Raw genomic sequence first — 57671 nt, forward strand, 5'->3', positions numbered from 1 at the left:
GATGAGATTTCCCAATTCGTAAGACCCCTTGAAGAACACGAGGTTGATAGGCTCGGGGTGGAAGCGCAGCAATGTGTGGAGCTGACGAGTACTAATAGGTCGAGGGCTTATCCTAAGCGAATTGACATTGTAAGACATATGACACACCACTTCTTCTATATAGCTTTACTTCGCATCCAGTTTTCAAGGCACAAGCCTTGTTTAGTAAGTCTGGTCTGGTAATAATGGCGGAGGGGTTCCACGCGTACCCATCTCGAACACGACCGTTAAGCCCTCCAGCGCCAATGGTACTTGGACCGCAGGGTCCTGGGAGAGTAGGACGTTGCCAGGCCAACAATGAAGAAAGCACCCTTGCGGGTGCTTTTTTTCGTATGCAAGAGGTACATGATTTCTAGTCATACGTGATTGTGACGACACTTGGGTGAGTTTTCGTGTAGGTAGATAGGTATGGCCTTGTAGAGCCACTAAGGAGCGAATTCAGTCATGCAGTTAGATGGCACGAAACTACAGAGACACTTTAGATTGATTTCAATCACGCAGTTCGGTCACACCTAACTATAGAGTCACTGATGAGCGATTTCAATTACGCAGTTAGATCACACCTAACTGCAGAGGCACTAAATAGCGATTCGATTTCGATCTTGCGATTTCAATCCTACCAAACTGCAGAGGCACCAAGCCAAGTTTTCTTTTACGCAGATTCACTGATGATAATAGGATACTTCTTTAGATTCCAGACGGACAACACCGTTTCCTTGCTCACGACGCAAGGTGAACAATAGTTTAATTCGTGGAGTAAGCAACCAGAAGTGCCAGTAAATCATGGAAACAACGAGCGAAGAGTGAGCCCATGGATAAAATAATCCAGCGACGCAGCAGCCAACGAGAAATAGATGAAAGTGTAGGCGTCTAAACAAGGATAGCTGAGTGTCCAGCTTCGGAAGTGGTCCGATCCATGGCCAGTCCCGGCGGAAAGTCCATCTCTTCTCAGACAGCTTGTCTACTCGGCGTACTGTTAATCTTAAGACTAGTGCATGTACGAGGAGCATGAGGACTACACCCATTGCAGAATATATTAAACCTGTCCATCCATAGATTAAATATAGCGGGACTAACACTAAGAGAGCGGTGGACATGTAACTATACTTGCTCTCGGGTTGCAGTGCTATTTTACGAATGAGCTTATAATTATAAAAGGTTGCATCATGCATCTCTGACGGACTAGCCATCCCTATGTTTCCTCCTTGCATAAAACGTGTTCTGTCCATTACTATCGGCTGTTTGCGCTATTATTGTTATGGTTGGGTTAGATTTCTTACTATGAATGCGTATATTTTCATAGAATACGGACATAATAGAACCATCAATAGTAAAGGCAGGGATGTTCATGAATGAGAACGTTGTAAAAACCTGCATGGTTTGCGGAGAGCCGAAAGAAGAAGGTATGACAATAGTAACTGAATTTATTTGTACGTCATGCGAGTCTGAAATGGTGAACACGAAGGTGGAGGATGAAAGATATCCATTTTTCGTGAGACAACTGAAGCAATTGTGGGTCCGATTTCACGCTTAAACGCTTAATGCTTAATAGATGAGGTTGAACAGTTACTAACTGTTTAGCCTTTTTTTTTTGCAAAGAGAGCAATTGATGCTTACTTCTAACGATTTGTAACGAAGACCAGAAACAGATATAATACTTCTTAGGCCCTAATAATGAACAGGTGATTACTAATGCAAATATTAAAAGATGAGATCCGCAACCGAATTGTATTGGCCGCATTAAAGGAGTTTAAACGTATAGGTTATACGAAAGCCTCGATGCGTCAGATTGCCCAAGAAGCAGGAGTAACAAGCGGTAATATCTATCGGTATTACACGAACAAGGAACAGCTATTCGATGCAATTGTTCAGCCTGTATATGAACAGTTTACCGAATATATGCTAGATATCAGTCAGGATCTAGACCTCAGGAATACGCAAAAGTCCCTATGTACAGTGAACTATTTTAGCAAAATTGAGAGTACCATAGTGGAGCTATTCAAAACGTACAGCAGTGAGCTCATGATACTGCTAAATCGGAGTGCGGGCTCTAAGTATGAGACGGCGAAGTCAGACTTAATTCAGCTAACCTTTTGCATACTTGAGAAGGTGGTTATGAAGGCAAAGGGTAGCAATGCTGCTCTTAATGATAACGATAAGGAAATTGCGCTTGTTCGTATGCTTGCCTCAACAATTGTAGAAGGGATATGTATTATTTTAAGGGATAATGAAGAAGGCGATACGCTAAAGGCTCTTGTGGACCAATTTTTATATGTTTATTCTGAGGGAATCACAGGATTAATCAAACAAATGTCCTAGAAGAGGGGTTTTTTATTATGAGAACAATTATAAAATGGCGTTGGTTGATACTAATCATCTGGCTTGCTGCGACTACTTTACTTACGGTATTTCAACCTGATGTTAATGCAATTTTGCACCAAAGAGGCCAAGACCCTTTATCTGATAATAGTCCGTCTAAGGTCGCTAGTAAGCTGCTAAGTGAAATGAACCAATCCAAAGGTATGAGTAATATTCTTATTTTCCACGATAAGGATAAACTATCTGATGAGGACATGAAGCAAATCGCATCGGGTATCAGCAGCTTAAGAGAGAAGCAGAAGGAACTAGGCTTAACGCAATTTATAGATCCAATTACGGTGCCTGCTGCGAAATCCTCGCTTATTTCACCAGATGGAACGACCTTAATGGCTAGCTTCATTCTTGAGAAGGAAGGCCGTAGTGTCGATGATATCCAAAAGGAGATCGATCTTGTTCTCAAGGATGTAAATGTGGAGCATTATTTAAGCGGTGAGGATTTCATCCAGAATGATTACATAAAGGCATCAACCGAAGGGGTAGAGAAAAGCGCAATATTAACCGTTATCTTTATTCTCGTTGTCTTGTTCGTGATGTTCCGTTCGGTCGTTATACCGTTCGTGTCATTAGCAGCGGTTGGGGTGTCTTACCTATGCTCAATGGGAATTGCGGCTCAGGTCATCGATAAGTTCGATTTTCCGATCACGAGTGTTACGCAAATGCTACTTGTTCTCATCTTGTTCGGCATAGGCACGGATTATAATATATTGCTGTTCAACCGTTTCAAAGAAGAGTTAGCGCATGGTAGCTCTGTAGATGATGCGATCATTACTTCCTACAAAACAGCAGGTAAAACGATCATATATAGTATTTTGACGGTATTCATCGCATTTGCAGGGCTTAGCTTCTCCGAATTCGGAATTTACAAGTCTGCTAACGTCGTCGCTATAGGCGCTGTGGTCCTTGTACTGGAAATATTAACGCTTACACCATTCCTACTGAAGACGCTTGGAACGAAGCTGTTCTGGCCATCTAAGAAGGTTGCAGGGCATAAAGAAAGCCGCTTCTGGGCGAAGTTAACCGAAGGTTCTGTTAAGCGTCCTGTTCTCACTACAGCGATTATCATTGTTCTTCTTATACCGGTATTGCTGACGAGTGGGCAAAAATTAAGCTTTGATCAATTGGAGGAGCTCGGTACGGGTCATCCATCGACCAAGGGCTTTAGCTTGGTGGGAGAGCACTTTAGCCGCGGGCAGGCTCTGCCAACAACGATTGTCATTGCAAATGACAAAGTGATGGATAATAACGAATCGTTTAGCGCTGTAGAGAAGCTTACGAACAACCTCAAGAAGGTTGAAGGAGTACTCGCAGTTTCTAGTGTTACACAGCCGCAGGCTGCACCAATCGATTTCTTCTATGCTAGTGGTCAGACGGAGGCGGATGGCTCGAAGAAGTTTTTCGTCCCAGATCAGATGCTTGCAAGTCCAGATTTCCAGCAGTCGATGGCGAGCTTCATGTCCCAAGACCGCATGATTACGAAATTGATAGTTATTCTAAAGGACGATCCTTACTCGCCTGCGGCATTAGATACCATTGAGAGAATTAACGACGAGTTATCCACTAGTCTTGAAGGAACGGCACTGTCAGGCGCTACTTCTGCTGCAGCAGGTCCGAGCTCTACAACGTACGATATGAACAAAGCACAGATCAAGTCTTTTAACGGTACGGCTATTATCGTCATCGTTAGTGTGTTCATCGTACTTTTATTTGTAATCCGTGCATTCTGGCCAGCGGTTTACATTGTATTATCATTGCTAGCTTCTTATTATGTAGCGATGAGTGCTTCAAAGCTAGTTACGGAGTACGTGATTGGTGCCGACGGAGTATCTTCCTTCGTACCATTCTTCTCCTTTATCGTAATTGTGGCAGTGGGCGTTGATTATAGTATTTTCCTCATGATGAGATATAAAGAGTATGGAAAAATAGCTCCGAAGGAAGCAATCGTCAAGTCTGCGAAAAGCGTTGGAGGAGTCATCATCTCTGCGATGGTTATTCTCGGCGGAACTTTTGCGACATTGATTCCATCAGGGCTAGTGCTTCTTATTGAGTTGGCGGCAGCAGTAATTGTTGGCTTGCTGGTACTGTGCTTTATCTTATTGCCTATGCTTGTACCGGCTCTAATCGTGCTTCCGGAATCATTCAAGAAGAAACGTGTAGGGAAATCTTAAACTATGAATTCAGAGGAAAGAAGGCATTAAATTGGTAGTGGGAAAAGATCGGGCACCGTTATTTGAGACGTTAGTTGCCCATGCGCGACTACAGGCTCATGCTTTCCATGTTCCTGGACATAAACAACGGGTGACTTGGGAAGGGGAAGAGGGCTCTGCGACTTCCTATTATGGTTCACTGCTCGATCTCGATGTGACTGAGCTATCCGATACGGATGATTTACATCATCCAGAGGGACCCCTCATGGAGGCACAGTTGCTTGCAGCAGACTGCTTCGGAGCAGAGGAAACCCGATTTCTCATTGGAGGTAGCACAGTCGGTAACTTAGCGATGATTATGGGAGTTTGCTCACCTGGAGAGTTAGTTATCGTACAACGGAACGTTCACAAGTCAATTATTCATGGCCTAATGCTAGCAGGAGCTAGAGCTGTTCTACTCCCTCCGGATGTCGATGTGGTTTCCGGATTAGCGACAGTGCCAGGAGATCAGCTATTGGAGGCGACACTTGAGCGGTATTCAGATGCCAAAGCGGTCATCCTCTCCTCTCCCAACTATTATGGGATGAGTAAGGATTTGAAGCCGCTCATTGCACTCGCCCATAAATACGATATTCCTGTACTAGTCGACGAAGCACACGGACCGCATTTCGGATTTCATCCGAGCTTTCCCCAATCCGCTCTGCAATTGGAGGCAGACCTGGTTGTGCAATCTACTCATAAAATGCTCTCCGCTATGACAATGGGGGCTATGCTTCACATGCAGGGTAATCGTGTGCCTAGACCTTTGGTTCGTCAAGCATTAACGATGGTGCAGAGCTCAAGTCCCTCTTTTCCAATCATGGCGTCTCTAGATTTAGCTAGGAAGCAGCTACATACGCAAAAGGAGTTGGCTTTCTATTCCGGTCTTGAAGCTGTATCGCATACAATTAAAGATTTACACTTAACATCGTTTAGGGCACTCGGATATGGAGAATATATTAGTGAGGGGATTTCATACGATCCGTTCAAGCTTGTTTTGTTCGATGAGTCAGCAAAATTAAGTGGGTTCGAGCTAAGAGATGAGCTTTTGCAGAGAAAATGCGTAGCGGAGATGGCAGATGCACAGTATGTGGTTATGGCCTTCGGGACGGGCTCAACAAGAGCAGATGGTGAATGCTTACGTGCCGCATTATTGGATATCGAGACTCGTTTGCGGTCAAATTATGATGGTATTGATCCTATTCCGCAGGTAATGACATCGCACACGTCCTCTTCAGACCAGTCCTTCTACGCTATATCTGTGCCGGAGCCTGTTTTGTTCCGTAGAGAAGCTTACTCTTCACAGGCTGTTCCTTTGGATAAGAGTATAGGCTTAAAGGCAGCAGAATGGGTTATTCCTTATCCGCCGGGTATACCTGTCCTTTACCCGGGTGAAACTATAACGTTAGAGATTGTGGAACAATTGCAGCAGTGGCAGCATAAGGGTGCACAAATTCAAGGCGCACAAGATCCCGAGCTCCAGTTCATTCAGATACAGGTGAAATAGCGCAATTGTATAGAGGAGCCTGAAATGTTAAAGGATCAAGAGGCTAGAGATATTCGGAAAATTATAGCATGGGGGACAGGAATCGTCGCCAGTGCTCTTATTATCGGAGTAATCATAATATCGCCGGTAATCGGATTAGCAGATAGCGGTGATTTCGGTCGGGTGCTAGGGGTGACCGGATTAGCCGTACTTGATCCTAAACAGTCTTACGATGAGTTATATTTTAATTATGCACATCAGCATTTTGGCTATGGTGGTTACAGCTTAGGTGGATATATTTCTACCCATGTCATCCTTGTTGCGGTGGCAGGATTAATTGGCAGAGTAATTAATGGCGAGGTATTCGATATTCGTGTACTCGGCGTTTGTTACTCTGTTTTATTCGTATGGGCGATAACATTGTTAGTTAGAAATGCACCCGAAGTGAAAAGGCGAAGTAACACGATTATCATAGCCGTAATATTAGCGCTCAGCTTGCTTTTTGTGTTCGCTGACATCGGATATTTGGCTTATTTTCAATCGTTCTTCGGTGAGCCGTATGCTCTTATTGCCATGTTACTTATGGTTGCGTCGGCGATTGCGCTAGCTACTTCTACTTATCCAACGGGTAAACTATTGGCGCTATTCGTAATAGCAGCCTTAGCAGTAGCTACATCTAAGATTCAGAATGCACCACTCGGATTTGTTTTTGCGGTACTCGCTTGGAGAATGATCGGCTTAAGGAACGATAGGAAGTGGAGAAGGCAAATAGGAACAGGTGTAGCTGTGCTAGTCATCGGTTCCGCATTAATGATCATTGTCGCTCCAGACAGGCTTAAAAATGCAAACCTGTACCAATCTATCTTCTACGGGGTGTTGAAGGATTCACCACACATAGCCCAAGATATGACGGATCTGGGCATACCTAAGAAGTATGCCGTGTTAGCAGGGACGAATTATTTTCAGAAGGATACCGCTATTGCTCAGAGAGATGCTGTGTTACGGCAGGAAGTGCTGGAGAAGCTGAGTCATAAGGATATTGCGGTGTACTATTTGCGGCATCCTTCAAGATTCATGCAGAAGCTGGATAGGGCTGCAGAAAACTCGATGTTTATACGACCTTATTACCTGGGTAATTATGATCAAGCTGCAGGCAAGCGTTCAGGAGCAATCTCCTATACCTATAGTGGATGGAGCCAATGGAAGGTTAAATACATGCCGCACAATTCCATGTGGTACATCGGATGGTTTCTAGCGTATTATGCAGTGTTGGGCGCCCTATGGCTGAGAACCAAGTCAAGAAGGTTTCGATTATCACTTGAAACAATGGCAGTGGTCGCTTTAGCTGCAATATTCTCTTGTGTTGTTCCATTAATTGGGGACGGAGAAGCGGATCTAGGTAAGCATTTGTTTATGTTTAATGTCTGCTTTGATATGATAGGTATAAGCGTATTTATGAGTTTGGTCTACGGGCTAATCTGGCTCGTTGAACAGAGGGCCCGATCCTAAGGGTGTAGCTGAAAGGGGAAAGCTTGGTGCGAGGCGGATTATTCATCACGATAGAGGGCGGAGAGGGAGCGGGTAAGACAACGCTGATTCACGCTTTGGCGCATAAAGCGCAGCAACAGGGTCATGAAGTGATGATTACCCGGGAACCGGGAGGCATTCCAATCGCTGAGGCGATTCGTGCAGTCATCTTAGATACAGGAAATACGACGATGGATGCGCGTACGGAGGCATTGTTGTATGCGGCCGCACGAAGGCAGCATCTTGCTGAAAAGGTTTTGCCAGCGCTTGAGAAGGGGATGGTCGTTATCTGTGACCGTTTCATTGATAGCAGCTTGGCGTATCAGGGGTATGCTCGGGGCTTGGGGATAGAAGCGGTATGGGAAATTAATCGTTTTGCTACGGAAGGCAACATGCCAGATCTTACGCTCTATCTGGATATCGATCCAGAAATAGGTCTACAAAGAATTGAGCAAAACGGTGAGCGCGAGGTTAACCGCTTAGATCTGGAGAATCTGGCCTTTCATCGCCGGGTAAGAGAAGGTTATAAGCTCGTAGAAGCAAAGTTCGAGGAGCGGTTTATTACAATAGATGCTTCGGTATCTCCTGAACAAATTGCCGACCAAGCTTGGCATCATCTAGAGGATAAGATCGCAGGCAAACATAAGATATAAGCAAATAGAGGATTTTAACGTAAGTTGTCCAATTTATATAAGAAGCTACAGACCCCTATACATGACATTTAGAGGAGGCCTGAACAATGAAATTACTTATTGCCGTTATTCAAGATAAGGATAGTAACCGATTGTCGAATGCTCTGATCAAGGAAGGGTTTAGGGCGACCAAGCTTGCGAGCACCGGAGGTTTCTTACGTGCAGGCAACACAACATTCCTAATTGGGATAGAGGATGATCGGATTCAAGGCGCGCTCGATATTATTCGTGCAAACTGCAAAGTGCGTGATCAGTTGGTCACTCCAGTGTCGCCTGTTAGCGGAGCAGCAGATTCCTACATTCCTTTCCCAGTCGAAGTCCAAGTGGGTGGAGCAGCCGTGTTCGTGCTTCCGGTCGAGAGATTTGAACACTTCTAAGTATTCGGGCGGTGAGTCGATTTGAAGATCCAACCAGGAATGTTTCCCCTTAATAACACTGTTATGCGTGGAGAAACGACAGCTAGACCGACGCAAGCTCAGAACTTCGGAGATCTGATGCAGCAGCAAGATGAGCAACGGACACATGAAGAGCTCCAAAGAAAGCTGGAGGACATTCATGTCCAAGGCGAGCGATTAAACCGTTCCATGACCATTCGAGAGCTAGTTCTATATCGGCAAATGGTTAAAGCGTTTCTAGAAGATACAGTACGTCGTGGCATTGCCTTGAAGGAAACAAAAGGGTGGGACCGAAGAGGACGCGGCAAGAGATTTAAACTGTTAGAAGAAGTAGATGCTATGTTAGTTGGCATGGGAGAAGAGCTCCTTAAGAGCGAAGAAGGCAGAATTGATCTTCTTCAGAAGGTCGGAGAAATTCGCGGACTATTAATTAACATCGTATTTTAACGTAAGAAGGAGTACCATCATGGGGTTTCAACAAGTATTGGGGCAAGATAGAGCAAAAGCGTTACTGCAGAATGCACTTGCCACCCGTCGAATCGCTCATGCCTATTTGTTCGCAGGACCGGCAGGTTCAGGCCGTAGAGAGATGGCGAGCGCATTTGTTCAAGCTCTATTCTGTGAGAAGAACGGCAACGACGCTTGTGGCGAATGCTTGGAGTGTCGTAAGGTTCAACATGGCAATCACCCGGATCTACACGTCGTTAGTCCAGATGGGGCAACCGTTAAGATTGAGCAGATTCGCACGCTTCAGAAGGAGTTATCCTATCGTAGCGTGGGGGCAGGGTATAAGGTTTATATCATCGAAGGCGCAGAGACAATGACTGTTCAGGCTAGTAATAGCTTGCTTAAATTTCTGGAGGAGCCACCTTCTCCTGTTGTTGCTATTCTTCTTACACCAAGTGCACAAGCCGTATTGCCCACGATTTTATCTCGGTCACAGCTCATTTCCTTTGTACCAGGTGATCGGGAAGCATTGGAAAATGCACTCGTAAAAGAGGGCAAATCTCAGCTATTATCACGTGCGGCGGTGAATCTGTCATCAGGTCTTAATGCCAGTCGAAAATTGGTAGAAGAGAATTGGTTTGCAGATATCCGAAACGTAGTGATACAATTGGGTAAGGAGAATCCAAATCGATTCACTGCAAGTCTGCTTCAAGCGCAGCAGCAGATATTCAAAACGGATCTTCTTGAACATGTAGATGTACTGCTAGGGCTGTTAGCTTTGTGGTATAGAGATATGATTTACGCTATGACCGATCGTCAAGGACAGATGGTATTTCCGGATCAAGCCGATTGGATATCGAATACGGCCTGGAGCCGCCCGATTGAGTCTTGGGTTAGGATAATGGAATCTGCACTGATGGCGGCAAGACGAATAAAGGCTCACGTAGCGCCACAATTGGCCTTGGAGCAATTTCTGTTGAACGTGCGGGAGGGATAGAATTGTACGATGTGGTGGGAGTCCGCTTCAAGAAAGCGGGCAAAATCTATTATTTTGATCCCGCCGAGCATCCGGTGTCCAAAGATCAGCATGTCATCGTGGAGACAGCGCGTGGCGTTGAATACGGCAAAGTCGTTGTAGGCCCGAAGACGGTAGCAGAATCGGATGTCGTTCTTCCCTTGAAGAAAGTCATTCGAGTAGCCGGTGATCCTGACGCGAAAGCCGTCGAGGAAAACCGCGCAGCAGCGAAGAGTGCATTTACCGTTGGACTGCAGAAAATTAAGGACCATGAGCTTAAGATGAAGCTCGTGGACGTGGAATACACGTTTGACCGGAATAAGATCATCTTTTATTTTACGGCGGAAGGCCGCGTTGATTTCCGTGAGCTAGTTAAGGATTTAGCGGGTGTGTTTCGGACCCGCATTGAATTACGGCAGATCGGTGTGCGTGATGAAGCTAAGATGCTTGGCGGAATCGGCCCATGTGGGCGTGTGCTTTGTTGCTCCTCGTGGCTTGGCGATTTCGAACCCGTTTCTATTAAGATGGCGAAGGATCAGAACTTATCGCTCAATCCTACGAAGATTTCTGGCTTGTGCGGCCGCTTAATGTGCTGTTTGAAATACGAGCATGATAATTACGAGAGCGCCAAAGAAGAGCTACCTGCAATAGGTAGAGTCGTCGTCACTGCTATGGGTGAAGGTAAAGTCGTTGGTATTAATATTGGTAGTCGCAGTGTGCACGTGCAGGTGTTTGACCTAGGTAAGGTGAAAGAGTTGCCATTTGATGATGTCGTCCTGAAATGACTTTTGAGGTGGATAGTTGTTCATGAAAGACATTTTCCTTCGCGCAGATGAACTCGAATCGCATTTAGGTACCATACATGCTGACTTCGGGAATCTTAAGCTGATGATCAAAGATTTGTTGGAAGAAAACCAACGGCTCACAATTGAAAATCAGCAATTAAGAAAAGTGCTCAAACGGGAAACTGAACCCGTTGAATCGACCCAAGACGCGGCGGAAGAACCGGCTGCCATCGAGGGAGACAAGCCGCCCGCAGTTATGGGTGTCGGCGAGGGCTATGATAATTTAGCCCGGCTATATCATGAAGGCTTTCACATTTGCAACGTGTACTACGGTCATCTGCGAATGGAAGGCGATTGCTTGTTCTGTTTATCTTTCTTAAGCAAATAACCATTACGAATAAGCGACGGTCCTGTGATCAGGTCCGTTGCTTTTTTACGACGTCTTTGACCAATCAGATGGTTTCGTAAGGAGGATCAACTCAACCATAAAGATATTGCCTTCTACGGTGAGATAGCAGACGAGTCGTCGCTCATTCTGACCCATGGATCCTTTGTCATCTTATTTCCTGGTGAAATCCATCGCCCTTGCTGCTGCGTTGGAGAAGAGAGTAGAGTCAAGAAAGTAGTAATTAAGGTTCATCGCCGTCTACTGGAGTCTTAATCCATCTCGACCGACAAAATACCCGAAGCGACTGAATCGTTGCTCCGGGTATTTTGCTATTCACGAATAATTAATTCGAACGCTAGGGTTCCATTAGCAAGAATGCAATGTTCTGAAATGAGTTGACACTAAGGCCCGCATCTGACAAAAATTGCGATAGAACGATGAATCAAGTAAGCTTATAAGGGCAATAACCATATGTTAAGGGAGGTGCTGCGGAATGGATTCGGATACTCAAAGAGATGACGAACGTTCCCTGCAACCTGGAGAACGGCTTGACGACCTACTTACTCATAATCTAACCATCATTCAAAGCTCAGAAGTATTCAGCTTCTCACTGGATGCGGTATTACTTGCAAGATTCGCAGGTGTACCCCCAAGAGGACGCGTGCTCGACTTGTGTACAGGAAACGGAGTTATCCCTTTACTGCTAACCACTCGTACAGACGCTTCAATCGACGGAATTGAGATCCAGCCACGATTGGCGGATATGGCTAGGCGGAGCGTGCTGCTAAACGGGTTAAACGATAAAATAAATATTATAGAAAATGATTTGCGTGAATGGAAGCCAGAGGGTGAGTTATACGATGCTGTTACAGTAAACCCACCTTACTTGCCGCTCCAAAGCGGTGACTATAAGGAAAATCATCATCAAGCGATGGCGCGGCATGAGATTGGCTGTAAGCTTGAGGATGTTATCTCAGCTTGTGCTAGATCTGTCCGGATAGGCGGGCGAGTATCGATGGTACACCGTCCCAGCCGACTTGTAGATATTATCGATCTCATGCGTCGTTACCGGCTAGAGCCCAAAAGAATTCGGTTCGTCCATCCGCGCAGGGGAGCGGAAGCGAATATGGTACTCATAGAAGGAACGCGTGATGGCAAGCCTGAAGTTCGGTTATTACCACCGTTGATTGTATATGAGGAAGACGGAGAATACACACCTGAACTGCTAGCTGTGTTCTATGGCGAGGCTTCGGAATTACCCGACTTTAAGCGAAGTAATGGACGAGCCCCGATAAAGAAAATGAAGATAGATAGTGAGGAGGATAGGAAGTGACTAGAAACAACGACGAATTAGAGGCAGTAGTAGAAAAGGCATCCGTCCAGCGAAGCTTCACCTCGCGGGAAACTCCAGGAACATTATATTTGGTCGCCACACCTATCGGCAACCTAGAGGATATGACATTTCGTGCGATACGAACTTTAAAGGAAGTGCAGCTCATCGCTGCGGAGGATACCAGACAGACGCGTAAGCTGCTTACACATTTCGAAATCCAGAACAGACTGGTTAGCTATCATGAGCATAATCGGGAGGCGAGTGGTCCGGAGCTCATTCGATTGCTGCTGGAAGGACAACATATCGCTTTAGTTAGTGATGCTGGAATTCCTGCGATATCCGACCCTGGGGCGGATCTTGTTAGAGATGCGGTAGCTCAAGGAATCCCCGTTGTCCCAATCCCTGGGGCGAATGCAGCTCTGTCTGGATTGATTATTTCTGGTTTGCCCACGGATCGGTTTCTGTTCGTTGGGTTTCCTCCCCGTGAACGTAAGGGAGTGAACAAGCTTCTAGATAGTTTAGAGGGAGAGAGCGGCACTTTGATGTTCTACGAATCTCCTCATCGACTGAAGAAAACGTTGGCGGTGGTCGCGGAACGATGGAGCGGGCGCAGGATGGCTATTGTACGCGAGTTAACTAAGCGTTACGAGGAAGTCGTTAGAGGTACGGTGCAGGCCTGCTTGGAGCATGCCGAGCAGAACCAGCTGCTCGGAGAGTGCTGTATTATAATAGAAGGAACACGTCCAAATGAAGGTGGAGCAGCATCTTCTGGAGAAGCGAATAGCGGTCAATGGTGGTTCGCCCTCACGCTTGCTCAGCATGTTGCTCATTATGAGGGGCTGCAGATTAACCGTAAGGAAGCTATGAAGATGGCTGCAAATGATCGCGGAATATCCAAACGTGATGTCTATCAAGCCTTGTTAAGTAATAGTGAGGATTAAACCGAATAAAGAACAAAAAAAACCCTCCCAATATCATATTGGGAGGGGGTACAAGGAGTATAAAAAGGTTGGAATTAACAATTATTAGAATACAATTTTCATTATAAACTATTTTCTTTAATTTGTCACAGGTGAAGGCAAATCCTTCAAACATTCTCTGCAAATTATTTTTCCTTTGAAGTAAGTAACGTTCTCTGCATTGCCGCAGAAGATACAAGCAGGCTCATATTTCTTAAGCATGATGCGCTCGCCATCCACATAAATTTCAAGGGCATCTTTCTCGCCGATGCCTAGAGTACGACGTAATTCGATTGGAATAACAACCCGACCCAACTCATCGACTTTCCGTACAATACCAGTAGATTTCATCATCTAGTAATACCCCTCTCATAAGGTTAAAATAATAACAAGCGGACTTCATCTTTCAGAGATTATCCGCATTCGCCAACATTCGACAAAATTCTCTGTTTACCGTTCTCTATCGTACCAACGATTCCCAAATAAGTCAACCTGTAATCATAGATTTTAGCTGAATGTTCTCTGAATATCCTATAAAAATGGCGATTTCTAAAACAATTATGGATAATAGCGGGTCAATATAAAAGGAAAGCGATATTCGACATAATTCGACATATTCCGATATTTATTCTGTGGTTTTGTCGAAAGTCGACAATGAATGAGGTGATATCCATGCTCATAGAATTGCAAGAAGAGAAGGTTTTCAAGGACCCAGTTCATCATTCCATTTACGTCCAGGACATGATCATCTGGAAACTCATTAACACGCCTGAATTTCAGCGTCTTAGACGAATACGCCAGCTTGGCACCTCCTATCTCACCTTCCATGGAGCAGAGCATAGTCGATTTTCCCATTCTTTGGGCGTTTATGAAATAACAAGAAAAATAATATCGCAGTTTGAGCGTAACGGATATGCGGATTGGCCGCAAGAGGAAAAATTATTAAGCCTTTGTGCTTCTTTACTTCATGATGTCGGTCATGGTCCATTTTCCCACTCTCTCGAGGAAATCTTCCATATTGATCATGAGCAATGGACTTGTGAGATTATTTTGGGAGATACAGGTGTGAACCGAGTTTTAAGGGAGGTTGATCCTCAGTTTCCAGCTCAGGTCGCTTCTGTTATCCGCAAGAAGTATGAGAAACCGATTGTTGTCAGTCTAGTGTCCAGCCAGTTAGATGCAGATCGGATGGACTATTTGCTAAGGGATGCCTATTTCACAGGGGTGAACTACGGCACATTTGATATCGACCGTATTCTCCGCGTTCTACGTCCTTATAAAGGAAAGATCGTAGTTAAGGAAAGTGGAATGCATGCGGTTGAAGATTATTTAATGTCCCGTTACCAAATGTACTGGCAGGTTTATTTTCATCCGGTAACTCGCAGCTCGGAGATTATTCTTAGACAAATTTTCCGAAGGGCAAGTGAACTAACCCAAACCGGTTATGAATTCTCCTTCATGCTATCTCCGATCCGTGAATTATTATCAGGGTCAATTGCTCTAAAACAGTATTTGAAGCTGGACGAGTCAATGCTACAGACAACATTCGGGCAATGGGCGGACGAGAAGGATGAGCTATTGTCGGATTTATGCTGTCGATTCTTGAACCGGCAGTTATACAAATATGTTCCTCTAATAGAAGATGATCAGAATTGGCTCGATAATGTTAGGCAGGAATGGAAGAAGATTGGGCTAAATCCGGAATATCATATGGAAGTCGATACGCCCATGGATTCGCCTTATGATGTCTACAAGCTGGGGGCTTTGCCGGATGGCAAAGAGAAGCCTCCAATCCTGCTCTTGGGTGAGCAAGAGGAATTGACAGAGATTTCTGTGAAGTCGGATATTATTAGATCTATTGCCGGCTTGCATCGTGGGAAATACTACTTTTATTATCCCGAGGAAAGGGTTCTTCCACACGCCGAAAAGCTCAGTTCGGAAACTCGTAGGATGCTATCTATATAATAGAAGAAAGCGATCCAAAAATCGGCTTCAAATCAGCTTCTTAGCACCGACTTTCTATAAAAGGAGACAACTTACGACATGCTTATCGACACGCACGCTCATCTAGATTCTCCCAAGTTCGACAACGATCGCGAAGAGGTTATTGATCGCGCGCTTCAAGCGGGAATCGACACGATCGTGAACATTGGTTTCAACCGAGAAACGATTCCCACAACGATAGCCTTGGCAGAAAAGTATCCATTCATCTATGCAGTTGTCGGTTGGCACCCAACAGATGCCATTGATATGAAGCTAGAGGAGGACTTGGCCTGGATAGAACGATTATGCAGCCATCCTAAGGTTGTGGCCATCGGAGAGATCGGACTTGATTATTATTGGGATACTTCTCCTAAGGAAATCCAACATACTGTATTTCGCGAACAGATCCGACTGGCAAGACGTTTAAATAAACCTATCGTGATCCATAATCGGGATGCCCATGAAGACATCGTGAGAATACTTAAAGAAGAGAAGGCAGAAGAAGTCGGTGGAATTATGCATTGTTTCTCAGGAAGTCCTGAAATTGCCAAAAAATGCCTTGATATGAACTTCCATATTTCGTTCGGAGGCCCTGTTACTTTCAAAAATGCCAGAGTACCTAAAGAGGTGTTGGAATGTGTCCCTCTTGATCGAATATTACTCGAAACAGATGCTCCTTATTTAACTCCACACCCTCATCGAGGACAACGAAATGAATCGGCATATGTTCGTCTTATTGCAGAGACAGTAGCGGGGATAAAAAGTGTAAGTTTGGAAGAAATTGCTAAAATAACGAGTGAAAATGGACGTCGCTGTTTGGGGATAACGAGATAAACGGAAGATTTGGAAGGAAAACTGGACCGTTTGGAGAAAAAACTGTCTTTTACTTCGAATAATCCAAGGGTTTTGGCTAATTTCCGTGAAAATGGAGGAATTCGTCCATTGTCACATCTTTACACCTTCATCCAGTAGAGGTTATCATCATCAACAGAAGTTCGAATATGACATTCCTTTTCCAGTGCGCTTAATCTCCCGATTGGGAGAGTGGGGGACCCAACGCGATGACGATTATGATCTAAATTCGTCCAAAGCGGTCCGAGCAATCTTGGGGTGAATCTTGCAACTGGTGTAGACGCGACTCTATCTGAGTAACTCGTCATAGCAGGCAGCAGGTAGGGCAACTCTCTTTCGCCCGAACCCGACAGCTAACCCCGCAAGCGTGATAGAGAGAGGTCAACCTCGTGCCGCGATAATTCCCTTAATTTCTTACATGCGGAAGCCACGAACAGGTCCTCTGTCTCGATGGCTTTTTGTGTTGAAAAAAAGGGTTGTGGAAGCTTGTACATCATGTATAAGCGTGCACGAACTGGATAAGGCGGCGCTTAATCTTATGGCCAAATCGAAGGATGATAGGCGATTTGAATGAGTGTCGATAACCATTTTGGATTAGTCGCGTCTGACAAGGTATCATGCATCACAGTCGACGGCGGGGCTATGAAGGAGGAGCGAGATATGGGCTTTATTCCTACTGAGGAAACCCATGATCCACGACCGACCGGCAAGCTTTTCGCACTGCGATGGAAGCATGAGCATTTGCGCTCAATATTATTAGGCGCAATTCTCGTTTTTGCCATCACAATCATGTTCGTATCATTGTTGCAGAGAGAAGCAACCAAGAACATTACGATTATCGACAACGGAATCACTTCCGTTATCAGAACGCAATCATCGAACGTAATTGGTTTTCTCAAGGAACAGGATATTCAGGTTGGATCACATGATCGTCTTTCTCTGCTACCTACCGACTCCCTTGAAGAGGGAAGCCAGATCGTTATTGATCGCGCGTTGGGGGTTACAGTAAAGGCTGACGGGAAACAAGAATTTGCGTACACGGTTGAAGATACGGTTGGGGAAGTCATAAGTGCAATGAATATTAAGTTGTCTGATCATGACCGGGTAACACCGGAGCTGAACAGTCCCTTGAAAGAGGGAATGACCGTAGCGGTTGTTAGGGTTCGTAAAGAAGTCACAGAGACCAAGTCCCCTATCGCCTTTAAGGTCGTGCAACAGAAGAGCAAGGATTTAGAAGAAGGTAAACAAAAGGTTGTGACAGCTGGGAAGAATGGGCTTGTCATGTTCAAGACGGAACGAGTTTATGAGGATGGTAAGCTTGTCAGTCAGGAATTACTTGAGAAAACGGTAGCCGAGCCTGCAGTGCAGCAGATCGTTGCCGTGGGTACGAAGAAGAAAGCTGAAGTGGTTACTCTTTCGTATAACGGAGCTCCTTCATCCGCTGAAGCGAAAACCGTTAAGCTAAACGGTAAAAAAGTCAAAGTTAAACGCATGCTTAGCAATGTAACTTTGACAGCCTATTCAGCGGGTGAGGCTTCAACGGGCAAGTCTAAGGGGGACTCGGGCTATGGCATAACTGCGTCTGGGTCCACTGTGACTGAAGGACGTACGATTGCGGTAGATCCGAAGGTCATTCCAATTGGCTGGTGGGTTTATATCGAAGGTATCGGATTCAGAAGAGCTGAAGATACGGGTGGCGCGGTCAAAGGCAAGAAGATCGATGTCTACTACGATAGTGAATCGCACGCCAACAAGTTTGGGTTAAAGCGGGGATATACGGTATACGTGATCGGACCTAAAAAACCGTCTGCCGACTAAGGATTGCAACCGTTGCTTGCGATAAATAGGAAGTGAGGAATCGGGAAGAAGCTGAGGGCTTCTTCCCGATTTTGCGTTGTGGTGGCAACTGTTAATACTTGCTGTCTTTCCTAATCTCGTATACGCTTGTAGCAATGGCTTTGTAAAGGCGGAATGGAATTGTATGATAAGTGAAATGATTGTCGTTGAGGGTAAGGATGATACAACGGCTGTTAGGAGAGCTATTGGCGCCGATACGATTGAAACGGGAGGCTCCGCGATCGGAGAAGATGTTCTCAGACGTATTGAGTTAGCTCAAGCTCGCAGAGGGGTAATCGTGCTGACCGATCCAGATTCTCCGGGAGAGCGTATTCGCAAGATTGTAACCGAGCGCGTACCGGGCTGTAAGCACGCCTTCCTGACGAAGGATGAGGCAAGAGGGCGAAGAGGGATTGGGGTCGAGCATGCTTCCGACGAGGCCATTCGCAGAGCGTTGGAAAGCGTTCGTAGCCCTGAGGGTGATTCTGGCGAGCTTGGGGAGATCGAATGGAATGATCTGTTGGACTCCGGGCTCATCGTAATCGCCTCCTCCGCGCGTCGTAGAGAACGTATGGGAGAGCTATTGGGGATCGGATATGCGAATGGCAAACAATTTTACAAAAGATGTCTCATGTTCCGGATCACACGGTTAGAATTTCTAGCTGCATTGGAACAACTTGAGCAGGAAGGGTTATAGATGAACATGAAGCAATCGACAGAGAAGAAATTCGCGACTAAGAAGAACGGCGAGGCTAAGAAGAACACGGAGAATAAGCAGATCGGTGTGAATAAGAAGGGTGAGGCTAAGAAGTACGGAATCCACACTAAGCCTTACGAGTATAATAAATCGCCCAAGCCGGAGGCGGGAGCGGCTAAACAAGGCAATGCATCAGCCCCATCTCCAGTAGACATGGTGAAAGCCATCGCTACCTCCAGCCGTACGCGTGATATCATACGTAAGCATCGTTTTACGTTCAAGAAGAGCCTAGGACAAAACTTTCTAATCAACACAGATGTTCTTGATCAAATTATCGCTGCAGCAGGGTTAGATGAAACTCGTGGAGCGCTAGAGATAGGCCCTGGAATCGGGTCCCTTACGGAACGGCTTGCGAAGGAAGCGGGCAAAGTAACTGCAGTGGAAATCGATAGACGCCTGATTCCTATTTTGCAAGACGTGATGTCCCCTTATGAGAATGTTAGCATCGTGCACAGCGATATTCTTAAGACGGATTTGCAACAGCTATGGCAGGAGCAGTTCTCAGGCTTAGCTGGTGTAAGCGTAGTTGCTAACCTCCCTTATTATGTGACGACCCCAATCATTATGAAGCTGCTCGAGGAGCGTCTGCCTCTTGAGAACATCGTTGTTATGGTTCAGAAGGAAGTTGCGGAGAGAATGGCAGCTAAGCCAGGGGGAAAAGAGTTCGGAAGCTTAAGTATTGCAGTGCAGTACTATTGTGAGCCTGAGCTTATCTGCATCGTGCCTGGTAAATCGTTCATGCCTGCTCCTAACGTGGAGTCGGCAGTCATTAAGCTGAAACGTCGTTCAGAGCCAGCTGTTATCGTACCCGATGAAGCGAAGTATTTCCACGTCGTTCAGACCTCCTTCTCCCAACGTCGAAAGACATTAGCTAATAATCTCTCGGCATTCTCAGGGAAAGAGCGTAAGGGAGAATTGTCAGAGCTGCTGCTGGGAATTGGAATACAGCCTGAACGCCGAGCAGAGACGCTGTCCTTGCAAGAATTTGCGCTCGTATGCGAGATGCTTATTAAGAACGGAATGCTCGCGTAAACCGAAATCACCCGGACGCGCACAGGAAGCCCCTTCGTTCCATAGGATAGACGAAGAGGTGATTGGCCCATGAAGCAGGGTGATCTAGTCGTACGTAAGTCCTATGGTGGGGATGTATTGTTCTGGGTTTCGGCGTTCGCTGCGCATCAGGCCGTGCTCAGGGGGATGGACTATCGATTGCTCGCGGACGCGCCAATTGATGATCTTCAAACAGTGCGAAACCCGGACGAGCTCGGAGAGACACGTAAAGCACGTATTAAGGCGAATGAGTCACTTCGTCGAATGAGCGAGGAGAGGAACCGGCAAGCCGCGCATGCGGGGTTCACATCAGCTCTAGGCGAACGAGGACAGCCTTTCTTCGAAATGCCCGGAAAGGTTCTCCACTTGGATGGGGACGCTAATTATTTAAAGAAGAGCATGCAGGTTTATAATCAGTTAAAGGTTCCTGCAGAAGGTGTCCATTGTCACGAGTCACAGATGCCACAAATTCTTCATCGCATGCTGCCTCAATTCCAGCCAGACATTGTCGTAATCACCGGTCATGATGGTGTGCTCAAGCAGCGAGAGGATCTTCAACAGCTAAGTAGTTATAAGAATTCTTTGAACTTTGTTCAGGCGGTAAATGTTGCCAGAGACTATGAACGTAATCTTGATTCGCTTGTCGTTGTCGCCGGTGCATGCCAATCCCATTTTGAAGCGCTACTGCAAGCAGGAGCAAATTTTGCAAGCTCCCCCGGGCGCATCATGATTCATGCTCTTGATCCGGTTTACGTGGCAGTGCGGGCGTCCTTCACTCCTTTTCGGGATACGATCAATATTACAGATGTGATCGCTCACACGATTAGCGGAAGGCAGGGAGTGGGTGGAATCGAAACGATGGGGCGATATCGGATCGGAGTCCCGAATCTAAAAGACGTGAACACAGAACAAAATATGAACATTGTGTGACAGTTTTTTAGCTATATTTTGAAAAAGCCCGTACCTACAAGGAAAATGACCGTTGACATTAAAACAGAATCGTTGATATAATATTCTATTCATTTGACACCTCCCCTGATTTTAGATATAATTTACAGGGAAAGAGGTGGTAGTGGATCATGGCTAAAAACACTCTTCTAGAGATCAAACGAAGCCTGGAACCGCACGTCGGCTCCAAAATCATGCTCCGCGCCAACGGTGGACGCCGGAAAACCATCGAACGCACGGGAGTATTGGAAGAAATCTACCCATCGGTTTTCATTGTAAAACTGGATCAGGAACAGCACGCGTTTAAGCGGGTTTCGTACAGTTATGCTGATATTTTGACTGAATCCGTGGAAGTTATGCTGTGCAATGAAGATGGCGAAGTTCGAATCAACTATTTATCGCACTGACACGGTTAATTGTACGGGCAGCATCGCGCTTAAGTTCAGGCGTAGTGCTGTCCGTTTTGCATGTATAAGCTTTGTAGAAGGCATCCTAGATAAGTACGTAGCTTAATATTTGCTGCACTTATGCTTAGGAGGCGAAGGAATGAGTCGAAGAAGAAGCATGATGTCCGAGCAATTTAAAGCGGAGCTTGCCAAGGATCTAGGGTTCTATGATACAGTACAGCAAGAAGGTTGGGGCGGGATTCGCACTAAGGATGCTGGGAACATGGTGAAGCGAGCAATTCAGATCGCCGAGCAGCAGATGGCAGCGCGTCCTCCACAATCATAGGAGCTGCGTGGGATAGGCGGAGGGCGTATTCCTGAACCTGAGGGATCGACCCTCCTTTTCGCATTTATAGGCTCTGTTTGTTATAATATGTAAAGGTTTTTTTGCGACGTTGAAGCTTTTTTACTGGGGAAGTGGTGATGAACTTGTCGAAGATCTATGAGAAGGCACCTGCCAAAATAAATCTGCTATTGGATGTATTACGCAAGAGGGAAGATGGCTTTCATGAGGTAGAGATGATTATGACGATGGTCGATTTGGCCGACCGTTTGGAGATGGAAGAGCTCCCAAGGGATCAAATTGTGCTTTCTAGCCAAGTAGGCTTTATTCCTCTAGATGAGAAAAATCTTGCATTCCAAGCAGCGAAATTAATTAAAGAGCGTTATGGGGTCAAGCGAGGTGTCTATATTCATCTGGACAAGCAAATTCCGGTTGCTGCGGGATTAGCCGGAGGGAGCAGCGATGCGGCTGCCACTTTAAGGGGACTCAACCGCCTTTGGAATTTGGAACTGCCGTCAGAAGAGCTTGAAGAGCTTGGGGCAGAGCTTGGCTCAGATGTCCCCTTCTGTATACGTGGAGGCACTGCCTTAGCTCGTGGGCGCGGAGAGAAGCTAGAGAGCATCTCCCCACCACCGCAATGCTGGGTTATCCTCGCAAAGCCTCCGATCAATGTATCGACTGCAGATGTCTACGGTAAATTCCGAGTGAACGATCTGAAGAAGCACCCATCCATTCCGAATATGCTGGACGCCTTATCCCGTCAGTCTTTCTCGGATATGTGTGCTTCCCTCGGCAATGTTCTCGAGTCCGTAACGTTAAATCGTTACCCAGAGGTCAGGCAGATTAAAGAATGCATGATGAAATCTGGAGCAGACGGGGTATTGATGTCCGGAAGTGGGCCAACTGTATTTGGAATCGTATCTAAAGAAATTAAGGTTGCAAGGGTGTACAACGGGTTAAGAGGTTTCTGTAAAGAGGTGTATGTGGTAAGGATGTTAACATAACTCTCATTTGATGCTCTATTACGCCGTTCTCCTTGAATAAAACCGTATAAAAGTGTTATGATACACGTAAAATATTCGGATTTGGACGGGAGAGGGGATCGTGAAAAAATTGAAGCGCAGCGCTCGGCTCGTTGAAATGACGCAATACTTATTAACCCGTCCCCACACGTTAATTTCCCTGACAGCCTTCGCCGAGAGATACCAGTCAGCTAAGTCCTCCATTAGTGAAGATTTAGCGATTATTAAAGAAGTATTCGAGGACGAAGGGATTGGAGAGCTTAGCACTTTAGCTGGAGCAGCTGGAGGCGTTAGGTTCGTTCCTAAGTGTCGCAAGGATCAGGCGTTGGAGCAGATGGATTCGATTTGCCGTGAGCTAGAGCAGCCGGAGAGGCTACTCCCAGGCGGTTATCTATATATGACAGATTTACTTGGTCAACCAGCCATGATGCAAGAGGTAGGCCGGATGTTTGCTACAGCATTCGCGGATCGGAATATCGATGTCATCATGACTGTAGAAACGAAGGGTATTCCGTTAGCACATGCGACTGCCCAATACTTAAATTTGCCGGTTGTCATTGTTCGTCGCGACCACAAAGTGACGGAAGGTTCAGCTGTTAGTATCAATTACGTGTCAGGCTCAACGAAACGGATTCAGACGATGTCTCTGGCGCGGAGAGCTCTCAAGGAACAATCTCGAGTACTTATTATCGATGATTTCATGAAAGCTGGCGGAACGATTCAGGGCATGGTCGATTTACTCTACGAGTTCCGTGCAGTTGTAGCTGGAGTAGGCGTATTTGTTGAATCTGAGGTGGATAGCGAGGAACGTCTATTGCATGACTACGTCTCTCTAGCTCGCTTAACCGAAGTAGATCTCAAAACTCGTCAAATTACTGTTCAACCGGGTAACTTTTTTCAAGAAGATTAGGAGGAATACATAATGGCACTTAAAATTATTTCCACTTCAGATGCACCTGCGGCAATTGGTCCTTACGCTCAAGCCGTACGTGCCGGAAATCTAATCTATACCTCTGGTCAAATTCCACTAACACCTGCAGGTGAGCTCGTGATGGGGACGATTCAGGAACAAACCCACCAGGTGTTGACTAACTTGAAAGCGGTTTTAGCAGCGGAGGGCGCATCACTCCAAGACGTCATTAAGACGACTGTTTTTCTCAAGGATATGAATCAGTTTGCAGAGTTCAACTTGGTATATGCATCGTACTTCGGTGACCATACACCGGCTCGCTCAACCGTAGAAGTGGCAAGGCTTCCGAAGGATGTTTTTGTCGAAATTGAATTAATAGCGGCGATATCTGTCGAAACTGTAAGGAATTAAAAAATTTATTCAAAATTTGCAATAGTTTTTCCAAAATTAAGAAGGAATTTGCACCGGTTTGTGGAATATTACACCAAGTCTTTCTGATGGACAAAGGTGGTGAACACAGGTGCAAATTACAGACGTGAGACTCCGCCGCGTCAATTCGGAGGGGCGTATGAAAGCCATTGCTTCAATTACTATCGATAATGAATTCGTCGTACATGACATTCGCGTTATCGATGGGAACAATGGTATGTTCGTCGCTATGCCGAGTAAACGGACTCCGGATGGAGAGTTTCGGGATATTGCTCATCCAATTTCTTCGGGTACGCGCGAGAAAATTCAAGCTGCAGTATTGGCTGAATATGAGCGGGCTGCTCAAGATGAAGAAGTTATGGTTGTCGAAGGGGCATAATAATGTTATATCTGAAAAGAGGGCCCCTACAGGCTCTCTTTTCAATTTTATAAGAATAAGCTATGATCTGAGAAGTTGATGATTCAATGAATAACAGGAAGGGGTTTTACTTAAATGAAGAAAATGGCGATCGTGCTAGCTGCGGGGCAGGGCAAGCGCATGAAATCGAAATTATATAAAGTGTTGCATTCCGTTTGCGGTACACCAATGGTTGGTCATGTATTGAATGCAGTTCACGGAGCTTCCTGCGAGCGCTCTATCGTAATTGTTGGTCACGGGGCGGAAGCCGTTAAGAGTGTGCTCGGGGGCTCTGTAGAATATGCGCTACAAAGCGAACAGTTAGGTACAGGGCATGCGGTTATGCAGGCAAAGCCGCTGTTGGCGGATGAGGAAGGTGTAACCATTGTTATTTGTGGAGACACGCCGCTTATCCGCAAGGAAACCGTTGAATCTATGATCGAGCTACACGTGCAGCAAGGTGTTGCCGCTACGATTCTGACCGCACAATTACCAGAGCCTTCAGGCTATGGTCGTATTGTGCGTGGGACAGATAATGGTGTGCTTCGTATTGTGGAGCATAAAGACTGCTCGCCGGAAGAGGCTGAGATTAACGAAATCAACACGGGGACATACTGCTTCGATAATCGTAAGCTGTTCCAAGCGTTGGAGAAGGTTACGAATACGAATGCCCAAGGGGAATATTACTTAACAGATGTGATCGGAATATTGCAGCGCGAGGGCGATGCTATTGCTGCTTACTTGGTTGAGGATTCAGCCGAATCGATTGGGGTTAATGATCGTATAGCGCTTGGTGAAGCGGAACGCCTCATGCGTCGACGCATCAATGTTGGTCATCAAATCAATGGGGTAACCCTGATCGATGCGGAACAAACTTACATTGATGTCAATGTGACGATTGGTTCGGATACTATTCTTTATCCGGGCACTGTCCTACGTGGCCAAACATCGATCGGCTCTAGTTGTATCATTGGTCCTTCAACTGAGCTCGCAGATACGGTTGTAGGTGATGGAGTTTCGATTCGTCAGACCGTCGCTGAAGGGGCGGAGATTGGCAATGAATGTATCGTTGGACCATTTGCGTATTTACGTCCAGGTACAAAATTGGGCAGTCAAGTTAAGGTTGGAGACTTTGTTGAGATTAAGAATGCTGTAATCGGAGATTATAGCAAAGTACCGCATTTGAGCTATGTAGGCGATGCTATCGTTGGTTCTAACGTAAATATTGGCTGTGGTGCGATTACAGCTAACTATGACGGGTATAATAAGTCCATAACCGAGATTGGCGATAATGTGTTTATCGGTAGTAATGTCAATCTCATCGCCCCTGTTAAGGTCGGTAATGGGGCATATATCGTTGCAGGATCTACGATTACGCATAATGTAGCAGATAACGATGTTGCTATCGCTCGCGAACGCCAAGTGAATAAGCCGGGTTATGCGGATAAGCTTCGTAAACAAGCCCGTGCTAAGAAGGATAAAGAAACCGAATAAACAAAGGCGGTTAAACGATGGTCTATTCGGATCCAACATTAAAACTCTTCTCCTGTAGCTCAAATCCTGAACTGGCGAAAGCAATCGCTGGTCATATCGGGCTCGAGCTGGGGAATGTCACCATGAGTCGGTTTAGTGATGGAGAAAGTCATGTTCAGCTTGATGACAGTGTCAGAGGAAGCGACGTGTACGTCGTGCAATCTACTTCTGCACCTGTAAATGACCATCTTATTGAGCTTCTCGTTATGGTCGATGCGCTGAAGAGAGCCTCTGCGAAGACGATCAATGTCGTGATGCCCTATTATGGATATGCCCGACAAGACCGTAAGGCGCGATCTCGTGATCCAATTACTGCGAAGCTGGTTGCAAATCTTATTGAGACAGCGGGCGCTCACCGCGTAATTGCGATGGATTTGCATGCGATGCAAATTCAAGGCTTCTTCGATATTCCCGTTGATCACTTGCTAGGAGTTCCAATTCTTGGGGATTATTTTAACAGTAAGAAGTTACCTTCTCCTGTCGTTGTCTCCCCCGATCATGGTGGTGTTGTGAGGGCGCGGAGATTAGCAGATACGCTCCAAGCACCGCTTGCTATTATTGACAAGCGGAGGCCGGAGCCAGGGGTCGTAGAGGTAATGAATATTATTGGAGATGTATCTGGTCGTACGGCGATTCTGATCGATGATATTATCGATACCGCTGGAACGATAGTGCTGGCAGCCAATGCGTTAAAAAAAGCGGGTGCAATGGATATTTATGCTTGCTGTACGCACCCTGTCCTTTCAGGTCCAGCTATAGAAAGGCTCGCGACATCACCCATCGTGGAGATTGTCATTACAGATACCATCCCTCTTAGGCAGCCTTGCGCCACCTCTAAGGTAAAAGTGCTCTCTGTCGCCTCGTTAATTGCTGAGGCGATCGTACGAATTCACGAAAAGCAATCGATTAGCAAACTGTTTGAGCCTCATGTTTAAAAAGATTCATGTTTAATGACCTCCTCTCTAGGGTAAAACAAGGTATACGTAATTGAGGAGGCAAGCATCATGAGTGCGACATTAACAGTACAAGCACGCGAAGCGGTTAGCAAAGGTGAACTCAATCGAATTCGATCCGAAGGTAAAATACCGGGAGTCGTTTATGGGAGGGGGATGGAAAGTCCTGCGAAGATCTCGATAGAGAGCAAGGATCTTTCGGCAATGCTTAGAAGCCATCCGCATGCGGTTATTGATATGGACATCCCTGGTATGGGGAAACAGCCCGTGATGATGGCGGAGCTACAAAGGAACCCAATCTCTCGTCAGGTCACGCATATCGATTTCCATCGCATCAACATGAACGAGAAAATATCAACATCCGCCCGCTTGGAAACCACCGGAACATCTCTGGGGGAAAAAGAAGGCGGTATGCTACAGCTTGTTGCTCATGAGATTGAAATTGAATGTTATCCTAAGGATATTCCGGACTCCATTCCTGTTGATGTAAGTCAGTTGGAGTTGGGTGGACATCTTACGATAAGTGATATTAAGCTGCCAACCGGCGTAGAAGCTACACAAGACCCAGAAATGGTTATTGTATCGGTGTTGGCTCCACAGAAGGAGCGTACGGAGGAAGAGCTTGACGCACTTGGTGATGAAGCCGAGGAGGATCGCAAGCATTCAGAGGCGGCGCAGGCAGTTGATAAAGTGTCTAACGGATAAGCTGATCTTATAGAACAAGAGGCCGCGCTTCTGCAGCGCGGCCTCTTGTCGTTATTCCAAATTCATCAGCTTCTACAGGCTGAACGGACTATTCTTTTAATAACCTGGGCGGGAGATAAAGGTAAATTGCTTGCGGTTGTAGAAAATATTGTTGACCTGAACAAATTCCTTGCCATAATATTCGATAAAGCCGATATCGCTATGTCGCCGCCCAATATAAATTTGCACGGGGACCTCTGAACACATATGATCAAGGAAGTGACGATCATCAAAAATCATCTGGCCGTTCATGTACACATCAATTCACCCTCTTTCTCAATAGGCTCGCTAATTATTAGGACACTTGAGGGTTGAAAATCGTTGCATTTAATAAAAAGTTTTTTGTTTTAATGATTTAATGCGACATTCAAGGACGTCGAAGCTGTATATATTGGAGGATGAGGAACGTTATGTATTGGATTGTTGGACTAGGAAATCCCGGTGCCGCTTATGCTCATACACGACATAATGCGGGCTTTATGGTCATAGATGAGTTAGCACGCCGGTTGAATATTGAGGTTACTACGCAGAAATGTAAAGCATTTGTTGGCGAAGGACGCGTTGGGAGTACGAAGATTGCTCTCTTGAAGCCACAAACCTTTATGAATTTGTCCGGGGAATCACTTCGTGCCTTTATGGACTACTATAAAGTGAAGCTTGAGGATCTGATTGTTGTCTACGATGACTTGGATACCGAGATTGGTCGTATTCGCCTCAGATATCAGGGGAGCCCAGGCGGGCATAATGGAATTAAGTCTATTATCCAGCATACGGGGACCCAGACGTTCAATCGTGTCCGTGTCGGCATCTCTCGACCAAAGCCAGGAATGGTCATTTCAGATTATGTTCTTTCTACATTTGCTAAAGCGGAGCAAGAGGATTTGCGGAAGTCGGTGGAGGATGCTTGTGACGCTATCGAATTTAGTTTGAGTCATTCTTTCGAGCAGACCATGGCAAAGTTTAATGCAAAAGGATAATACGCTTAAAAAAGCGACTTTGCGGGAATACTGAATAAGAAAGCGGGAACTGCCGCATAACCTTACTTCAGGAGGCATACATATGGCTGTAAACTATATTTGCCGACATTGTAGCATGCCGCTTGGGAGCTTCGAGAACGCTGATGTCCCAGAATATCGACTGGGCTTACATTTCTTGACCCCCGAAGAGCGAAAGCGTATAATAGCGTATAATTCCAACGGAGACGTGACTGTACGGGTAATATGCGATTATTGTAGTCAGACCTTGGACGCAAACCCAGAACTCTCGTTATTGTCCAATCCATTGCAATAAACTGTACATGATTCACGGTCGTTCTGACATCATCAGTGAGTCCTTGGCATGTGCCGGGGCTTTTTTCATGATTCTACAAAACGGATTTGTGTATTCTTTAACGGTTTAGCTGTCATTGTGACATTAGCACTGTGAGCGCACGGCGCCTCATCGTTAGAAACACGGAGGACGGCTGAACCGTTTGTACTTGAGAGGGGAAATGCCATGAAGCCTTTAATCCAATCGCTCGTCACCGATCCCGATTTAGTTAGCATTCTACAAGGGCTGAAGGGCGGAATGCGGGAGCAGCTTGTTGCTGGCTTGTCCGGATCCGCACGTCAAGCGGCTATTGCAGGAATGTATCAGGATCTGCAACGACCCATACTAGTTGTTACTCATAATATGTTTTCGGCGCAGAAGATGGCAGACGATCTTCAGGAGTGTCTTTCGCCCGAAGAAGTTTTGCTTTATCCGGCTAATGAGCTTATTGCGGCGGAGACAGCGATCTCTAGTCCTGAAACATCGGCTCGCCGATTAGAAGTTATACTCAAGCTTGCGGAAGGCTTCCGCGGCGTTATTGTTGTGCCGTTCGCGGGCATTCGGAGGTATCAACCGGACCTCAGAACGATGGCGGAAGCGCACATTAATCTGCGTGTAGGCGATACGTTGCCGATGAAGCAATTTCTACACACCATGATCGAATTAGGTTACGAACGGGTCGATCGTGTAGAGCAGAAGGGTCACTTAAGCGTGCGGGGTGGAATCGTTGATTTTTTCCCGCTTGCTGACGCAAAAGCCTATCGCGTGGAATGGTTTGACGATGAGATAGACTCCATCCGTTCCTTTGATCCTACGGATCAGAGGTCTATTGATAAGCTGCAAGAATATAAGGTACAGCCAAGCCGAGAATGGATCGCAGGAGAAAGAAGATTCCAGAACGCGGCACAGCATGCTCACGATTTACTGGAGAAGCAGCTGGAGAAAATGGCCGACCGTCAAGCTAAGGAACGCTTAAGTTCAGAAATTTCACGGGAAATTGAGCTTTTGCGACAAAATGTATATTTTCCCGAAATTTACAAGTACATTTCTTTGCTTTATCCGGAACGGCAAACCTTGCTGGACTATATTCCCAAGGAAACCATTCTGCTCATGGATGAGCCGAACAGGCTCGGCGAAACTGCACGTCAGCTAGAACGCGACGAGATGGAGTGGACGACCCATCTGTTACAGCAGGGTAAGTCATTGCCTGGCTTTATGCTGGCAATGCCCGCGGAGCAGGCATTGTACCCTAAAGGCTTTCAAATCGTCTACATGTCGCTGTTCGTTAGGCAAATCCCTCATACGCAGCCGCAAAATATTATTAATTTTGTATGCCGCTCGATGCAGAACTTCCATGGTCAGATGAATGTGTTAAAGGCTGAGATGGAGCGTTGGCGCAAGAGTGGGGTTCGAATCCTGATGCTTGCGGGCAATTCAGAGCGTGCCGAAAGAATGAGACGGGTACTCGAAGACTATCAGATTGAAACGCCAGAAATTTTGCAAGGGAACTTGCAAAGTGGCTTTGAGCTGCCATCCATTAAGCTAGTTGTTATTACAGAAGGCGAAATGTTCACACAGAAGCAGCGTAAGGCTCGCCGTGTTGATCGCCATCTGGATAATGCGGAACGGATTAAGAGCTATACCGAGCTTAAGGTCGGGGATTACGTCGTGCATCAGAATCATGGTGTAGGGAAGTACCTTGGTATCGGAACACTTGAGGTTGGCGGTATTCACAAAGATTATTTGCACATTATTTACTCAGGAGGAGACCGTCTCTCTGTACCTGTGGAGCAATTTGACCTTATCCAGAAATATATTGGCAACGAGGATAAGGAGCCTAAAGTTAGTAAGCTAGGCGGTACGGATTGGAACAGGGTTAAGTCCAAGGTACGTACTTCTGTTCAGGATATTGCGGATGATCTGATCAAGCTATATGCGGAGCGTCAAGCAGCAGTCGGCTTTGGCTTCGGTGAGGATACTCCCTATCAACAGGAATTCGAGGAAATGTTTCCTTACGATGAAACCGTCGATCAGCTTCGTGCCATACAGGAAATTAAGAAGGACATGCAAACACCTAGACCTATGGATCGGCTGCTATGCGGCGATGTTGGGTATGGGAAAACGGAGGTTGCCATCCGTGCGGCATTCAAAGCGGCAATCGATGGCAAGCAGGTGGCTGTGTTAGTTCCCACTACGATTCTAGCTCAGCAGCACTATGAGACCTTCAGGGAGAGATTTTCTGGATATCCATTCAATATCAAAGTTCTTAGCCGGTTTAGAACTCGCAAAGAGCAGACGGACACGATGAAGGGCTTGAAGGCGGGCACGGTAGACGTCGTCATCGGTACTCATCGCCTGCTGTCCCAAGATATTGTGTTCAAGGAGCTCGGTTTGCTGATTGTAGATGAAGAGCAGCGCTTTGGTGTTACCCATAAGGAAAAATTAAAGAAAATCAAGACGAATGTAGATGTGCTTACGCTTACAGCTACGCCTATCCCACGAACTCTTCATATGTCCATGCTAGGGGTACGAGATTTGTCCGTCATAGAGACACCGCCGGAAAACCGTTTCCCAGTGCAAACTTATGTCGTCGAATATAGCCCTACACTTGTACGTGAAGCCGTAGAGCGTGAGCTAGCGCGAGATGGACAGGTATATTATCTATTTAATAGGGTTCAAGGCATCTATCAGATGGCAGAGCAGATCACGGCTCTCGTTCCAGATGCCCGCGTTGCCGTTGCACACGGTCAAATGTCAGAACAAGAGCTGGAAAGGACAATCCTCGATTTCCTAGAAGGCGAATACGATGTGCTAGTTAGCACGAGTATTATTGAGACCGGAGTGGATATTCCGAACGTGAATACCCTTCTCGTACATGATGCTGATCGAATGGGCTTATCCCAGCTGTATCAGCTTCGGGGACGTGTAGGGAGGTCCAATCGGATTGCCTATGCTTATTTTACGTACCAACGAGACAAGGTTTTAACGGAAATCGCAGAGAAGCGTCTGCAATCGATCAAGGAATTTACAGAGCTAGGCTCAGGCTTCAAGATTGCTATGCGAGATTTATCTATTCGTGGAGCAGGGAACTTACTTGGGGCAGAGCAGCATGGATTCATTGCATCGGTCGGCTTCGATTTGTACTCGCAGATGCTCGCGGAGGAAATTCAAAGCCGCAAATTAGAGATGGGTGGAGTTGCATTACCTCCACAGCCAGTTAATACGCAGCTTGATTTGGGTGTTGATGCCTATCTGCCTCCTGAATACATCTACGATAGTATTCAAAAAATCGAAATCTATAAGAAGGTCGCTACGGCAACCTCGCTTGAGGATGTCGCAGACTTGTTCGAAGAGCTAATGGACCGTTTCGGAGAACCCCCTAAAGCGGTGCTTAATCTGATGGCCGTAGCTAGGCTGAAGGTATACGGGCGTAAATATGGCATTGAGTCCATTGTTCGACGTGCAGATGAAGTCACGTTAAAGCTGGAGGAACAGCGCCTTAAGGATGTGGATTCGCCTAAGCTTAAAGCGCTGGAAACTAAGTTCCAAGGGCGTATGACGACTGTCGTCACGGCTCAGCAGCTACTCATTCGCTTCAAGGTAAGAGGGTTGGATGAGGACGCGCTATTAGCGCTCGTAGAGGATTTTCTGGTACAATACAAAGAAGCGACAAAATCGAAGGGAGAACTGCAAGATGTTACACCATAATCGCATACCGTACCGCCGGCTCGCTATGATCATGCTGGCAGCGGTCATGCTTGTCGCACTAATGTCAGCATGCGGCAAGAAAGACGGAGGCAAGGCCACTGTTATCGCAACCTATAAGGGTGGGGAAGTTACAGACAAAGAGTTTGATAAGTACATTGCGTTCCAAACACTGATGGGCAACCAGTATGCCATGTATGTTTCGATTCCGCAGCTTAAAGAACAACTTATCAAGCAGTATATCGTAAGCAAAGTCCTCATAAAGGATATTTCTTCTGAGGATGAGAAGAAAGCTTCAACTGCAGCAGATTCCTTCAAGACTCAGCTCGATACGGAAATGAAATCGAATGCTGACTTAAAGAAGATGATGGACGAAAGTGATTTGTCGGTTAAGGAAGCTGTTGCCCAGTACAAAGATTTTATGGCATTCCAAGCTTACTACGCTGCTAAAGGCGAAGAAATGAAACCGACGGTTACGGATGCAGAGATTAAAGCGGAATATGACAAAGCTCCAACTGATTTCAATTTGATTTCTGTTCGTCATGTTCTTATCAAGACTAATGATCCTCAAACAGGTGCAGCTGTAAGAACAGAAGAAGAAGCTTTGAAGATCGCTAACGAAGTTAAAGCCAAGCTAGATGCTGGCGGCGATTGGAAAGAGCTTGCCAAGGAATTTTCCGAGGATGAAGGCTCCAAAGAAAATGGTGGTCTTTATGAGAAGGTAAATGCGGGTGGTTGGGTTGCTGCTTTCAAAGAAGCTGCCAACACTCAAGCAATCGGCGTCATTGGAGCACCGGTTCTATCGGACTTCGGCTACCATGTTATGAAGGTAGAGAGCCGCGAAGCGACTCCTTACGATAAGCTAACAGAGACCAACAAGGACAGCATTAAAACAACTGTTGCGTCTACAAAATTAAACGAATTCCTAACTGCAGAACAGGACAAGCTGGAAATTAAAGTGACATTGCCAGCGGAACCTGCGCCAAGTGCATCAGGCTCGCCTAGCGCCTCACCTAGTGCGTCTCCAAGTGCGTCACCTTCTGCATCACCATCGGCTTCAGCGAAATAAAACAAACCAAATGACGTGCTTTGGAACTCTATCGGTATTACCGATGGGTTCCGGGCATGTTTTTTTTATGTTTGCTACCCCGTAAAAACACTTGACATAAAGCCTAATATGCTCTAAATTAATTAAAAACCTATAGATTTACTTGGTATTAAAAGCGGTTGACCAGTTCACTGGAAACTAAGCCCTCGCGACGCATGTGGTAACAGCGCGAGGAGGCTTAGTTTTTTTTGTTGGAATAGGGGGTGGGGTCAGGTCATGATCGTTATACATGATCTAAGTAAGACATACAAAACCGCGAATGATACCTTCAAGGCGCTCAATGGGCTCAGCTTAACAATTGAACGTGGGGATATCTTCGGTATCATCGGCTTTAGCGGAGCAGGGAAATCGACCTTGGTGCGCTGTATGAATAGGCTCGAGGAACCGGATAAGGGAAGCGTTAGGATCGGAAACACTGTGATTACCGATTTGAACGAAAGGCAGCTGAGAAAAGCGCGGCAGAAAATTGGAATGATTTTTCAGTCCTTTAATTTATTTGACGGTAAAACGGTATTTCACAATGTGGCCTTTCCCTTGAGGGTTTCGGGTTACGACAAAGCGACCATCAGAAGGCGTGTCAAGGAAGTGCTGGAGATGGTCCAGCTTAGCGATAAGGAAAATGCTTATCCATCGCAGTTAAGCGGTGGTCAGAAGCAACGGGTGGGTATCGCGAGAGCACTTGTAAATGAACCAGATGTCTTATTATGCGATGAAGCTACGTCCTCTCTTGACCCGCAGACAACTTACTCTATTCTGGAGCTTCTTCAGGAAATCAATAGAAAACTCAATCTGACGATCGTATTAATAACCCATGAGCTAGACGTGCTACAGCATATTTGCAAAAATGTAGCCGTTATTGAGCAAGGGAAAATCGTAGAAAACGGTACGGTCGATCAATTTTTTCTAGCCCCGGAAAGCGATACGGCAAGGAGATTTGTTCATATCGTTGAACGTTATCGGCAGAAACGCAATGTGTTGGAAGGGGCGGGAGCAGGCATATGAGAGATGATGTACTCGAGTTGCTATGGGAAGGCTTGCGCCAAACGCTTTACATGCTCGTTTGGTCATCCTTATTCGCTATTATTATAGGTTTGATTCTTGGAATCGCACTGGTCGTTACGGAGAAGGGGAACATTTTGGAGGCAAGGCTGATCCATAAGGTTGTCAGTTTGATGATTAATGGCATCCGTTCGATCCCTTTTATCATCCTCATCGTCCTCCTCTTACCGGTTGCAAGATGGGTGATTGGCACCACGTTAGGGCCAACGGCAGCAATTGTGTCGCTTTCGATTGGAGCAGCCCCCTTCTTAGGGCGAATCGTAGAGAGTGCCTTGAAAGAGGTGGCTCTGGGTAAGATCGAAGCAGCCAAGTCGTTCGGGGCTTCTCCTTTGCAAATTATTTTTCGAGTGTTAATTCCTGAAGCGCTCCCTGCTCTAGTCAGAAGCCTAACGATTGCAGTCATAGCCATTACTGAACTGACTGCGGTTGCAGGAGCAATCGGAGCAGGCGGACTTGGAAGTCTTGCTATTCGTTTCGGTTATCAGAGGTTCCGAGAGGATATCATGTTCGCCACAGTCATCACCATCATTCTTCTTGTTCAGTTCATTCAATGGACGGGCGATTACATCTCCAGATCCATCAGTAGAAAACGCTACAAGCTGGAGTAAGAGATATTCATTTTTTATGAGGGTGTATTTAAGGTTTCACAGGTTTAACAAATAGATAAATTATAAAATGGGAGTGAGAGAGAATGTCCAGAAAAAGCTTGTTCGTCCTGATTTCATTATTCGTTATCCTTAGCGCGGTGGTCACCGGATGCGGCTCTAAGAGCAATAACAACGCATCATCCCCGTCAGCCTCTCCATCCACATCTGCACCAAGCTCATCCGAAGCCTCAGCAGCTCCTTCGGAATCCAGTACCCCATCTGCATCAGCAGCACCGGAGGTAACGCTTAAGGTGGGTGCAGCCGCGGTTCCACACGCTGTTATTCTGAAATTCGTCAAACCGATATTGAAGGAGCAAGGGGTCAATCTAGATGTTGTCGTATTCGACGACGAGGGGCAGTTAAATCCATCGCTGAAGGAAGGGCAGATCGATGCGAACTACTTCCAACACGTGCCGTATTTGGATTCCGTTAAGGGTGAGAAGGGGTATGATTTTGTTGTAACAACGAAGGTTCACGTAGAGCCGATCGGGTTCTATTCGGATAAACTCAAATCTAAAGATGATATTAAAGAGGGAGCTACGATCGGGATTCCGAATAATCCATCCAATGAGTATAGAGCGCTTGTCTTATTGCAGCAGCAAGGTCTAATTACATTAAAAGAAGGCATTACGACCTACGAAGCGACGCCCAAGGATATCGTGGATAATCCGAAAAAACTAAAATTTGTCGAAGCTGATTCTGCGACATTACCTCGCGCGCTGCCGGATCTAGATGGGGCAATTATTAACACAAATCTTGTCCTAGAAGCAAAGATTGACCCGAATTCTGCTTTATTCCGTGAGGATGCCAATTCCCCTTATGCGAACATTATCGTCGTTCGTAAGGGCGATGAAAATCAAGAAGCAATCAAGAAGCTTGACGCGGTACTTACCTCACCTGAAGTGAAGAAATTTATCCAAGATACGTATGGAGTCGCGGTAGTTCCAGCGTTCTAATCGGCTTTAATTTCGCGAAGATGAAGAAACCCTCAATCGAGGGTTTTTTTTATTCAGAATAGGAGAAGACGGCTGACTGTTCCCGCCATCCTCCAATAGTGGAAAATTTACGTTTATTAAAGCTTAAATATTCAAAAGTTGGTCACGGAAAATCTTTAACTGCCATTCAACCCGCATGAGTACTGTGTTAACGTAGCATGTAGACTTTTTTTCTTCTTGGATGTTTCCTCCAGACGAGGGTGAACGCATAAGAAAATGGGAGAGGTTGAATACTACAATTACGATTCAATGTCACCAATGTCACACACCAATGAAAGTGGGGCAACATGAGCTATGAAAGCAACCGGGATTGTACGCCGTATTGATGACCTCGGACGGGTCGTTATTCCGAAAGAAATTCGTCGCACCCTTCGTATTCGCGAAGGAGATCCATTAGAAATATTCGTGGATCGCGATGGTGAAGTTATTCTCAAAAAATATTCTCCAATCGGTGAACTGGGCGATTTTGCTAAGGAATACGCTGAATCATTGTCGGAGAGCACGGGGCATATCGCCATGATTTCTGACCGCGATACCTTTATTGCAGTAGCGGGTGCCGCTAAGAAAGAGTACCTTGACAAAGCAGTAGGAAACTTATTGGAAAGCTGCATGGAAAATCGGAAAATCGTTTTGGAAACTACCCCAGGTAGTTATGAATTATTACGCGACGCAAATGAGCCGATCAGTTCATTTGTCGTAGCTCCGATTATCTCTAGTGGTGATCCCATCGGAACTGTTGTCCTGGTAAGTAAGGATGAGCAGGTAAACATGGGCAACATGGAGAGTAAGATGGTGGAGACCGCAGCGGGATTCCTAGCTAAACAAATGGAGCAATAAGTGAATATCGGTTAAACAAGCATGAAAGTTTCCCGAACAGATATTATCTGTTCGCTGGAAGCTTTTTTGCATTGCTGCTTTAGATTATAATTAAAAAACAGGCCCTGCATCGGAGATTGTGGAAGCTGGAATGAATACCGACCTCATTAGGACGGTAGAGCTAGTTGTTGATTTAGGAAATGGGGAATCGAACGGGAATGCGAATACAGTTGGAATCTCAGAAAATGGGGGAGAAGGCCGTTTGGCAAGGTGCGGCATTGCTTGGTGGTGCAGCCCTACTATCCAAGCTGATCGGCACGTTACAAAAAATTCCGCTGCAAAATATGGCCGGTGATGAAGTGTTCGGCTTATATAGCGCGGTCTATGCCTTAGCCGTCATGTGGATGACTCTCGCTTCGGCGGGAATACCCGTTGCTGTAAGCGTCCTCGTAGCGGAAAGATCAGCAAATGGTGACGAACAAGGTGCGCAGAGAGTGCTTAAATGGGCTACAGTGCTGCTAGGAATAAGTGGACTTCTTATGTTTGGAATTTTGTGGCTCGGGGCGGACACATTTGCGCATTGGATGGGGCTTGAGTCGGCATCTTCTGCCATCCGAATGTCATCTCTCGCTCTGTTATTTGCGCCTTTGACAGCGGTCCTGAGGGGCTATCATCAAGGGAAAATGCAAATGCTTCGACCTGCGATATCGCAGCTCACAGAGCAGGTTGCACGAGTTTCCTTCATGCTGATTGCTCTCGTGTGGGCGCTAGATTCAATGTGGTCGCCTTCTGCAACAGCTGCTGCCGTACATGGAGGTCTTGCATCTGGCGCTATTGCCGGCCTCGTGGCTATGTTATGGTATACGGGTAGTCGTCGGAATAAACCATTAATTATTCGTTCGACAGGTGCAAGGAAGACCTTTGTTAAACATGAGGCTTCGGGCAAATCTATACGAATCGTGAGAATAACTGAAACAAGGAGAGCTTTGTTTAAACGCATTCTCACTGTCGCCATTCCGATCGCCATCGCTTCCATTGTCGCACCTTTGTTCGGGTTAATTGATGCGTTCTCCATACCTCGGCTATTGCAGCAAGAGGACGTAGAAGCCTCGTGGTCACTTGCGCAATACGGCGTTTACAATCGTGGTGTAGCTTTGCTGCAGCTTGTCATAATGGCTGCCGCTGGAGCAGCGTCAGCGCTAGTTCCGGCTCTGACGGCAGCTAGGGCTCGTGGAGACGAGGAGGCATTCGCCTCACGTGCGTTGTTTGCTTTGCGCCTAGCCTGGTGGATCGGCTGCGCATCAGCGATTGGATTGGCGCTGCTTGCGTTGCCAATCAATAAGGCTTTGTTCGCCGACGGCAGCGGAACTGCCGCGATGGCGATTATTGCTTTTGCCGCGGTGGGTGGCACGCTGCAGGCGGTAAGTGCGGCGCTGCTACAAGGCATGGGTGACCTGCGGTCACCTGCCGTTAACTTGGCCGCCGCGGCCCTGCTCAAGCTAACGCTCAACGCGGTGCTTGTGCCCGCGTACGGCATCAACGGCGCTGCCGCCGCCATGGCGCTGGCTTTCGCCGCCGCTGCAGTGCTTAACGCGCTGTCCTTGCGTCAGCGCGCCCAACTGCCAGCCCCGCGCGTAAGCCTCGCGTGGCGCTCCACCGCTGCGCTAGCCGCTATGGCGGCTGCGGTCGCGTTGCTCACGCTAGGGCTAGGCGCGTTAACCACGGCCTTGCCTACGCGCTTTGCGGCCCTCCTCGTCGCCCTGCTGGGCGTCGTGATCGGTGCCGCAGTGTTCGCCGCGGCGCTAGTCGCCCTAGGCGCCGTCGCTCCACAGCAATGGCGCGAGCTGCCGGGGATATCCGGCAGCCGCATCGATACCTGGTTGCTGCGCATTCATTCCCTTTGTCATCGTGAACCCAAGAAAGGATGAACATATATCATGGCACCTTCGATAACCATTGTCGGACTCGGTTCCGGCGGAGAAGACCAACTCACATTAGGCATACTTAAGGCACTGGAGCAAACTACGCACCGCTATGTACGTACACTGGACCATCCTGCGGTCGCTGATCTACAGTTACGTAATATTTCTTTTCAATCCTTCGATTCGCTTTATGAGCAACTGGAATCCTTCGAGGGCGTATACGAAGCCATCACATTAGAATTAATCAATACAGCAAAACGGCATCCGAACGAAACGATCCTCTATGCCGTACCTGGCCACCCGATGGTTGCGGAACGGACCGTTCAGTTGCTGAGACAGCGTGCGACGGAGGAAGGTGTTCAATTACAGCTTCTTGGCGGTGAAAGCTTTCTAGACCAAGCATTCACTCGCTTAGGCTTCGACCCCATTGAGGGCTTCCAGCTCCTTGACGCTTCTGAATTAAGGCGTGAGCATCTGAGACCACATCTTCATACCGTCATCGGACAAGTATACGACGTGTACACGGCTTCCGATGTCAAATTAACATTGATGAGCGTTTATCCGGATGATCATCCTGTTATTGTCGGCAAAGCGCTTGGTGTATCGGGACACGAAGTTATTCAGCAAATCCCTCTTCATGAGCTTGATCGTCTAGAATCCTACGGAAACCTGATGCTTGTATACGTTGCAGCCAGTACGGATGAACGTCTGCGTCGGGGCTCCTTCGAGCGCTTACATGAGATCGTCTCTATTCTCCGAAGTCCGGAAGGCTGCCCGTGGGATCGCGAGCAGACGCATCTGTCCATCCGCCGTAATTTTATCGAGGAAACATTCGAAGCGATCGAGGCCATAGACTTAGATGACCCGGATGGCATGAAAGAAGAATTCGGTGATGTGATCCTACAAGTGCTGCTGCATAGTCAGATGGAGGAAGAAACCGGTGCATTCGACGTATATGACGTTTTGGCCGAGTTGAACGACAAGCTGATCTTTAGGCATCCCCATGTTTTCGGCGGAGCGAACGCTCCAGATGCTGAAGCCGCGCTGCAAAATTGGGAGCAGATGAAGGCTGAAGAGAAGAAGCGTAAGGGCATACCGGAGCGGACCTCGATTCTCGACGGTATACCTAAAGATTTACCCGCTCTTCCCCGTGCCCATAAGCAACAGAAGCAGGCAGCAAAAGTTGGCTTCGATTGGCCGGATTTGAATGGTGTTTTCGATAAAATGGAGGAAGAGCTTCAGGAGCTTCGTGAAGCTGTAAAACAGGAATCTCCCGAGCGTCAGCAAGACGAATTAGGGGATTTGTTGTTCGCGGTTGTGAATGCGTCGAGGTTCCTCAAGGCTGATCCAGAGGAAGCACTTGCAGGCACTAATCGTAAGTTTGCAGCTCGGTTTAAGTACATCGAAGAGCAGCTACGTATAAGTGGGAGAACTTTTGAGCAGACTGATTTGTCAGAGATGGAAGCTTGGTGGCAGGAAGCTAAAATACGTCTGCAACCTTAAAAAAACCTAAAATTCGCGTATTTTCCCGTACTTTCTACCTATTTCGAGAATTATTTTTCAGGTTTGGCAGGATTTTTTTAAGAAGGGACAGAATAGTATCCTTCGAGCAGTAAACAATCAAACGTTTCAAGCGGCTTACGGGCTAGCAGGAACGAAATAAGGTATTGACCATAGGAGGAATTCTCTAACATGAACAAAACAGATCTTATCAACAACATCGCAGACAAAAGCGGCTTAACTAAGAAAGACGTAGAATCCGTATTAAATGGTTTTCTGGGCGAAGTAACTGACGCTCTTGCTAGCGGCGACAAAGTTCAACTTATTGGCTTTGGCACGTTCGAAACTCGTAGCCGTTCTGGCCGCGTAGGACGCAACCCACAAACAGGTAATGCGATCACGATTCCAGCTTCCAAAGTACCTGCTTTCAAAGCAGGTAACAAATTGAAAGACGCTGTTAAGTAATTAATGCGTCTTGATAAGTTTCTGAAGGTGTCGCGGCTCATTAAGCGCCGCACCGTTGCGAAGGACGTGTCCGATCAAGGGCGCGTCCTTCTCAACGATAAAGAGGCTAAACCAAGCACTGTTGTCAAAATCGGGGATGTGCTGGACATCCAATTCGGTCAGCGTACGTTAACCGTGCGGATTGAACGGCTGACTGAATCTACCCGCAAAGAGGACACCTTGGGGCTCTACACCGTGCTTAAGGAAGAAGCTCGCAAACGGGAGGAAGACCCTTTCGGTCTTTAGCCGCTGCGACTCAGCTTTATAGGAAAACAAACAAGTCAGCCATTGGGCTGGCTTTTTTTGTTTGCACTCATGTAGTAAGATTGCACCTGGTGGCACCTAACTGCAGAGGCACTGAGCCACATATTCATCGCTACAGTTCGATGGTATCTAACTCCAGAGGCACCGACGCCCATAATCATCGCTACAGTTCGATGGTATCTAACTCCAGAGGCACCGACGCCCATAATCATCGCTACAGTTCGATGGTATCTAACTCCAGAGGCACCGACGCCCATAATCATCGCTACAGTTCGATGGCACCTAACTGCAGAGGCACCGAGTCCCATATTCACCGCTACAGTTCGATGGTACCTAACTCCAGAGGCACGTACGCACGTTTTCACGCTACAGTTCGATAGCACCTAACTCCAGAGGCACGTACGCACGTTTTCATCGCTACAGTTCGATAGCACCTAACTCCAGCGGTACGTACGCACGTTTTCACGCTACAGTTCGGTAGCACCTAACTCCAGAAGCACCGAGTCACATATTCATCGCTACAGTTCGATAGCACCTAACTCCAGAGGCACGTACACACATATTCACCACTACAGTTTGATGGCATCTAACTCCAGCAACCACTCAGCTATGCAGTCACTCCTCTGTTCTAGTCTCATTCCCGTCTCACTGAAAAAAATCTAAAAATAATAGATTCCCTAGTATTACTAATATGTTATATTTTACCTAGTCGTGTCGTGTTCTATCAAACGATGGCTCATGATCTTAAATAAGCACTATCATACTGGAGGGCACTAGTGAATGTGGCAGAAGAAGTTGACGAAACGGTTTGTTTCAATCGCAATTATGATTTCAATGATTTTCACTGGATGTGTTAGTGTGTTTGCGGGATCGTTGAAAGACACTCAAGGCCACTGGGCAGAAAGCTCGATACAATCATGGGTTGATCAAGGCTTAATTTCCGGTTACAAAGACGGAACATTCAAGCCCAATGGCAATATTACTCGATCAGAACTTATTGTCCTCATAAATAAATCCTTCGGGTTTAAGGAAGAAGATCAGGTTCTCTTCACCGACGTAAAGCCATCAAATTGGTTTTACACCGACTTATCCAAGGCTGTGGCTGCAGAGTATTTAACAGACGTAGCAGACGGCACATTCCGACCGGTTCAGGCGGTGACAAGGCAAGAGGCAGCGTCCATTCTCACTAAACTTCTTGCGCTTACACCGTCCCAATCCGCAGATGGAGTGGTAGATGTTAAAGATTTATCAGAGTCAGCTAGAGGTGCTATCGGTGCTGTCGTGGACGTTAAATTGATGGGGCAGAACACAAAAGGTCAATTCCGTCCGAACGATAAAATAACTCGTGCAGAGGCGGTTGTCGTTCTGACTCGGGCACTTCAGTATAAGAAGGCGAAAAATGAAATCGTATATGCCGAGCCGGGCGTATATGGACCGACTACAGGATCGGAAACGGTAAGCAAGAACGTACGCATTACTTCACCAGGTGTCACACTGCAGAATATGGTCTTAGAGGGTAATATGACCATAGAGAAATCCGTCGGGGACGGAGATGTATTCTTGAAGCATGTTTCAGTTAAGGGAACGACAGAGGTAAATGGAGGCGGCGCGAAAAGTGTTCACCTCGTGGATTCTGTCATTATCAAGCTAATCGTAAACAAAAAAGACGGCAGTGTGCGTATCGTTGTAGAGGGCTCTACAGAGGTAAGAGAAGTCATCCTGTATTCAAGTACAAGGCTTGAAGAATCCAAGCTACTGGGAGCGGGCTTTAGGAGTATAGCATTAGCTGAGTCTCTACCAGCAGGTTCTCTAATAACGTTAATCGGTAAGTTTGAGAACGTAGATGTTATAGCTACAAAGATCAGCTTAGAAATTCTGCAAGGGCAAGTCGACAAATTGAGTGTAGACAAACAAGCAACAGCGTCATCTATTAGCGTGAGCAAAGAATCTAAAATCCTGGAGCTCATTCTTGCGGCGGCAGTAAAAGTCATCGGTGTAGGCACAATCGAGAAAGCAAATATTCAAGCAAGTGGAGCCTCGATCGAGCAGATGCCACAAACAGTGGAAGTAGGCAAAGACGTAAAAGCGGAAGTTGGTGGCAAACCGGCGGTTAACGGCTCATTCGGTGGTTTTGGTGGAGGTGGTGGAGGAGGCGGCGGTGGCGGTCCTGTTGGCCCTGGCCCCATCGTACCGACAAACGTAGATAAATCAAAGCTGAAGTCAGCAATCGATACCGCACAAGTGAAGTATAACGAAGCGGTTGAGGGATTAGAAATCGGGCAGTACCTCCCGTCAACAAAGGCTGATTTTCTTGTCGAGCTTAAAAAAGCCATATCCATATATAGCAACGTGCAAACGACTCAGCAACAGGCGAATGAGGCAATCCCTGTATTAAATGAATTATTCGAATGGTTTGGATTCGCTGCTCTGCGATATTCATTTACTGAAATGTTTGATCGAACGATTGAACAGTATAAGTTTATGTTAGCAGAAACACCAGAAGGCACTGACGGAGGAATGGCAGTAGTTGGATCGAAATTGATATTCAAGGAAGCCATTAGTACGGCAAAATCCGTTCGATTAAATACTTCCGCAACACCACAGCAAGTTGAGATTGCGCTATATAACCTACAGTCAACAGCTCAAACTTTTCAAGCTAGCCTCGTGCCAATAGAGTATGGACAACTTCAAATCCTCTACGATAGTGTTCTTCAAAGATATATCGTGGCAGAAGAGGGCGTTGGAACTGGCCAATATCAGGTCGGAGCTAAAGAATTTTTGCGTCTTAGTTTAGATCACGTTGAAAGGATTCTCAAAGAAAAGCCTAAACTATCAATGGATGAATACAATAGCAAGTCACAAAATTTAATATATGGTTTAAATATATTCGAGGAGAAGAAAAACCCTGAAAACAAAACGGAAATAACAAATGTAAGTAGATATTATATCGATGATTCTTTTGGTATCACCCTCAATAGTGTTTCTGGAACGGTATACGCCTTGCCATCTAATGAATTCCCTAGCTCAATTAATGATTTACAATTGTTAGCGAACGATAATAAAGCGATATGGGCAAAAGTAACTGGAAATTCGATGGTGCTTGATTTGTCTGGCCTTAAAGAAGGACAGTTTAAACTTTATCATGTAGACGATAGTGGTAAGTTGTCTAAGCCATTCATAAAATATTATGATGTAAACTATAGCATATACCCTAAAAATCCAACTCATGTAAACGTTCAAACTAGTCGAAACCCAGAAGGAAAGATTATCAACACGATAACTTGGACAGATAGCATCTCAAAAGACGTATCGTATTCCATTTTTCGAAATACAACTCCTGACTTTGAGTATGTAGATACACTAATTGAGATTTATATCCCAGAAGGAAAAGGTCAGTATATCGATAATGATGTAGATCTCAAACCAGGAACAACTTACTACTACAAGATGTGGGTTAGGACGAAAGATCATTTTGTATCATTTTCAAACAGCTTTTCGATCACAACCCCTTCGGAATAATTCCTAAATGTTGTATGATAATAGAGTCCCCAGCTTAATCGCGGGGGGCTCTATTATACATAAGAGGAGCATAATCATGACCAAAGCTCACGAAATATGGATCGGTGCATACGGTGCCAAAAATGAAATCGGAATTACTCGGTTGGAGCTACTACCAGACACTGGAGAACTCATCAAAACTGCCGAATATGGCGGGATTGAAAGTCCATCCTTCCTACGCATGAACAAAGCGGGAAACCGTCTGTATGCGGTAAGCGAGACGGATTCTTATTCAACTGAGGATGGCCAAGAAGAAGGTGGACAGCTTGCTTCCTTCCCAATCGACGAGGAATCACGCAAGCTGGGACCCGGTCAATATCATCCGACTCATGGCAATCATCCTTGTCATTTGTCGTTTACCCCGATGGAAGACTGGCTAGCTGTCTCGAACTACAGCGGGGCATCCGTCATGATGTATCCAATCGGACCGGATTCACGACCGTTAGCTCCAGCCATTCGGTTCCGCCATACCGGAACAGGACCAAATGCTGATCGTCAAGAGGCACCTCATCCACATTCCGTCTTTTTCAGCCCAGATGGTCAATTTTTGTACGTCGTTGATCTTGGGATGGACAAGGTTATGGTTTATGGTCGGGGACCTGAATCGTATGAATGGTCAGCTCATGATGCTGTTTCACTCGAACCAGGAGCAGGACCGCGCCATCTTGCCATTCATCCGTCTGGAAAAAACGCATACGTAGTAAACGAACTCAATAGCACCGTTACGAGACTTTCCATCGAAGAGCCTGGCAAGCTGGTGCGTCAAGAATCCCTTTCAACGCTTCCTTCGTCCTATGGGGAGGAGAGCTGGTGTGCAGAAATTCTGGTTTCGCCGGATGGGCGGTTCGTCTATGCTTCCAATCGCGGACATGATAGCATTGCTATTTTTCAAGTGAACGAACAAACGGGAGAGCTCCAAGCTTCGGGCTACGTTTCCACAAGAGGTAAGTATCCTCGGAATTTCGCTCTAACTCCGGATGGAGAATGGTTGGTAGCGGCGAACCAGAACTCAGACTCTGTTGTTCTGTTCCGTATTGAACCTCAATCTGGCTTGCCAGTGTATGCCGGAGTAGAGTTAGCCATTAGCAAACCCGTTTGTGTTCTCATACGTAAGTGCTAGCTTCGGAAGAGGTTGCTAATCTTTTTCTAAACTAGCTTCGAGCGCTTTGCCAAGCCCTTTTCATCACAATTGTTCTTTGCGCATATGTCGTACAGTTCTAATTCCCCTCCTTCGTCCATAGGCTAGTCTTAAAGGCAAGGAGGGACGTGCTATGGAAAACGTTAAGGGAGCCAAGCATCAGGAAGTCCGTATGCTTAATCGGAAATCGCTCGATATTTCCGGCGTTAGCAATGTGGAGAGCTTCGATAACGAGGAATTTCTGCTGGAAACCGAATGCGGATTTTTGACCGTTCGAGGGCAAAACCTGCACATGAAAAACTTGAACCTTGATCAAGGGCTTGTCTCCATCGAAGGGACGATACATTCCCTTGCTTATTTGGACGGCAGCAGTACTGGGAATAAGTCGAAGGGCTTGTTCGGGAAGTTATTCAAGTGAGCGCTGCGGCACAAGGAATGACGATCGCATCCATGATGATGTGCGGATTGGCCATGGGGCTCGTCTTTGACGTCTATCGTGTCGCATCACATCGCTTTAACGTTGCCCGTTGGCTGCTTCCCGCGCTCGATATGATCTATTGGGCGGCAGCAACCCTTGGAGTATTCAGCATATTGCTCATGAACAATGAGGGCGAAGTGAGGATGTATGTTTTTCTAGGGTTAGGGATCGGGGTAACAGGGTATTTCGGACTGTTCAGCAGTTGGGTGGTCAAGCTATCTGCCAAGGTGATAGATGGTCTCAAATCGTTGTTTCATTTCGTGTGGAAGCTGTTTAATACATTATTGCTGACTCCACTTCTGTGGATGATTCGATTGTTGGCCAAGCTCTTGGATATTGCATTCATTGTGACAGCAGCTTTACTCCTCTGGGTTGGCAAGCTAGTTCTGATGCCGGTGTTTGCTTTAGCTAGACTACTATGGCCTAAGCTTCTCCCTGTAAGGCGAAAGTTCGAGCCGCTGGTAGGCATATATCGTCGGGTTCATGAACGTGCGAGGCAAATTCGAGCTTTGTTTAGAAAAAAGCCTTAGCAGAGTTTCGACAACCTTTGTGCCGGAATTGCATCGGAAGAAGGATATTTCTAGTAAACTGATTATGTTATAATGATCGAGTCCCAACTTTTTTTTGGATGATCCTATCGCTGGGGAAGGAGGCATCGAGTTGTCTTCACGCACTTTGACTAAGACACCTGTTATGGCTGGCGCACGTAGAAGATTGAAAATATTGTTATTTGTACTCGTACTCTTTATGGGTTGGGCATTATACGTTCTTGTTGTGCAATACGGGCATATCAGTGATCGTAAGAGTCAAATGCAGGAAGCTGAACAGAAGCTTACCGATGCCCAAGCGAAGAACGAAGAGCTTCAACTGCAGATTGCACGCTTAAAGGATGACGAGTACATAGGTCAAATTGCCCGCAAGGAGTATGGACTTGGATTTCCGGGAGAATTTAATATCAACACGGAATAGGGCGTACATAAGTGAATGAGTAGTCTAACATCTGTTGACCGTAGTTTGAATTATCGGTTATAATTGGCATAGCCGGACTTATGTAGTCTGGGTACATTTAGGTTCAGGGAGGAACATCGGTTTTTATGGCCATCGAAGTGGGTACCAAGTTGGAGGGCAAAGTTACCGGCATCACGCATTTCGGAGCATTTGTGGATTTAACGGGTGGAGTTACAGGACTCGTTCATATTTCCGAGATTGCCGACAGCTATGTGAAAGACGTTCATGAGCATTTGAAGATTAATGACATGGTTACCGTTAAGGTCATTAATGTGGACAAGGACGGCAAGATTGGTCTGTCCATTCGCCAAGCTGTGGACAAACCGCCGGAGCAACAACAACAGCAGCAACAACCGCAACAACGTGGACCTCGCGATCGCGGTGGTCGCCCATCCAAACCAGGTGGTTTCGGAAGATCGCCCTCTTTTGATGACAAATTGTCTCGCTTCCTCAAGGATAGCGAAGAACGCATTTCTAATCTTAAGAAAAGTACCGAATCCAAAAGAGGCGGACGCGGCGGACGTCGTTCGTAAGATATAAGTTGATCAATGTATTCAGAGCCGGACCTTAGGGTCCGGCTCTATTGTTTTTTTTATGAAAATAATTTAACCCTCAGCAGTCATTCGCGCCTATCTGGCATTCCAGCGCGGTTTGCGTCTGCATAAGAGCGGCAAGGAGCGCCATTCCCCGTCGGATGAGCGCGTTTTTTTGTTGTCGTAAATGGTGGATTTGATTCGTGCTTATGAAATAAATAAGGGTTTAACCTATGGGCGCCATAGGTTTGCCCTGTTCGCAAATCTTGCTACTGGTTACTGCTTGATAATGTCGGAAAAAACTTTTATCCCACCAACTGTTTCTGACAAACTTTATGAAATACCCCCCCTATAATAAAGAACACAATTCAATCTGGTAAATGGGGTGTGCATCATGGACAAGCCGTCCGTCGTTCCTTTCATTCCGCGAATAGGAACCGGACCCTCTCTTACTCCTAGCAAGGGAAGCAAGGGTAAGAGTTGGTTTCAGAAGCGGAGATCATCCGTGCAAAAGCAAGGAGACTCTCAACCGCCGTCACTGTTATTGCGATGGAGAGAAGCTTTGCGAGCGCAGCAATGGCTGCTAATCATTATTGGGGTCGGGTTTTTGCTAGGAAGGGCAGTCATGCTGGAAGGGATAACCCCCTTTGCCGCGGCCTTCTTTGGAGTCGTGCTGTATTTGCGCAAGGATCTTGCTCTATGGGCAATGCTCTCGCTTGTAGCCGGAAGCTTCTGGGCGATAGATCCAATGCCTGTGGTCATTCTTGCGGAGATCGGAGTAATCTACTTGCTCTATCGCGGATTGGTGCTTTATGAGAGGGCGGATTTATCGCATGCTCCGGTCGTTGTGTTCGCAGGAACGCTGATCGTCCGATTGTTCGATACGCTTCTTTCTGAGAACACCGCATGGTTGCCTTATCTACTAACGCTGGTGGAAGCGGGATTGGCCTTCGTGCTTACCTTGCTCTTCGTTCACGCATTACCCGTTCTTACGAGGACAAGGAAAGCAACCGATTTGCGCCAGGAGGAATGGGTAGGCATCGTTATTTTACTAGCGTGTCTACTTACGGGAATGACGGGATGGACGATTTATGGAATTGCTGTAGCCAGTGTGCTATCTCGTTACTTTGTAGTGATGGCAGCATTCGTAGGTGGTCCGGCAATGGGTACATCCGCAGGCGTTATAGCAGGCATGATTCTTAGCTTGTCCAATCTCGGTGCGACATCAGAGATCGGATTGCTCGCCTTCGGTGGATTGATGGCAGGGCTTCTACGAGAGGGTGGTAAAGCAGCAGTCGTGTTCGGTTTGTTACTGGGCACATCGGTATTGGCTTTGTACGGTGGAACTCCCGCGGATACGTTAGCGTCCACTTGGGCGACTGTAGTAGCTTCCTTGCTGCTGGTGTTCACTTCACGTTCGATAACGGAATCTATATCAAGATATGTTCCAGGTACTCCAAACTATGCACAAAATCAACACGATTATGCGCAAAAGGTTAGAGATTTGACGGCGGAGAGGGTGGAGAAGTTTTCCGAGGTGTTCCGGCAGCTATCTCGAAGCTTTCGCCAGATCACCCAAGCGGGAGAAACAGTCAGGCAGAATCAGGATTTCGACCACTTCGTGAATGAGGTACATGAGCGAGCGTGTACAAGCTGTCATCGCCGTGGCTTATGCTGGGACAGGCAATTCATCCAAACCTACAAGCTGATGACCGATATGATGACAGCGGTAGAGAAAGAGCCAGACTTAATGCCTGCGCAAATCCCAAAGGCGTGGAGCCGAGTATGCGTTAAGACTCCTCTTGTGCTGGATGTACTTAAACGTCAATACGAAATTTACCGCAATGACTTGCATTGGCGGCAGCAATTGCAGGAAAGCCGTTTCTTAGTTGCCGATCAATTATCAGGGGTTTCTCAGGTCATGGATGACCTAGTAAAAGAAATTCGCCGCGAAACCAAGCAGATGGAAGCTCAAGAGAGGCAAATCCGTGATGCCCTTGACCATCTTGGACTAGCGATTCAGAGCATAGATATTATTAGCCTGGAGGAGGGACATATTGATATTGAGATGGTGCATGCTTTCCGCACGGGGTACGATGAATGCCGCAAAATGATTGCACCGATTCTAACGGAAATTCTGGGGGAGATGGTTACGGTTAGTAACGAGCGAAGTGGCGTTCCTACTGCGCATCTGAGCACAGTAACGTTCGCTTCGGCCAAAATTTATGAAGTGGAGACGGGGGTGGCAGGAGCCGCTAAGGACGGGGATATGCTGTCGGGAGATAGCTTTAGTATGGTAGAGCTAGGAAATGGTAAATTCGCTGTGGCTTTAAGCGATGGAATGGGCAATGGGGTACGAGCTCGTATGGAGAGTAGTGCGGCCCTCTCGATGTTAGAGCAGTTATTACAATCGGGCATAGACGAACAGCTGGCGGTAAAATCAGTAAATTCGATATTGCTGCTGCGCTCCCCAGAGGAAATGTTCGCAACCGTTGATCTTGCCTTGATTGATTTATATACGGCACATGCCACTATGCTTAAGATAGGCTCGACCCCAAGCTTTATTAAGCGAGGGGTCGAGATCATCCCTATAGCAGCTAATAATTTACCTATTGGAATTTTGCAAGATATTGAGATTGATCTACTGAGGGTGCAGCTACAGCCAGGGGATACGCTGATTATGATGACGGATGGGATTCTGGATTCTCCTGGTCATGCGATTAACAAGGAGCAGTGGATGAAGAGAGTTCTACGGGAGCTGGATGACGGTGATCCTCAAGAAATCGCAGATGCATTGCTGGATATGGCATTGCGCCAACATCCCGGTGGGGTAAAGGATGATATGACCGTAGTCGTTACCCGACTAAGTCGGCATCAGCCAGAATGGGCGGCGTTCCGCTGGCCTGGGCTCAATCGGCTAGAGCGACCAAGGACGGTGAGTTAATCATAGGGGATGGCAACGAAATAACGCTCCGCAGAGGGTAGGCTCTGTGAAGCGTTATTTTCATTTAGGGTCATTTTTCTCATAAAAAGGCTCCCTCCCTTTCCTTATCTATATTTTATTATCACCGTAATAGAAATGTATTCATACCAAAGTCTGTTTTTCGTAACACCCTATTTACAATTATATACCAACAAGAGTTTATAGCTCTACGAGAATCACGTCTGACATGTGGTTAAACTCCCCACTCCTTGGCGACACTATTAATAGATTCTAGTTAATAGGAGGAGTGTGAATGATGAAGCAAATACTACTTATTACAGACGGAGGCTCGAACGTAGGAGAGAGTCCGATAGTTGCGGCGGCGCAGGCGTATGCCGAAGGAATTACGGTAAACGTTGCCGGAGTTGTAGATGAAGGGGCAATCGGAGAGTATGGAGCTGCAGAGATTGCTGAGATTGCCCGTGCTGGCGGAGGGATTAGCCAGATCGTGACCAGTCGACAGCTATCTCGAACGGTGCAGATGATGACAAGGCAGACTGTCGCAGGCACGATAAGGCATGCCGTTAATCAGGAGCTACGCCAATTATTTGGCGTTGACAATGTTGGGGCATTAGCTCCTCCTAAACGAGCGGAAGTTGTTAAAGTGATGGAGGAAATGGAAGAGACAATGTCTCTGTCTATAGCACTGCTAATTGATGCTAGTGCCAGTATGAAACCAAAGCTTGCAGCTGTGGAGGAAGCGATACGCGATCTCACATTAAGCTTGCAGGCCCGGACAGGGAGCAGCCAAGTATCTGTATTCCATTTCCCTGGGGATGCTCAGCATGCTTATTGTGTTATGGATGCTGGATGGACCTCTAACGCATCTAAGATTGGGTCGCTATTCGGTAGGATCCGCATGCGGGGGACAACTCCAACGGGGCCAGCACTTTTGCAGGTCGTTGATTTTATTCGAGAGACATGTGGTAGAATAAGCAAAACAGAGCCAATGGAACCATCAACACAGACTACACGCGTTGAATCGAACGGGGTGCGGAGTGACTACGTCGTCTGATATGCAACATTTACCTAAGGGAACAGAAATCAGAGGTAAATGGAATGGGAAGCTCTATCGTCTTGAGCGGTTATTAGGGAAAGGATCGAATGGTCAAGTGTATCTAGCAACTTCGGGTAGCCGAGCAACTTATGCCATCAAGCTTGGGCATGAGGCTACAGAGCTGCAAGGAGAAGTAAACATTCTGGCTTCATTGGATCATTCGGAGAAGGATCGTCCCCCTTTTCTGTTAGACGTAGATGACGTTATTCTACAAGGGGTTAAAGTTCCGTTCTATGTCATGAAGTTTGTACCAGGCATTCCGGTCAAAGATTACCTACAACAACAGGGTTCGCATTGGATCGGTGTCGTAGGGTATCGTTTATTGGAGCGGTTGACGCAATTGCATGAGGTTGGATGGGTATTCGGAGATATTAAGAGTGATAATGTTCTCGTTAATGAATATGGTAGAGTGGAATTAGTGGATTATGGCGGAGCATCGGCTATTGGTCGCAGCGTCCGTCAGTTTACTGAAATATACGATCGAGGGTATTGGTCTGCCGGGAGCCGCATGGCTGATCCGGCTTATGACCTTTTTGCAGTCGCTATGTTATGGCTGCACGCCTTGGACAGCAAGCGGCTAATTCAATTAACGAAAACAATGCTCCCGCAGAATCGCCACCCGCGAGAGCTAATTAAGCTCGTGAGGAGCAATTCTAGACTTCAGCCAGTAGAAAATTGGATGGAGAAGGCTCTGACAGGGCAATTTGAGCATTCAAGGGAAGCTAGCCAGCAGTGGAGAGAGGCCGTCCGGTTGTCACAAAAGGTTAAAGTTCCTGATGATCGTGTAAAAGGATGGATGGCAGGATTATTAGGTGGAGCGATTATACTTAGCACCTCTGCAGTGATTATTTGGTTGTTACAATAAAGGGTATAAGGAGAAGATGACAGTGCACCCGCAAGACGATTGGAAACCTCGTATGATGGCGCAAGCGAGAGCAGATGGATGGTGGCACAGAGGCGGATCGGTTGTCGCGGCGGTTTCCGGTGGCCCGGATTCTATGGCGCTTCTTCATCTTCTCAAGGTAATGGCGGAGGAAGAGCCTTTTCAAATCATAGTTGCGCATGCAAACCATCAGTTCCGCGGAGCGGAGTCGGATGCCGAGGCGGAGCTGGTCGGTCGATTAGCAAAGGAGTGGGGAATGCCCTTCGAGTCGGCGGAGCTTGGATTACCGGCTTACATAGCTGCAACAGGTATGAATCCCCAGTCTGCTTCGCGGGAGAAACGCTATCAATTTCTGGAGGGAGTGGCGAGTAAATACGCATGCCCTATTGTTTTAACCGGTCATCATGCGGATGATCAAGCGGAAACGGTACTGATGAGAGTGATCAGGGGAACAGGCGTTAGCGGACTCTCTGGTATTCCCAATCGCCGAAAAGAAGAACAATTGGAACTGATTCGCCCCTTGTTACGTATAACCAAATGTGAGCTTCTGGATTATTGTAAGCGAAACGGGGTGCCTTACGCGGTTGATAGCAGCAATGTCGATAGACATTACTTCCGGAATACGATTCGGCTCGATCTGATGCCGATGCTGGAGAAGTACAATCCAAGGCTGAGAGCTTCTTTAGTAAGACTAGCCGATATGGCGGCAGCAGACGATCAATATATGGAAGAGCATACCCTTCTAGCTTTTCAAAAAGGGGTTACTCCATCAGAAGAGGGCTTCCGACTAGAGCGGCGATGGTTCCGCGGCCTTCACATCGCTTTACAACGAAGATTGATTAAATTAATATTAAGCTGTTGTTCAAATTCTCGCCAAATGTTGGATTACCAGCATGTGGAGGAAATCCTTGCAGTGCTTCTCCAACAATATCCTACGGTGAACCATCTGGATATTGGAGATGGATGGGTGCTGAGAAGGGAATATGAAGAGGTGTATATCGGTCCGGAGCTTCCGGAATCGGTCAACTTTACGTATATTGTCACCGAGGGTATGGACGAGGTAACAATTAGCGAATCAAGGGAGCGAGTTACGCTGGAGCGCCTTGAGGGTTCCTTCCCGAATAGGAAGGAAAACCAGCAGGAAGCTTGCTTTGATGCAGACCGTTTGGAGTTTCCCCTACAGATTCGCAGCCGCTTACCCGGCGATCTCATGCATCCTTATGGATTAAACGGCACGAAAAAAGTGCAAGATATGTTCGTTGATGCCAAAGTACCGCGTTCTCGCCGTGACAAGCTACCTCTTCTTGTAAATGGAGATGGTCGTGTGCTCTGGATTCCGGGAATGCGACGCTCAAGCGATGCTCTAGTCACTAAGGAAACCCGAAATACATGGCGAATCACATTCGTTAGGGTTGAAAACTAGGGCATGATAGTTGTAAAGCAATCATACCGTGTAATAATCTCACTGGGAGGTACCTTTTTTGCAAAAAGACATTCAAGAAGTTCTATACTCGCAAGAAGAAATACAGCAGAAGGTACAGGAGCTAGGTGCGGCGATCAGCCGTGACTATGAAGGGCGCAATCCGCTCGTCATTTGTGTATTGAAAGGCGCTTTTATTTTCATGGCGGACTTGTCTAGAAATGTTACAGTTCCGCTTGAGCTCGATTTCATGGCAGTATCCAGCTATGGCAATTCCACAAGATCTTCCGGTGAAGTCAAAATTATTAAAGATTTAGATGTATCCGTTGAAGGTCGTGACATCCTTATTGTAGAAGATATTATTGACAGCGGATTGACCTTGAGCTATTTGATTGATGTATTGGAACGCCGTAATGCCTTATCCGTCAACGTTGTGGCCTTGTTCGATAAACCGGGACGTCGCACGGTTGATCTGAATGCGGACTATACTGGGTTTACGATTCCGGATGCATTCGTCGTAGGTTATGGTCTCGATTATGCGGAGAAATACCGCAATCTGCCGTATGTTGGTATACTTAAGCCAGAAATTTATTCGAGTTAACACTCGCTGCTCACGCAGCGGTGCGTTATGATTATGATGCCAAGACAGGCTATGGTAAAATGATGAAAGCTTGTCGAGAGGAGGTCGGGGATGAATCGGTTCATCCGCAACACAGGTTTTTACTTACTTATATTTTTGGTGACTGTCGGAATCGTTCAGTTTTTTATCGGCAAACAAGATACGACTAAAGAACTGAACTACAATGAACTCGTAACAGCAGCTCAGCAAGGTAATGTTAAGGCATTAACTTTGCAGATCCAAAGCGGTACGTATTGGATTACTGGAGAATTCAAGCCTAAAGAAGGCGAAACTAAAGGCGAGGCTTTTATGGGCCGGGCCCCACTTGCAGATTATGTTTCGAAGCAGTTCTCCGACTTAAGCTTTGAGAAGAAATTCGAATTTAATTCCAAAAAAATGCCGGGACAAAGTTTCTGGCTGACCTTCTTGACCTCCATCATTCCGTTTATTATCATGTTCGTTCTGTTCTTCTTCCTGATTAATCAGGCGCAGGGTGGCGGCGGTAAAGTGATGAACTTCGGTAAGAGCCGTGCTCGTCTCTACAATGAAGAGAAGAAGCGGGTCACGTTCGAGGATGTTGCTGGAGCGGACGAAGAGAAGCAGGAATTGGTCGAGGTTGTTGAGTTCCTGAAAGATCCCCGTAAGTTTGCTGCGCTGGGCGCACGCATTCCTAAAGGTGTTCTTCTCGTGGGACCTCCGGGTACAGGTAAAACCTTGCTCGCTCGCGCAGTAGCAGGAGAAGCAGGTACTCCGTTCTTTACGATATCCGGTTCGGATTTCGTGGAAATGTTCGTGGGTGTTGGTGCTTCCCGTGTTCGTGATTTGTTCGAGAATGCGAAGAAAAATTCACCTTGTATTATTTTTATCGATGAGATCGATGCTGTTGGTCGTCAACGGGGCGCAGGCCTTGGTGGTGGACATGATGAGCGTGAGCAAACGTTGAACCAACTTCTCGTTGAGATGGATGGCTTCGGTGCTAACGAAGGAATCATTATCATTGCTGCGACTAACCGTCCTGATATTCTCGATCCTGCCTTGCTTCGTCCAGGTCGTTTCGACCGTCAGATTACGGTTGATCGTCCAGATGTGAAGGGCCGCGAAGCGGTGCTGAAGGTTCACGCGAAGAATAAGCCACTTAACAAAGATGTACGTCTGGGTACGATTGCTAAGCGTACAACTGGATTTACGGGTGCAGATCTAGAAAATCTATTGAACGAGGCAGCGCTACTTGCTGCACGTCGGGATAAAAAAGATATCGCCATGCAAGAAGTCGATGAAGCGATTGACCGCGTTGTTGTTGGAACCGAGAAGAAGAGCCGCGTAATCAGCGACCGTGAGAAGCGGATTGTTGCTTATCATGAAGCGGGTCATACGATTGCTGGTTTCTTCTTGGAGCATGCAGACACGGTTCATAAGGTTACGATTATCCCTCGTGGACGTGCTGGCGGTTACGTCATCATGCTTCCTAAGGAAGATCGTATGCTCGTGACGAAGCAAGAGCTTCTTGATAAAGTAACAGGCTTGCTAGCTGGTCGTGCTGCTGAGGAAATCTTCATCGGAGAAATCGGTACAGGTGCTTATAGTGACTTTAAGTCAGCGACAAGCATCGTACGTGCGATGATTATGGAATACGGGATGAGCGACAAGCTCGGAACGATGCAGTTTGGAAGCTCCTCTCAAGGTCAAGTATTCTTGGGTCGTGATATCGGACATGAGCAGAACTACTCCGACGCGATTGCTTACGAGATTGACCAAGAGATGCAGAGCATTACACGCGATTGTTACGATCGTGCTAAGAAGCTTCTCAATGAGAAGAGTGCAGAAATGCACTTGATCGCGAAGACATTGCTTGATGTAGAGACACTTGATCTGGAACAGATCAAATCTCTGATCGAGAAAGGCTTCATCGCTCCTATCGAAGACGGCGAAGGATCATCCTCTGGCGACGAAGAGTCTAAAGCGGAGCCGATCATAGATACGGTTGGTGACGTGAAGGTCCGGATTCAAACCCGTGATGACGAGCCACTATCGCATATGCCGGATTTACGCAAAGATAACGGCTCCGAGGAGCCTAAATAAAGATTGGTCACTCATTACGAGGTGTTCCCGCGCTTTAACGGCGTGTGAACACCTCGTTTTTGCATTCCAAACACGATAAGATCAATTGACAGCCTTACGTGGCAAGTGTAAATTAAGTGTTAATGAACGAAGTCCTTTTCGTCCACACTAAAGGAAAGTGCCCCGACATGTTTGTGCAATGATTCACAAACTACCGGTTCATCTTAGGGAGGAGATTTGAAATGGAAGCTTTGGCCCTAGAGCGTAAAGCCGAGCAGAACCGCGAGCTACGTGAGCGGCTCATGCAACTTAAGAAAGAACATAATGCAATTATTCT

At 46.6% G+C, this 57671-nt stretch carries 58 protein-coding genes, 2 rRNA genes and 1 riboswitch (1 of these 61 running past the window's edge); of the genes, 56 read left to right on the forward strand and 4 right to left on the reverse strand.

Going from position 1 to position 57671, the window contains the following annotated elements; genetic code table 11:
* Window positions 1-115 (forward strand): 23S ribosomal RNA (locus tag M1K58_RS28110); the annotation flags it as partial.
* Between the two features lie 99 nt (window positions 116-214).
* A 5S ribosomal RNA gene (rrf, locus tag M1K58_RS28115) occupies window positions 215-331 on the forward strand.
* 370 nt (window positions 332-701) lie between these two features.
* Here the strand turns inward: rrf and M1K58_RS28120 are convergent.
* On the reverse strand, window positions 702-1229 hold the full coding sequence (locus M1K58_RS28120) for a transposase (protein ID WP_256762237.1): 528 nt from the start codon (window positions 1227-1229) through the stop codon (window positions 702-704).
* 158 nt (window positions 1230-1387) lie between these two features.
* On the opposite strand from M1K58_RS28120, the gene M1K58_RS28125 reads away from it, so the two are divergent.
* The 14 genes from M1K58_RS28125 to rsmI all read left to right on the forward strand — a co-directional run bounded on the left by M1K58_RS28125 (window position 1388) and on the right by rsmI (window position 13610).
* The gene (locus M1K58_RS28125) at window positions 1388-1573 is read left to right on the forward strand and encodes a sigma factor G inhibitor Gin (RefSeq protein ID WP_256762238.1); all 186 of its coding nucleotides are present in this window, start codon (window positions 1388-1390) and stop codon (window positions 1571-1573) included.
* A 158-nt stretch (window positions 1574-1731) separates the two neighbouring features.
* Window positions 1732-2358, forward strand: coding sequence for a TetR/AcrR family transcriptional regulator (locus M1K58_RS28130; RefSeq protein ID WP_256762239.1), 627 nt, complete (start codon window positions 1732-1734; stop codon window positions 2356-2358).
* Window positions 2359-2375: 17 nt separating this feature from the next.
* The gene (locus M1K58_RS28135; RefSeq protein ID WP_256762240.1) at window positions 2376-4583 is read left to right on the forward strand and encodes an MMPL family transporter; all 2208 of its coding nucleotides are present in this window, start codon (window positions 2376-2378) and stop codon (window positions 4581-4583) included.
* A gap of 37 nt (window positions 4584-4620) precedes the next feature.
* The gene (locus tag M1K58_RS28140) at window positions 4621-6108 is read left to right on the forward strand and encodes an aminotransferase class I/II-fold pyridoxal phosphate-dependent enzyme (protein WP_256762301.1); all 1488 of its coding nucleotides are present in this window, start codon (window positions 4621-4623) and stop codon (window positions 6106-6108) included.
* Between the two features lie 24 nt (window positions 6109-6132).
* The gene (gene wsfD / locus M1K58_RS28145) at window positions 6133-7596 is read left to right on the forward strand and encodes a glycan biosynthesis hexose transferase WsfD (RefSeq protein WP_256762241.1); all 1464 of its coding nucleotides are present in this window, start codon (window positions 6133-6135) and stop codon (window positions 7594-7596) included.
* A gap of 26 nt (window positions 7597-7622) precedes the next feature.
* Window positions 7623-8267, forward strand: coding sequence for a dTMP kinase (gene tmk, locus M1K58_RS28150; protein ID WP_256762242.1), 645 nt, complete (start codon window positions 7623-7625; stop codon window positions 8265-8267).
* Between the two features lie 86 nt (window positions 8268-8353).
* Window positions 8354-8683 carry a cyclic-di-AMP receptor gene (locus tag M1K58_RS28155; protein WP_256762243.1) on the forward strand — a complete coding sequence of 110 codons (330 nt, stop codon included), beginning with the start codon at window positions 8354-8356 and terminating at the stop codon, window positions 8681-8683.
* Between the two features lie 21 nt (window positions 8684-8704).
* Entirely contained in the window at window positions 8705-9148 is a 444-nt protein-coding gene (locus M1K58_RS28160; protein ID WP_256762244.1) for a YaaR family protein, read from the forward strand.
* A 19-nt stretch (window positions 9149-9167) separates the two neighbouring features.
* Window positions 9168-10145, forward strand: a complete 978-nt coding sequence (gene holB, locus M1K58_RS28165; protein WP_256762245.1) for a DNA polymerase III subunit delta' — start codon at window positions 9168-9170, stop codon at window positions 10143-10145.
* 2 nt (window positions 10146-10147) lie between these two features.
* On the forward strand, window positions 10148-10948 hold the full coding sequence (locus tag M1K58_RS28170; RefSeq protein ID WP_256762246.1) for a PSP1 domain-containing protein: 801 nt from the start codon (window positions 10148-10150) through the stop codon (window positions 10946-10948).
* A gap of 22 nt (window positions 10949-10970) precedes the next feature.
* A complete protein-coding gene (locus tag M1K58_RS28175) occupies window positions 10971-11336 on the forward strand; it encodes an initiation-control protein YabA (protein ID WP_372339223.1) in 366 nt (121 codons plus the stop codon).
* 63 nt (window positions 11337-11399) lie between these two features.
* Window positions 11400-11609, forward strand: coding sequence for a YhcH/YjgK/YiaL family protein (locus tag M1K58_RS29815; protein WP_372339224.1), 210 nt, complete (start codon window positions 11400-11402; stop codon window positions 11607-11609).
* A 220-nt stretch (window positions 11610-11829) separates the two neighbouring features.
* On the forward strand, window positions 11830-12669 hold the full coding sequence (locus M1K58_RS28180; RefSeq protein ID WP_256762248.1) for a tRNA1(Val) (adenine(37)-N6)-methyltransferase: 840 nt from the start codon (window positions 11830-11832) through the stop codon (window positions 12667-12669).
* On the forward strand, window positions 12666-13610 hold the full coding sequence (rsmI, locus tag M1K58_RS28185; protein ID WP_256762249.1) for a 16S rRNA (cytidine(1402)-2'-O)-methyltransferase: 945 nt from the start codon (window positions 12666-12668) through the stop codon (window positions 13608-13610). The genes M1K58_RS28180 and rsmI overlap by 4 nt, the downstream gene beginning before the upstream one ends.
* Before the next feature lie 117 nt (window positions 13611-13727).
* On the opposite strand, the gene M1K58_RS28190 is transcribed toward rsmI, so the two are convergent.
* Window positions 13728-13982, reverse strand: coding sequence for an AbrB/MazE/SpoVT family DNA-binding domain-containing protein (locus tag M1K58_RS28190; RefSeq protein WP_256762250.1), 255 nt, complete (start codon window positions 13980-13982; stop codon window positions 13728-13730).
* A gap of 318 nt (window positions 13983-14300) precedes the next feature.
* On the opposite strand from M1K58_RS28190, the gene M1K58_RS28195 reads away from it, so the two are divergent.
* The 15 genes from M1K58_RS28195 (at window position 14301) to M1K58_RS28265 (ending at window position 27732) form a co-directional block, all read left to right on the forward strand.
* On the forward strand, window positions 14301-15593 hold the full coding sequence (locus M1K58_RS28195) for an HD domain-containing protein (protein ID WP_256762251.1): 1293 nt from the start codon (window positions 14301-14303) through the stop codon (window positions 15591-15593).
* 78 nt (window positions 15594-15671) lie between these two features.
* Complete coding sequence (locus M1K58_RS28200; RefSeq protein WP_256762252.1) at window positions 15672-16445, forward strand: TatD family hydrolase; 774 nt, start codon at window positions 15672-15674, stop codon at window positions 16443-16445.
* Between the two features lie 177 nt (window positions 16446-16622).
* Window positions 16623-16846, forward strand: a riboswitch (cyclic di-AMP (ydaO/yuaA leader).
* A gap of 187 nt (window positions 16847-17033) precedes the next feature.
* Window positions 17034-18281 carry a resuscitation-promoting factor gene (locus tag M1K58_RS28205; RefSeq protein ID WP_306220771.1) on the forward strand — a complete coding sequence of 416 codons (1248 nt, stop codon included), beginning with the start codon at window positions 17034-17036 and terminating at the stop codon, window positions 18279-18281.
* 163 nt (window positions 18282-18444) lie between these two features.
* On the forward strand, window positions 18445-18996 hold the full coding sequence (gene rnmV / locus M1K58_RS28210) for a ribonuclease M5 (protein WP_256762253.1): 552 nt from the start codon (window positions 18445-18447) through the stop codon (window positions 18994-18996).
* Window positions 18997-19209: 213 nt separating this feature from the next.
* On the forward strand, window positions 19210-20088 hold the full coding sequence (rsmA, locus tag M1K58_RS28215; RefSeq protein WP_306220779.1) for a 16S rRNA (adenine(1518)-N(6)/adenine(1519)-N(6))-dimethyltransferase RsmA: 879 nt from the start codon (window positions 19210-19212) through the stop codon (window positions 20086-20088).
* Window positions 20089-20157: 69 nt separating this feature from the next.
* Window positions 20158-21036: a sporulation peptidase YabG gene (gene yabG, locus M1K58_RS28220; protein ID WP_256762254.1), complete on the forward strand. Its 879-nt coding sequence runs from the start codon at window positions 20158-20160 to the stop codon at window positions 21034-21036.
* Window positions 21037-21185: 149 nt separating this feature from the next.
* Window positions 21186-21461 carry a biofilm formation stimulator Veg gene (gene veg, locus M1K58_RS28225; protein WP_256762255.1) on the forward strand — a complete coding sequence of 92 codons (276 nt, stop codon included), beginning with the start codon at window positions 21186-21188 and terminating at the stop codon, window positions 21459-21461.
* 139 nt (window positions 21462-21600) lie between these two features.
* Window positions 21601-21786 (forward strand): small, acid-soluble spore protein, alpha/beta type, encoded by a 186-nt coding sequence (locus M1K58_RS28230; RefSeq protein WP_256762256.1) that lies wholly within the window; start codon window positions 21601-21603, stop codon window positions 21784-21786.
* A gap of 137 nt (window positions 21787-21923) precedes the next feature.
* Complete coding sequence (gene ispE / locus M1K58_RS28235) at window positions 21924-22787, forward strand: 4-(cytidine 5'-diphospho)-2-C-methyl-D-erythritol kinase (protein ID WP_256762257.1); 864 nt, start codon at window positions 21924-21926, stop codon at window positions 22785-22787.
* 100 nt (window positions 22788-22887) lie between these two features.
* Window positions 22888-23715 carry a pur operon repressor gene (gene purR / locus M1K58_RS28240; RefSeq protein ID WP_256762258.1) on the forward strand — a complete coding sequence of 276 codons (828 nt, stop codon included), beginning with the start codon at window positions 22888-22890 and terminating at the stop codon, window positions 23713-23715.
* Between the two features lie 12 nt (window positions 23716-23727).
* Window positions 23728-24126, forward strand: a complete 399-nt coding sequence (locus M1K58_RS28245; RefSeq protein ID WP_256762259.1) for a RidA family protein — start codon at window positions 23728-23730, stop codon at window positions 24124-24126.
* Between the two features lie 109 nt (window positions 24127-24235).
* A complete protein-coding gene (spoVG, locus tag M1K58_RS28250; protein WP_256762260.1) occupies window positions 24236-24523 on the forward strand; it encodes a septation regulator SpoVG in 288 nt (95 codons plus the stop codon).
* A 114-nt stretch (window positions 24524-24637) separates the two neighbouring features.
* Entirely contained in the window at window positions 24638-26035 is a 1398-nt protein-coding gene (gene glmU, locus M1K58_RS28255) for a bifunctional UDP-N-acetylglucosamine diphosphorylase/glucosamine-1-phosphate N-acetyltransferase GlmU (protein WP_256762261.1), read from the forward strand.
* Window positions 26036-26052: 17 nt separating this feature from the next.
* Window positions 26053-27009 (forward strand): ribose-phosphate diphosphokinase, encoded by a 957-nt coding sequence (locus M1K58_RS28260; RefSeq protein ID WP_256762262.1) that lies wholly within the window; start codon window positions 26053-26055, stop codon window positions 27007-27009.
* 69 nt (window positions 27010-27078) lie between these two features.
* A complete protein-coding gene (locus M1K58_RS28265; protein ID WP_256762263.1) occupies window positions 27079-27732 on the forward strand; it encodes a 50S ribosomal protein L25 in 654 nt (217 codons plus the stop codon).
* A 96-nt stretch (window positions 27733-27828) separates the two neighbouring features.
* Here M1K58_RS28265 and M1K58_RS28270 read toward each other — a convergent pair whose 3' ends face one another.
* Entirely contained in the window at window positions 27829-28023 is a 195-nt protein-coding gene (locus M1K58_RS28270) for a hypothetical protein (RefSeq protein WP_256762305.1), read from the reverse strand.
* Window positions 28024-28181: 158 nt separating this feature from the next.
* Here M1K58_RS28270 and pth point away from each other — a divergent pair, with 158 nt between their 5' ends.
* From pth to M1K58_RS28330, 12 genes are all read left to right on the forward strand, one after another.
* A complete protein-coding gene (gene pth / locus M1K58_RS28275) occupies window positions 28182-28748 on the forward strand; it encodes an aminoacyl-tRNA hydrolase (RefSeq protein WP_256762306.1) in 567 nt (188 codons plus the stop codon).
* An 82-nt stretch (window positions 28749-28830) separates the two neighbouring features.
* The gene (locus tag M1K58_RS28280; protein ID WP_256762264.1) at window positions 28831-29061 is read left to right on the forward strand and encodes an anti-sigma-F factor Fin family protein; all 231 of its coding nucleotides are present in this window, start codon (window positions 28831-28833) and stop codon (window positions 29059-29061) included.
* Window positions 29062-29265: 204 nt separating this feature from the next.
* A complete protein-coding gene (mfd, locus tag M1K58_RS28285) occupies window positions 29266-32787 on the forward strand; it encodes a transcription-repair coupling factor (protein ID WP_256762265.1) in 3522 nt (1173 codons plus the stop codon).
* Window positions 32774-33853: a peptidylprolyl isomerase gene (locus tag M1K58_RS28290; protein ID WP_256762266.1), complete on the forward strand. Its 1080-nt coding sequence runs from the start codon at window positions 32774-32776 to the stop codon at window positions 33851-33853. The genes mfd and M1K58_RS28290 overlap by 14 nt, the downstream gene beginning before the upstream one ends.
* 255 nt (window positions 33854-34108) lie before the next feature.
* Window positions 34109-34894, forward strand: coding sequence for a methionine ABC transporter ATP-binding protein (locus tag M1K58_RS28295; RefSeq protein WP_256762267.1), 786 nt, complete (start codon window positions 34109-34111; stop codon window positions 34892-34894).
* A complete protein-coding gene (locus M1K58_RS28300) occupies window positions 34891-35559 on the forward strand; it encodes a methionine ABC transporter permease (RefSeq protein WP_256762268.1) in 669 nt (222 codons plus the stop codon). Before M1K58_RS28295 ends, M1K58_RS28300 begins: the two co-directional genes overlap by 4 nt.
* An 83-nt stretch (window positions 35560-35642) precedes the next feature.
* Window positions 35643-36554, forward strand: a complete 912-nt coding sequence (locus M1K58_RS28305) for a MetQ/NlpA family ABC transporter substrate-binding protein (RefSeq protein WP_256762269.1) — start codon at window positions 35643-35645, stop codon at window positions 36552-36554.
* 333 nt (window positions 36555-36887) lie between these two features.
* Window positions 36888-37430, forward strand: a complete 543-nt coding sequence (gene spoVT, locus M1K58_RS28310; protein WP_256762270.1) for a stage V sporulation protein T — start codon at window positions 36888-36890, stop codon at window positions 37428-37430.
* A gap of 197 nt (window positions 37431-37627) precedes the next feature.
* Window positions 37628-39337, forward strand: coding sequence for a polysaccharide biosynthesis protein (locus M1K58_RS28315; RefSeq protein ID WP_256762271.1), 1710 nt, complete (start codon window positions 37628-37630; stop codon window positions 39335-39337).
* Between the two features lie 9 nt (window positions 39338-39346).
* Window positions 39347-40834: a bifunctional methyltransferase/pyrophosphohydrolase YabN gene (yabN, locus tag M1K58_RS28320; protein ID WP_256762272.1), complete on the forward strand. Its 1488-nt coding sequence runs from the start codon at window positions 39347-39349 to the stop codon at window positions 40832-40834.
* Window positions 40835-41023: 189 nt separating this feature from the next.
* On the forward strand, window positions 41024-41296 hold the full coding sequence (locus M1K58_RS28325; protein WP_256762273.1) for an HU family DNA-binding protein: 273 nt from the start codon (window positions 41024-41026) through the stop codon (window positions 41294-41296).
* 3 nt (window positions 41297-41299) lie between these two features.
* Window positions 41300-41581, forward strand: a complete 282-nt coding sequence (locus tag M1K58_RS28330; RefSeq protein ID WP_256762274.1) for an RNA-binding S4 domain-containing protein — start codon at window positions 41300-41302, stop codon at window positions 41579-41581.
* 35 nt (window positions 41582-41616) lie between these two features.
* Here the strand turns inward: M1K58_RS28330 and M1K58_RS28335 are convergent, their stop codons facing one another.
* Window positions 41617-41964 carry a hypothetical protein gene (locus M1K58_RS28335; protein WP_256762275.1) on the reverse strand — a complete coding sequence of 116 codons (348 nt, stop codon included), beginning with the start codon at window positions 41962-41964 and terminating at the stop codon, window positions 41617-41619.
* A 415-nt stretch (window positions 41965-42379) separates the two neighbouring features.
* Here M1K58_RS28335 and M1K58_RS28340 point away from each other — a divergent pair, with 415 nt between their 5' ends.
* From M1K58_RS28340 to nadA, 13 genes are all read left to right on the forward strand, one after another.
* Window positions 42380-45118 carry an S-layer homology domain-containing protein gene (locus tag M1K58_RS28340; RefSeq protein ID WP_256762276.1) on the forward strand — a complete coding sequence of 913 codons (2739 nt, stop codon included), beginning with the start codon at window positions 42380-42382 and terminating at the stop codon, window positions 45116-45118.
* A gap of 76 nt (window positions 45119-45194) precedes the next feature.
* Complete coding sequence (locus tag M1K58_RS28345; RefSeq protein ID WP_256762277.1) at window positions 45195-46277, forward strand: lactonase family protein; 1083 nt, start codon at window positions 45195-45197, stop codon at window positions 46275-46277.
* 151 nt (window positions 46278-46428) lie between these two features.
* Window positions 46429-46713, forward strand: a complete 285-nt coding sequence (gene yabP, locus M1K58_RS28350; protein WP_256762278.1) for a sporulation protein YabP — start codon at window positions 46429-46431, stop codon at window positions 46711-46713.
* Window positions 46710-47303, forward strand: coding sequence for a spore cortex biosynthesis protein YabQ (gene yabQ / locus M1K58_RS28355; RefSeq protein ID WP_256762279.1), 594 nt, complete (start codon window positions 46710-46712; stop codon window positions 47301-47303). The genes yabP and yabQ overlap by 4 nt, the downstream gene beginning before the upstream one ends.
* Window positions 47304-47433: 130 nt before the next feature.
* The gene (locus M1K58_RS28360) at window positions 47434-47742 is read left to right on the forward strand and encodes an FtsB family cell division protein (protein WP_256762280.1); all 309 of its coding nucleotides are present in this window, start codon (window positions 47434-47436) and stop codon (window positions 47740-47742) included.
* Window positions 47743-47867: 125 nt separating this feature from the next.
* Window positions 47868-48314, forward strand: a complete 447-nt coding sequence (locus tag M1K58_RS28365) for a S1 domain-containing RNA-binding protein (protein WP_239619002.1) — start codon at window positions 47868-47870, stop codon at window positions 48312-48314.
* 394 nt (window positions 48315-48708) lie between these two features.
* A complete protein-coding gene (spoIIE, locus tag M1K58_RS28370; RefSeq protein ID WP_256762281.1) occupies window positions 48709-51258 on the forward strand; it encodes a stage II sporulation protein E in 2550 nt (849 codons plus the stop codon).
* Between the two features lie 295 nt (window positions 51259-51553).
* Window positions 51554-52312: a vWA domain-containing protein gene (locus M1K58_RS28375; RefSeq protein ID WP_256762307.1), complete on the forward strand. Its 759-nt coding sequence runs from the start codon at window positions 51554-51556 to the stop codon at window positions 52310-52312.
* Window positions 52296-53219: a serine/threonine protein kinase gene (locus M1K58_RS28380; RefSeq protein ID WP_256762282.1), complete on the forward strand. Its 924-nt coding sequence runs from the start codon at window positions 52296-52298 to the stop codon at window positions 53217-53219. The genes M1K58_RS28375 and M1K58_RS28380 overlap by 17 nt, the downstream gene beginning before the upstream one ends.
* A gap of 22 nt (window positions 53220-53241) precedes the next feature.
* Window positions 53242-54660, forward strand: a complete 1419-nt coding sequence (gene tilS / locus M1K58_RS28385; protein WP_256762283.1) for a tRNA lysidine(34) synthetase TilS — start codon at window positions 53242-53244, stop codon at window positions 54658-54660.
* Between the two features lie 58 nt (window positions 54661-54718).
* Complete coding sequence (hpt, locus tag M1K58_RS28390) at window positions 54719-55258, forward strand: hypoxanthine phosphoribosyltransferase (protein WP_256762284.1); 540 nt, start codon at window positions 54719-54721, stop codon at window positions 55256-55258.
* A gap of 90 nt (window positions 55259-55348) precedes the next feature.
* Complete coding sequence (gene ftsH, locus M1K58_RS28395) at window positions 55349-57355, forward strand: ATP-dependent zinc metalloprotease FtsH (protein WP_256762285.1); 2007 nt, start codon at window positions 55349-55351, stop codon at window positions 57353-57355.
* A gap of 221 nt (window positions 57356-57576) precedes the next feature.
* Window positions 57577-57671 carry the beginning of a quinolinate synthase NadA gene (nadA, locus tag M1K58_RS28400; RefSeq protein WP_256762286.1) on the forward strand. It continues 844 nt past the right edge of the window, so 95 of the gene's 939 nt are visible here — the first part of the coding sequence; its start codon is at window positions 57577-57579; the stop codon falls past the right edge of the window.

The sequence above is a fragment of the Cohnella sp. WQ 127256 genome, from assembly GCF_024519285.1.
In the GTDB taxonomy this organism is placed as follows: Bacteria; Bacillota; Bacilli; order Paenibacillales; family Paenibacillaceae; genus Cohnella.

Coding starts and splice junctions, on each gene's coding strand:
- M1K58_RS28120 (WP_256762237.1), bottom strand. CDS start 1,229: ATGGCTAGTCCGTCAGAGATGCATGATGCAACCTTTTATAATTATAAG.
- M1K58_RS28125 (WP_256762238.1), top strand. CDS start 1,388: ATGAATGAGAACGTTGTAAAAACCTGCATGGTTTGCGGAGAGCCGAAA.
- M1K58_RS28130 (WP_256762239.1), top strand. CDS start 1,732: ATGCAAATATTAAAAGATGAGATCCGCAACCGAATTGTATTGGCCGCA.
- M1K58_RS28135 (WP_256762240.1), top strand. CDS start 2,376: ATGAGAACAATTATAAAATGGCGTTGGTTGATACTAATCATCTGGCTT.
- wsfD (WP_256762241.1), top strand. CDS start 6,133: ATGTTAAAGGATCAAGAGGCTAGAGATATTCGGAAAATTATAGCATGG.
- M1K58_RS28155 (WP_256762243.1), top strand. CDS start 8,354: ATGAAATTACTTATTGCCGTTATTCAAGATAAGGATAGTAACCGATTG.
- holB (WP_256762245.1), top strand. CDS start 9,168: ATGGGGTTTCAACAAGTATTGGGGCAAGATAGAGCAAAAGCGTTACTG.
- M1K58_RS28175 (WP_372339223.1), top strand. CDS start 10,971: ATGAAAGACATTTTCCTTCGCGCAGATGAACTCGAATCGCATTTAGGT.
- M1K58_RS28180 (WP_256762248.1), top strand. CDS start 11,830: ATGGATTCGGATACTCAAAGAGATGACGAACGTTCCCTGCAACCTGGA.
- M1K58_RS28190 (WP_256762250.1), bottom strand. CDS start 13,982: ATGATGAAATCTACTGGTATTGTACGGAAAGTCGATGAGTTGGGTCGG.
- M1K58_RS28195 (WP_256762251.1), top strand. CDS start 14,301: ATGCTCATAGAATTGCAAGAAGAGAAGGTTTTCAAGGACCCAGTTCAT.
- M1K58_RS28200 (WP_256762252.1), top strand. CDS start 15,672: ATGCTTATCGACACGCACGCTCATCTAGATTCTCCCAAGTTCGACAAC.
- M1K58_RS28205 (WP_306220771.1), top strand. CDS start 17,034: ATGAGTGTCGATAACCATTTTGGATTAGTCGCGTCTGACAAGGTATCA.
- rnmV (WP_256762253.1), top strand. CDS start 18,445: ATGATAAGTGAAATGATTGTCGTTGAGGGTAAGGATGATACAACGGCT.
- rsmA (WP_306220779.1), top strand. CDS start 19,210: ATGGTGAAAGCCATCGCTACCTCCAGCCGTACGCGTGATATCATACGT.
- yabG (WP_256762254.1), top strand. CDS start 20,158: ATGAAGCAGGGTGATCTAGTCGTACGTAAGTCCTATGGTGGGGATGTA.
- veg (WP_256762255.1), top strand. CDS start 21,186: ATGGCTAAAAACACTCTTCTAGAGATCAAACGAAGCCTGGAACCGCAC.
- M1K58_RS28230 (WP_256762256.1), top strand. CDS start 21,601: ATGAGTCGAAGAAGAAGCATGATGTCCGAGCAATTTAAAGCGGAGCTT.
- ispE (WP_256762257.1), top strand. CDS start 21,924: ATGAACTTGTCGAAGATCTATGAGAAGGCACCTGCCAAAATAAATCTG.
- M1K58_RS28245 (WP_256762259.1), top strand. CDS start 23,728: ATGGCACTTAAAATTATTTCCACTTCAGATGCACCTGCGGCAATTGGT.
- glmU (WP_256762261.1), top strand. CDS start 24,638: ATGAAGAAAATGGCGATCGTGCTAGCTGCGGGGCAGGGCAAGCGCATG.
- M1K58_RS28260 (WP_256762262.1), top strand. CDS start 26,053: ATGGTCTATTCGGATCCAACATTAAAACTCTTCTCCTGTAGCTCAAAT.
- M1K58_RS28265 (WP_256762263.1), top strand. CDS start 27,079: ATGAGTGCGACATTAACAGTACAAGCACGCGAAGCGGTTAGCAAAGGT.
- M1K58_RS28270 (WP_256762305.1), bottom strand. CDS start 28,023: ATGAACGGCCAGATGATTTTTGATGATCGTCACTTCCTTGATCATATG.
- pth (WP_256762306.1), top strand. CDS start 28,182: ATGTATTGGATTGTTGGACTAGGAAATCCCGGTGCCGCTTATGCTCAT.
- M1K58_RS28280 (WP_256762264.1), top strand. CDS start 28,831: ATGGCTGTAAACTATATTTGCCGACATTGTAGCATGCCGCTTGGGAGC.
- mfd (WP_256762265.1), top strand. CDS start 29,266: ATGAAGCCTTTAATCCAATCGCTCGTCACCGATCCCGATTTAGTTAGC.
- M1K58_RS28290 (WP_256762266.1), top strand. CDS start 32,774: ATGTTACACCATAATCGCATACCGTACCGCCGGCTCGCTATGATCATG.
- M1K58_RS28295 (WP_256762267.1), top strand. CDS start 34,109: ATGATCGTTATACATGATCTAAGTAAGACATACAAAACCGCGAATGAT.
- M1K58_RS28300 (WP_256762268.1), top strand. CDS start 34,891: ATGAGAGATGATGTACTCGAGTTGCTATGGGAAGGCTTGCGCCAAACG.
- M1K58_RS28305 (WP_256762269.1), top strand. CDS start 35,643: ATGTCCAGAAAAAGCTTGTTCGTCCTGATTTCATTATTCGTTATCCTT.
- spoVT (WP_256762270.1), top strand. CDS start 36,888: ATGAAAGCAACCGGGATTGTACGCCGTATTGATGACCTCGGACGGGTC.
- M1K58_RS28315 (WP_256762271.1), top strand. CDS start 37,628: ATGCGAATACAGTTGGAATCTCAGAAAATGGGGGAGAAGGCCGTTTGG.
- yabN (WP_256762272.1), top strand. CDS start 39,347: ATGGCACCTTCGATAACCATTGTCGGACTCGGTTCCGGCGGAGAAGAC.
- M1K58_RS28325 (WP_256762273.1), top strand. CDS start 41,024: ATGAACAAAACAGATCTTATCAACAACATCGCAGACAAAAGCGGCTTA.
- M1K58_RS28330 (WP_256762274.1), top strand. CDS start 41,300: ATGCGTCTTGATAAGTTTCTGAAGGTGTCGCGGCTCATTAAGCGCCGC.
- M1K58_RS28340 (WP_256762276.1), top strand. CDS start 42,380: ATGTGGCAGAAGAAGTTGACGAAACGGTTTGTTTCAATCGCAATTATG.
- M1K58_RS28345 (WP_256762277.1), top strand. CDS start 45,195: ATGACCAAAGCTCACGAAATATGGATCGGTGCATACGGTGCCAAAAAT.
- yabP (WP_256762278.1), top strand. CDS start 46,429: ATGGAAAACGTTAAGGGAGCCAAGCATCAGGAAGTCCGTATGCTTAAT.
- M1K58_RS28365 (WP_239619002.1), top strand. CDS start 47,868: ATGGCCATCGAAGTGGGTACCAAGTTGGAGGGCAAAGTTACCGGCATC.
- spoIIE (WP_256762281.1), top strand. CDS start 48,709: ATGGACAAGCCGTCCGTCGTTCCTTTCATTCCGCGAATAGGAACCGGA.
- M1K58_RS28375 (WP_256762307.1), top strand. CDS start 51,554: ATGAAGCAAATACTACTTATTACAGACGGAGGCTCGAACGTAGGAGAG.
- ftsH (WP_256762285.1), top strand. CDS start 55,349: ATGAATCGGTTCATCCGCAACACAGGTTTTTACTTACTTATATTTTTG.